Origin of the sequence: Paenibacillus sp. SC116, from assembly GCF_024733555.1 — a bacterium.
Taxonomy (GTDB): Bacteria; Bacillota; Bacilli; order Paenibacillales; family Paenibacillaceae; genus Paenibacillus_B.
Map to the genome: position 1 here is coordinate 1,548,885 of NZ_JANIOF010000001.1, position 57,671 is coordinate 1,606,555.

Here is a 57,671-nt window from a genome sequence, read left to right on the forward strand (position 1 = left end):
ATCCAAATAATTCTCCAACACCGCTAACGTTTCTACATCCAAGTCATTCGTAGGCTCATCTAGCAAGAGCACATTGGGCGCTGTCATTAACAATTTCAGCAATTGCAAGCGACGTTTCTCACCACCAGAAAGCTTGCCAACGATCGTCCACTGCATCGATGGATTAAATAAGAACCGTTCCAGCATCTGTGCAGCACTAATCGTGTGGCCTTCGGCCGTCTTTACAGTCTCAGCAGCTTCTCGAATATATTCGATAACGCGCATCGATTCATCCATTTCATCATGCTCTTGCGTGAAGTATCCGATGCGTACCGTTGGTCCAAGTACAATGTTCCCTTTTTCCGGCTGCCTCGTTCCCGCAATAATTTGCAACAATGTCGATTTACCGCTGCCGTTCACACCAACGATACCAATGCGATCATGCGGAACCGCGATATAATCCAAGCCACGGAACAATTTACGTGTTCCAGCATCGGCCCCGATAGACTCCAGCTCCATAATCTTTTTCCCAAGACGAGCACTTGCCGCAGATACTTCAACAGAGCCCTGCTTCTGTGTCGGTCCTTGAGATTGCAAATCCTCAAAACGGTCAATCCGAGCCTTCTGTTTCGTTGTACGCGCCTTTGCCCCACGGCGGATCCATGCTAACTCTTGGCGTAAAATATTTTGACGCGTTGATTCTGCAGAAGCTTCACGCGCTTCACGGTCAGCCTTCAATTCAAGGAAATGCGTATAGTTCGCCTCGTAAAAATGAGCACGCCCAGAATCAAGCTCGATCATTCGATTCGCAACACGGTCAAGGAAATAGCGATCATGGGTAATCATAATTAGCGCACCCGTGCGCTTCTGTAAATAGGACTCAAGCCACGCCACCGTATCATTATCAATATGGTTGGTAGGCTCGTCGAGCAGCAATAAATCTGATGGATGGATCAATCCTGCAGCGAGTGCAACCCGCTTGCGCTGACCACCAGACAACTCACTGACACGAGCATCATAACGAGTAATGCCCAGCTTAGACAAAATGGTCTTCGCTTCACTTTCAATCTGCCAGGCCTGTAGTCGATCCATATCATCACTAGCTTGAACGAGCTGCATTTGGAGCTTCTCATCTTCTGGTTGAACACGAAGACGCTCTAAAATATCTGTATATCGACGGACCGCCTTCATTTCAGGCGCATCCCCACTCATTATCGTTTCTAATACCGTGGCATGCGGTTCAAATTCAGGTTCCTGTGCCACATACTGCACACGAATCGCATTCCCTTTCATGATACGTCCAGTTTCAATCGGGTCAATCCCTGCCAACGTACGCATAAATGTTGATTTACCGGTTCCGTTCACACCGATTATTCCAAATCTATCTCCTGTCGCTATACCGAAAGATACATCTTTAAATAGTGTCTTCTCTCCGTAGCTTTTACCAAGCTGTTCTACGGTAATTACATGCATACTTCTTCCTCCGAACTTTGTGAATATCAATAAACAAGGAGAACCTATGGTTCTCCCTAGCATCTATATCTATACTGCTATGATCCTTATGCAGGCCACATAGAGCTATGCAAGCTGTTTCTCGCTCATTCTGCCTCTAGGTCAACTACTTCTGATGCATACAACCATTCATAAACAAATCGGTAGCAAAAACTACTCGTTGACAAACATCTTCCTCTTGAAAGGACGGATCGAACAAAATATCCATCTTCATCATATCCAATATGCCTATAAATGACTTGGCAAGCAGCTTAGGCTCTTTAAAGCCATCTATTTCAAGCATATCCGCCAGAATTCGTATATATTGAACCATAAAAGACTGAATTTCCTGGAGCATTTCAGGATCATTGTTAGGCATCATGAAAAATAGCTTCGTATAGTCCCGGCGATTATAGAAATAACGCAAATGATGACTAGCTACTTCGGATAATCGCTCTTTCAAAGACTCACTCTGCTGCAAACCGTTCGTAAGCTGCTCTAGAAATTGCTCAAAGTCGCGCTTCGTCATAGCCGTAAACAATTGCTCCTTGCTGCTAAAATACAAGTACAATGTTCCTTTCGCAATTCCTGCCCGCTCAGCAATCTCAGACATTTTCGTTTCGTAGAAGCCGTTGGCACCGAAGAGTTCGTAAGCTGCATCCAAAATCAAATTCCACTTGTCTCCCTGTACTTGACTCATCGGCCCACCTCCTTCTGCTAAACGTAACTATGCATCTTGTTGATATGTCTCATCATCATATATCGAATATAACATGGGACATGAAAGATGTCGATTCAGAGCAAGAGTAAACTACCGATTAACCATGCCAAAAGACCACCAACGATGGAACTCAGGCTATTGACCAAATCATTTGTCATCCAACGGAAACCCCTCACGAGTGTAGTTGCTTGATCGCAATGCTGCAATCTTTCTGTAGCAGCACCACACTTCTCGCATCGGTAGGAAGCCTGCCAGGTGGCACCGAGCAAAGAGTCCGTAAACGCCCCTGCTACACCGCCAATGGCTCCACTGATACCGACTGCAAGCAGCAGATACCAACTATATGGGTATGGAAACGCGAGATCTTGGGCGATGTACAAGCAGACAACAGCCGCACCACCAATGATGATCGCTCCACCTACTGCGGCCCAAGTACCGAGCACCGATACAGCTCCTGATGTACCTGCTGGCACAGGACGCCACGTGATGACCGAGCGCGGCTGCGAGCGACTTAAGCTGCCAATTTCCGTTGCCCATGTATCCGCATTAACAGTAGCCATAACCCCAACAAATAAAAATACCCAAGCGGGGTGAGGGAACAATGCGTTCGCCACGCATAACAGCATGCCGATTCCGCCGTTAGCCCACACTTGGTGCGCATCTCGCTGACCCGTTTTTTCATAAATCGTATCAAAGCGGCTTTTCGCACGCTTTTTCCATTTTGACCAACCCGTTGACGTTATAAAAAAGGTAAGCAGCAGCCCGAACCATAGCAAACTACCACTTCCAAAGTACACCGTTCCCATCACGAAGGCTGCTAATGCGCCTGAACGAGTAAGTGATCGCTTTTTATAAGCTGCGCCCGCCATAAAAAGACTTCCAACAAATCCGATTATCCAGTCCATTTTGTTTCCTTTCTGGTATCCTTACTATCTTACTTACTATCTTACTTGCTAGCTTAATTGCTAGCTTAATTGCTATTTTAGTTACTACCGATACTATTACTATTATTACTATTGCTTAGCCTCTATAACGCAGGAACCAATCGCCTCGCCATTCCATTGCAGTTCAAGCACATCTCCAGCTTGCACCGCTCCAACGCCTGCCGGCGTTCCCGTGAAAATAACATCACCTTTACTTAAGCCATAGTTAGACGCCACATATTGAATGAGCTGTTGCAAATCGAAAATCATATCAGCTGCTGTTCCCTGCTGCACGACCTCACCATTACAAAGCAGTGCGAATGGCGTACAGATAACTTGCTGAACTCCTTCGAAAGGAATCGTATTCGTAATCGGTCCAGAATTATGAACACCTTTAGCAGGCAGCCATGGATGGCCTTTCGCCTTCAGCGTCTCCTGTACATCACGCAGTGTGAAGTCCAGCCCTAATGCAACGGCTTCAATCGCCTCGTCAACCGTCGTATCTGGTGTAACCTCTCTGCCAATGTAGAGCACAATCTCAATCTCATGATGAACCGCCCCTTGATGCAGCGGTAATTCGAGCGGCGTACGATCAGCAATTGGAACGACCGAATGGGACGGCTTCATAAACACCATTGGCTTCGTAGGAACATCATTGCCGAGTTCAAGCGCGTGCAGCTTGTAATTGCGGCCGATGCAGTAAACGTTGCGAATATTTGCGGCAAAAGGATGCTCATGATTGCTAGTTAGTTGATGTGTCATTAGAAACCTCTCCTTATTTGTTGATGAATGCTGAGTACGCTGAGTACTAAAATTATAGGGGCTATCAAGATTCAAAGAGATATGTACAAGAACATGAACTATATTTATTGTATTCGAATTCGGCCATTCTTTCATCTATATCATATGAACAAATGCTAGTGCGTGCTGTAATATGGTAACTCACATGAATTCAAATGAAACGAAAGAACCAGTCGCCGATTGTAGTATCGACGACTGGCCGTTTAGAACATGGCATATATAGTATCAATTCTGTTAAGGCATAACTGCAACGGGACTTACAACACGGAATGTTCCTGTACCAATCGTACCTAAGACACCACTACTGCTTTCCACCTTGCCTGTACAAGTCAGTGAACGACCTGACTGATGAATGACTTCTGCCGTCACAACGAGCTCTTCTGCCTTCATGGGAGCAACAAAATTAACATTTAAATTGGATGTAACTGTATTTTCATGCGGACGAAGCAGCATAGTAGCCAGCCCCATCGCGTTATCGAGTAGCGAAGCAAGTACACCCCCATGGACGATGCCGATCACATTCAAATGGTGTGGCTGCACTTTAAGTTTGAGCACAACCTTAGCCGTAGAAGCTTCGATCACTTCACAGCCAATAAAATCCCAGAATGTACCGCGCGCACGCTCCGTTAACGTATTCAGCCATTTCTCTTGTCCTTCCGTAACCGGCTTTAAGCTCATCGGACAATTCCTCCTGATTTTTACTACACACAGACTGTATTGCGGTTGTCATGCTTTTTTTACTTTTATTACTCTTGCCTATTTCATCAACGCACTCGTCTCTTCTTCCAAGAGAGCACGTTTCAGTACTTTACCAGCAATCGTCTTCGGCAGTTCAGCCCTAAATTCATAGTAGCGCGGCACCTTATAGCTGGCCAGACGAGCTCGGCACCATACATTCAACTCTTCTTCCGTTACATGCTTGCCAGCACGAAGGACAATGAATGCCTTGACGGTCTCACCTCGATACTCATCTGGAATACCGACAACACTGGCGTCTTGGATGTGAGGGTGCTCGAACAGCACCTCTTCAATTTCACGCGGATAAATGTTGAATCCGCCTGCAATTACAAGGTCTTTTTTTCGATCTACAATCGAAAAAAATCCTTCCTCATCCATACGTGCCATATCGCCTGTATACAACCAGCCATCGCGCAATACTCTGCTCGTTTCTTCAGGACGCTTCCAATATCCTTTCATCACCTGAGGTCCCTTGACGATTAACTCACCAATTTCGCCAACGGGCATAGCCTCTCCTGTATCAGGGTCTACAACCTTGGCATACGTATCCGGAAATGGAATACCTATCGTTCCATTTTTCCGCTTCCCCCACAGCAGATTAGCGTGCGTTACTGGGGAGCTTTCCGATAACCCGTACCCTTCAATAAGCTTGCAGCCACTTATTTGCTCAAACTTCGTCTGTACTTCAAGCGGCAGCGATGAGGCTCCACTAATGCACATTTCAATAGAGGAGAGATCATAATCAGCAATATTAGGGTGATTGATGAGTGCGATATACATCGTCGGTGCCCCTGGAAACATCGTAGGTTTGAGACGCTGGATCGATTCCAATATGTCTTTGGCATCGAATTTGGGGATAAGAATGTTCATCCCTGCTGTTACGATCGACAAGTTCATAAGAACGGTCATACCAAACACATGGAAGAATGGAAGCGCTCCCAAATAGATAGGCTCGCCCCGCTTTGCCTTATAGAACCAGCGGGAAACTTGTAACGTGTTGGCAATAAGATTGTTATGCGTCAGCATGACACCCTTGGCGACACCCGTCGTGCCGCCTGTATATTGCAGTAATGCAAGCTCATTCTCTGCATCAACATCAACACACACTGCCTCCTGCGAAGCAAGCTGCATCAAAGAATGGAAGGAGTGGACGCCCTTGCCGTAAGGGACGTCCAGATTCGCTCCACTGCGCCTTGCCTTAAATGGATACAGAAAATTTTTAGGAAACGGCAAAAATTCTTTAATGGAAGTTACAATTATATGCTCCAGCCCCGTTTGCTGCTTTACAGCATGTACACGAGGGAACAGCAGGTCTAACGTAACCATAATATTGGCTTCAGCATCATTGAGCTGATGTTCAATTTCCCGCTCCTTGTAAAGCGGATTGGTAAGCACAGCAACGGCGCCAATCATCAATGTTCCGTAGTAGGCAATGACCGTCTGTGGACAGTTCGGCAGCATAATGGCTACGCGGTCGCCGCGCTTCACGCCAAGGCCGGTCAACACATTTGCAAAGCGGTACGCAGCGTCTAGCAGTTGTTCATAGTTTATCTTTTTCCCCATAAAATACAGGGCCGTGCGATCCGGAAAATCTCGTGCCGCATGAATGAGAAACCGTGCCAAATTGTGTTTAGGATATTCGTAGGTCGAGGCGATCTCACTAGGATAATGACAGAGCCATGGCTTATCCACTGGCATACAAGCTCATCCCTTTCCCCAGGTCCACGCCGTCTATTTACGGCGTTGTTGGTTAGCGTGTGTCAGCCATACTTTCGACAATAACAACCGTTAGACGATGTACTTTTCTGCACCAATAACACGAGCCGCAATGCCGCGTTTCACAGCTACAGCATCAATAGGCGTGTTGCGTGTCAGCTTTTTCAAGATCGACAACTGAGTCCGCAGTACATCACCACTTTCCATCGTCGCTAGGGCCTCTTTAGCAAAACGACCAACGTCATCAAATGCTTCATGCACATAAACTTTCGTCATTTCGATTGCATTTGCAGCCTTGCCTTCTCCTGCTTTGGAAATTATTTTACGTGTACGCAGTAGGGCACTTTCCATTGCATAAATGAGAATCATGACATCCGCCAAGTTGCTCAGCACCTCCTGCTGCTTTTCAAGTTCCATAGCGTACTTTTGTACTGCCAATCCGCCGATCATGAGGAATACTTTTTTCGCCATGGATAATAAATGAGTTTCATGCTCCAACGTGCCCTCGAACGTTTGCCCAGGTACAAGCTGCATAAGTTCAGCTTGCAAGCCTTGTGCTTTTTGCATGAGAGGCAGTTCGCCTTTCATCGCTTTTTTGACCAGTGTGCCTGGGATAAGCAGGCGGTTAATTTCGTTTGTGCCTTCAAAAATACGGTTAATCCGCGAATCACGATAAATACGCTCGATTTTATATTCCTGCGTAAAGCCATAGCCGCCATGAATTTGTACGCCTTCGTCTGCCACGAAGTCCAGCACTTCGGATGCAAATACTTTGTTAATCGAGCATTCTAAGGCATACTCTGCAATGCTCTTCGCTAGTAACTGACCGGAATCAGGTCGATTTTGGTCAATATCTTTCATACTTGCATCGATTAAGCCGGAAGTGCGATATACCATACTTTCCGTCACGTACGTACGGATGTTCATCTCTGCAAGCTTCTTGCCGATTAGCGGGAATGCGGATATTGGCTTGCCAAACTGTGTACGTATATTCGCATATTTAGAGCTGAGCTCAATCGCTTCTTTCGCTGCGCCAAGGCAGCCAGCACCTAATTTAAATCGACCAATGTTCAAAATATTGAACGCAATAACGTGGCCACGGCCAATTTCACCGAGCACATTTTCAACAGGGACCTTTACATCTTCAAAGAAGATTGGGCATGTAGATGATCCTTTAATCCCCATCTTTTTCTCTTCAGGCCCTACCGTAAAGCCTTCCATCTCGCGCTCGACAATGAAGGTCGTAAAATCTTTGCCATCTACCTTCGCATACACAATGAAAATATCTGCAAATCCAGCATTCGTAATAAATATTTTGGAACCGTTCAAAATGTAGTGCTGACCGTCTTCAGAAAGTTTCGCTGTCGTCTTCGCGCCCAATGCATCCGAACCAGATGTCGGCTCTGTTAAGCAATAAGCTGCAATCAGTTCACCTGCAGCCAATGCTGGCAAATACTTGCGCTTCTGCTCAGGTGTTCCGAAAAAAACAATCGGCAGCGTACCAATTCCAACATGTGCACCGACAGATAGTGCGAACGAAGAAGCTTGGGCGAGCGTTTCGTTAATAAGTGTGGAGCTAACCTTGTCCAGACCAAGCCCGCCATATTCCTCTGGAACGTCGGAGCCAAGCAAGCCAAGCTCTCCCGCTTTACGAATCAACTTAACCGTAAGCTCATAATTGAGCTTCTCGATTTCCTCGTCATGAGGTACAACTTCTCCCTCTACGAAGTCACGCGTTGTCTCCATCATCATGCGCTGTTCTTCTACAAAGTCCTCGGGTATAACGACTGAGCTCGCCTCAACATCATCAATAATGAAGCTTCCGCCTTTCACTTTCGTACCTTTCGTGTCCAACATATCCAATCTCTCCTTTATCATATAATGAATACGTTTACATCAAGATAAATTTCTATTAAAAATTAATGGATATCATTAGTTGATTTCTTAGGTGCGATGAACCAGGGAGCAGCATCGTATTCACGTAATCTACCACTACAGTGCATAAATAATGATGATATGGACAAATGTGCAGCTATTTTTAGTAGAAAACGCCATTTTGGAATAAATACGGACAAATGTGCAGTTCATTTTCTCGATTAGGCACTTAAAATGGGTAAGGAGACCAAAATAAATGTATTTTTGGCGTTAATCTGCGAAATAGCCAGACTTACAAATGAAATAACTGCACAATTGTCACTTATATCGATTAGGAACGTTATGAACTTTCCACTTACTCAGTGCTTAAGCTCCATACACCTCAATAACTCCGGCTGCTCCCATACCGCCGCCGATACACATCGATACGACCCCATATCCTCCGCCGCGGCGACGCAGCTCATGGACGAGCGATGCGGTTAGCTTCGTTCCTGTGCAGCCAAGTGGATGGCCAAGCGCAATAGCTCCACCGTTCACGTTGACTTTGCTTTCATCCAATTCCAGCTGACGAATAATCGCTACGCATTGGGAAGCAAATGCTTCGTTCAGCTCATACAGATTCACTTGCTCTTTCGTAATACCAGCCAGCTTAAGCGCTTTTGGAATCGCTTCGATTGGGCCAATTCCCATCACTTCAGGGTCAACACCCGCCAATGCAAAGGAGCGAAATGCTGCCAGCGGCTTCAGACCTAGTGCTTCTGCACGCTCTCTGGACATCAGTACAGCAGCAGCAGCGCCATCACTCATCTGCGAGGCATTGCCAGCTGTGACCGAGCCTTTCGCTGCAAAAGATGGCTTCAGCTTAGCCAAACCTTCTATCGACGTGTCAGTGCGAACACCTTCGTCCATATCGAATACGATATCCTTCTCCCACGGACGCCCATTCTCACCGATGCCCTTTACCTTCGTCGAGATTGAGACGATCTCATCTTTGAATTTGCCTTCTGAAATTGCCGCTGCCGCTTTCCTATGGCTGTTATACGCGAATTCGTCTTGCGCTTCGCGGCTAATGTCATAGCGGTTCGCCACATTTTCCGCAGTATGGCCCATGCCCATATATACTTGCGGCATTTCTGCTACAAGCTGAGGATGCGGTGCAAGCTTGAATCCTGTCATCGGGACGTGGCTCATACTTTCGACGCCCCCCGCCACGATGACATCAGCGTGCCCAAGCATAATCCGTTCAGCCGCATAAGCAATCGACTGTAGTCCCGATGCGCAAAAGCGGTTGACTGTAACAGCTGGCACAGTCGTCGGAAAGTCTGCATACAGCGACATTACACGAGCAAAGTTAAGGCCTTGCTCACCCTCAGGCATTGCACAGCCGATAATGACGTCATCAACGTCCTCTTTGCGCAGACCAGGCGCCCTACGGATTGCTTCATCCAGCACGATGCGGCCTAAATCCTCGGAACGTGTATGCGCTAAACTGCCGCGCTTCGCTCTGCCAATCGGTGTACGCACGATGGATACTATGACTGCTTCTTTCATCGTTATCTCCCCTCACTGGTTCTGATCTCATGAATTTGGATAGCTAAATAGTTAGATAGTTAGATAGTTAGATAGTTTGATATTTTATTAATTCGAAAACACATCCAACTCTACTAGTTGCGCAATGGCTTGCCCGTCGTCAAAATATGCTGCATTCGCTGCTGCGTCTTCGGCTCACCCGTTAAGCTTAAAAATGCTTCACGCTCCAGATCGAGCATATACTGCTCCGAAACATAGCTGTTCGCCGGCACATTTCCACCAGCCAATACATGCGCAAGCTTGTTGGCGATTAGTTGGTCGTGTTCGCTGATAAAGCCACTTTGGCGCATCGTATACGCACCTAGCTGCATAACCGCTTTGCCTTGTTCGCCGACAACGCGGATACGCTCTTCGACTGGCGCATTATAGCCAGCACGATCCATATCCAGCACCGCCATTTTTGCTTCATAAATACGGTGATCCGAGTTAATAACGACCGAATCTTGCGGTGCCATGTAACCAAGTCGCTTCGTATCATGACCGCTCGTTGACACTTTCGCCATCCCAATCGTTTCAAAGTAGCCATTCATAAATGGCTGCAAATCAACCTCAGGATTGCTCACTAAGCGGCTTGTGCGCAGTGCAACTTCTTTACAACCGCCGCCTGCTGGAATAAGACCAACACCGACCTCAACAAGTCCATAGTAAGTTTCAGCCGAGAAAATCACCTTATCAGCTGGCATACAAGCCTCCACTCCACCACCAAGCGTCATCTGATGTGGAGCAGCCACGACCGGCTTCGGCAACCGTTTCAATGCCATCATGCTGTTTTGGAACAATCGAATTATGCTATCCACTTCATCCCACTCGCCATCTTGCGCTTCCATTAATAGCAGCATCAAGTTGGCACCGACGCAAAAATGTTTACCTTCATTCGCAATGACGAGACCTCGATAGTTGTTACGCACTTCTTCTGCACTCTTCTGAATCATCGTTAAAATGTCCCCGCCAATGGCGTTATTAGGCGAACTGAACTCCAGACAGGCAACATCGTCACCAATATCAATCAAATTCGCGCCTGAGTTAGACAAAATAATGCGATTTTGTTCTTTCAGCGCACGCAAGGAAATGTGCTCAGGTCGAGTTTCAACAGCAGTTAGGGCGCATTCATAATAGAAGGCGCTGCTTCCAGCTTCTCTCACGTAAAAGCTCGTATGACCAGCAGCTATCCATGATGTAACCCAATCTGGCAGGACGTCCCCTTCCGCCTCCATAAGCTGTGCGCTTTTTACAAGACCGATGGCATCCCATAGCTCAAACGGCCCGAGATCCCAGTTGAAGCCCCACTTCATTGCATTGTCAATCTCAACAATGGAGTCTGCGATCTCACCCAATTTATTTGCAGCGTACAGCAGTACAGGCTTGAGCACGTTCCACGCAAGCTCCGAATAACGGTCACCCGTTCCGAGAAGCGCCTTTATTTTGGCTGCTGCACCTTTGGCAGATTTAGCGGCTTCTAACGAAGCTCCCTTCACCTTTTGCGAAACCGCATACTCCATCGTTTCCAGTTTCAGCGCCTGAATCTCTTTTCCAGTCGCCGTCTTTACTTTTTTATAGAAGCCCTGCCCCTGCTTCTCACCGATCCAGCCTAGTTCCACCATCCGGCGCAGCACGGTCGGCGCATCGAAAATAGCTTTCTCCGACTCATCCGTCGTATTGTCATACACGTTCCCAGCCACATGAACAAAAGTATCCAGACCTACGAGATCAAGCGTACGGAAAGTCGCGCTTTTCGGTCGGCCCATAGCTGGCCCTGTAACTGCGTCGATTTCTTCGACGGTATAACCTTTTTCCAACATTTCACGCAGCGTCACGAGCAGCCCATACGTACCGATCCGATTGGCAATAAAATTCGGCGTATCTTTGGCCGATACCACGCCTTTGCCGAGGCTCTTTTCACCAAACAGAGTCATATATTTCACAATTTCAGGGTCCGTTGTCTGGCCTGGAATAACTTCAAGCAGCTTCATATAACGCGGTGGATTAAAGAAATGAGTGCCTAAAAAATGACGTTTGAATGCATCTCCACAAGGCTCTACCATTTCGTTAATCGAAATGCCTGAAGTGTTAGAAGAAACGATGGTACCTGGTGTCCACACCTGCTCAATGCGCTGCAGTAATTGACGCTTCACGTCAAGACGCTCCACGACAACTTCGATAATCCAGTCCACTTTGGACAATTTGTGCAGGTCGTCTTCCAGGTTGCCTGGTGTGATGCGAGTAGCAAATGCTTCGCTATACAGCGGAGCTGGCTTTGTTTTTTTAAGCTTTTCAATTGCTGTTACGGCAAGCTTACTGCGTACTTTAGGGTTCTCTAAAGTAAGACCTGCTTTTTTCTCATCTTCGGTAAGCTGTGTTGGAACGATATCAAGCAGCAAACAAGAGATACCTGCACCTGCTAAATGTGCGGCTATCGCTGCTCCCATCACACCTGAGCCAATCACGGCGGCTTGCTGAATCGGTTTGACCATGTTCGGAAACCCTCCTGTTTGAAAATGGTGAGCTTATATTGGTAATGAAATTGTTGCTAATTAAGAGTTGATGTGTCGTTTGCGCTGTAAATGTTAAATGTGGAATCTCAATTCAAGTAGAATAATTGGAGTCGTATAAGTAGCGAATAGTAGTCATATCGTTAAAGTGGTTTTACTTAGTAGAAGCAAAGCAATCTCTGTGAAGTTGTTGTTGTTTTTCTTGATTAGGACCTGATGCTCACATTTAAATCTGCATCCTATACCCTATGCCGTTACAGCTTCCTTATCACCAGACGAGACAGGGCCAAACACGGCAAGCTCCAGCAGCTCGGCAATATCCTTCGTTTGCACGCTTTCCTCGGCATTCAACAGCTTGGTGCCATCCTCCATCATCGTCAAGCAAAATGGACACGCGGATGAGATAACCGTTGGCTTCACTTCGAGTGCCTGCTCGGTTCGAGCCAAGTTCACTCTTTTGCCCGCCGTTTCTTCCATCCACATCATGCCGCCGCCAGCGCCGCAGCACATGCCGTTTTCGCGTGTACGCTCCATCTCCAACAGCTCTACGCCCTCAATCGCGCGCAGCACGTTGCGCGGTTGGTCATAGACGTTGTTATAGCGCCCTAAGTAGCAGGAATCATGGTACGTTACACGCTCTTTCACCTCATGCTTAGGAACTATGCGCTTGTCACGAACGAGTTCGTCAAGCAGCTCGGTATGGTGCAGCACTTCTGCTTCTAAGCCGAATTCAGGATACTCATTTTTGAGCGTATTGTACGTGTGCGGACATGCCGTCACAATTTTGCGAACATTGTATTTTTGGAACGTGCCTATATTTTCTTCACACAGCTGCTGGAACAAAAATTCATTGCCCATGCGCCTTGGCGTGTCGCCGGAGTTCTTTTCCTCGTTGCCAAGGATCGCGAAGTTTACACCTGCTTCATTAAGCAAACGGACAAAGGCCCGTGTTACTTTGCGACTGCGGTTATCGTAAGAGCCCATCGAGCCAACGAAGAATAGCACGTCGAAAGCTGGATTTTCTTTAACTGTAGGCACTTTTAGAACGCCCTCTGGATCAACATCCTGCACCCATTTCACACGATCGTTGCGGCTAATGCCCCACGGGTTACTTTGACGCTCGATATTTTGCAAAGCACGCTGCCCATCATGCGGCATGCTGCCTTGGGTAAGTACAAGGTAACGGCGCAAGTCAATAATTTTATCAACATGCTCATTGCCGACCGGGCATTGATCTTCACAGTTGCGGCACGTTGTGCATGCCCATATTTCCGACTCACTCATAATATCACCGACAAGTTCTAGCTGCCCTGGTGTACGTCCATCTGCTACAGGCAGCCAAGATCGTGCCTGCGCTTGCATGGTCGCACCGATGTCCGTAATGCCCTGCCCATTCCATGCTCCTAGCTGCTGCCCCTCCATTCGCATCATATGTGTCGTCTCGCCTGAAAAAGCAAATGCAGGAACCCAAGGGGATTTCGATGTAATTGCAGCACCCTTTTCGGTTAAATGGTCGCGCATTTTTGTAATCATGTGCATCGGTGACAGCCATTTACCAGTGCTCGCTGCTGGGCACACATTCGTACAGCGACCGCATTCCACACATGCATACAAATCAAGTAACTGCTTTTGCGTCAAATCTTCAATTTTGCCGACGCCAAATGATTCCGCTTCTTCATCTTCCAAATCGAGCTTGCGCAATCGACCAACAGGCTCCGTACGCCGCAGAATGATATTGAGTGGTGCCGTAATTAGGTGAAAATGTTTGGATTGTGGCACATACACGAGGAACGCCAGCAAAATAAGTAAATGAGCCCACCAGCTAATTACGTACAAAACAGTTGCAGCTTCTGTACTCATACCAAGTGAGTCGAACGGTATAGCGATCAGTGATGAGAAAGGCGCGTGCCAGGATGGCTCCAATCCTTCTCGTATTCGGGCGACAGTTTGTGTGAACAGTACAGAGAGCATCAAGCTGTAGATGAAGAAAAGGACTAGACTTGGCTTCCAGCCTCGCTTAAGTCTTTGCAGCTTCTCTCCATATCGACGATATGCAGCGTAGCCCATCGCAATGAGAATCGATGCTACGGTCAGCTCTTGCAGCAGCTCGAAGTAAGCAAATCCGGGAATAGGCAGCGAACGTCCTGCCAAGCCTTTGTAAATAATATCAATGGCTCCGAGCTGTAAAATAAGGAATCCATAGAAGACAACAAGATGCATCAATCCGCTTTTGCGGTCCTTCATCAGCTTCGTCTGTCCAAACACTTGCCCCATAAACTCGCGCAAATTGTGCTTAACCCGCCCCTTCCAATTAACGGGCTGCCCCAATTGGACGTACAAATAACGATGGTACACCGCTTTGAAAAACCAATAGACGCCAAGCCCAGTAACGCCCAAAAATAGCAGCAGATGCACGAACGCTCCTGGCATTAAAACCAACTCCTTTCTGAGATGTCCATACCTAATGAATAGTAAATTAGTAAAAAAACGAATGAACGCTCATTCATTTTATGGTTAAGCGCTTCCAATTGCTACTTGATCACGGAGCTACAAAGCTAACTTGCCTCTTTATGAAACACTTTGGGATGAGCAAATGTCATTGACAAGGAAAAGTTTGTATTTTATGATAGCAGCAACTGAATGAGTATTCATTCATGATTTATCCATATTCTAACATCGAGGTGATTCCATTGACAAGTAGCAAAAAAGAAAAATATACCCAAATTCTCGAAGCGGCCTTAAAAGTGTTTGCCGAGCACGGGTATCACCGCTCTCAAGTTGCTCGGATAGCTAAGGAAGCTGGAGTTGCTGACGGTACTATTTATTTGTATTTCAAACGGAAGGAGGATATTCTCATCTCTCTGTTTCGAGAGAAACTGGGCGAGCTGGTGAGTAAATTTCATGCGACTATCGAGCAAACAACCAGTGCGAAAGATGCGCTGCGTAAAGTGTGCGAGATTCATTATACAGAGCTGGAGAACAATGTGGATCTAGCCTTTGTGACTCAAATTGAACTGCGCCAAAGCTCTCTTGAGCTGCGCAAAGAAATTGGCAGTGCGATTAAGCCATACATCACTTTAATTGAACAGCTTCTTCAGCAAGGTATTGAAGAGGGCCTCTTCCGTCCTGATCTCGATGTTAAGCTGACACGTCTGCTTCTATTTGGTGCGATGGATGAGGTTGTAACCTCGTGGTTGATTTCCGGTAGAAAATATTCGCTATCCGGCCAAGTAGATGGGACAGTAAACTTCTTTTTTAAAGGTATCGAACAAGCGTAGCCAATTTTTATTCCAGCCTTTGTAACTGGATGTTGCTCCCCTTAGATGCATTTGCTGCGAGGTTACTCGGCTTTCTCTTACTTCATTTATTTTGAACGAAAGGGGCAGTGCAAGATGAACATTATCGTCTTAGTAAAGCAAACGTTTGATACGGAGGAAAAAATCGTCGTCGAACAAGGCTCCGTTATAGAAGATGGGGTTAAATTCGTCATTAATCCATATGATGAATATGCCGTTGAGCAGGCGATCCAAATTCGAGACGAGGCAGGCGGTAAAGTAACCGTTGTCTCGGTAGGACCTGAACGAGCAGCAGAAGCGCTGCGCACCGCACTCGCCATGGGGGCTGATGAAGCTGTACTTATAAATGACAGCCGCATTGGTCATGATGAGCACTCTGTCGCTATGGCCTTGCACGCGTTTGTCTCGCAAGAGCCGTACGATTTAATTCTCGGAGGCAATTTCTCCGTAGACAACGGAGCAGGTCAAGTCGCCGTTCGACTGGCCAAATTACTTTCCATCCCGCACACTTCATCCATTACAAAGCTGGACATTACCACAGGCAGCGCAGTCGCTCACCGCGATGCAGAGGGCGACCTCGAAACAGTTGAGCTGCCCTTACCTGCTTTATTTACAGCACAACAAGGCTTGAACGAGCCGCGTTATCCTTCCTTGCAAGGCATTATGAAAGCAAAGAAAAAGCCGTTCCGCGAACTGTCACTCGACGACTTGAATCTCAATGTTGGAGCTGTTGCCCCTCGTACAGAGCGCAAAGATTTACAGCTCCCTCCTGCTCGCCAAGCTGGCAAGATCATTCCTGGTGAGCCAGCAGAGCAGGTTCAGGAGTTGTTCCGCCTGCTGCGTACAGAAGCAAAGGTTATTTAATCGATTGGGAGGCGAATTTACGATGTCGAAAACATTTCTTGTTGTAGCTGAAACGAGAGGCGGATCCCTGCGCCAAGTATCCTTTGAAACGATTAGTGCGGCACATACAGCTGGAGGGGCCGACACGACAGTAGCAGCGGTACTTATTGGTGGGACTACTGACGCACTTGTGAAAGAGCTAGCCCAGTACGGTGCAGGTCATGTTTATGCTGTTGAGCATTCAGACTTAGAACATTACAACCCGCAAGCTTATTTTTCTGCTGTGCAAACTGTTGTTCAAAAGGTACAGCCTGATGCTATTTTCTTCGGCCATACAGCTATTGGTAAAGATTTGGCACCGCAGTTAGCGGCTGTACTTGGTGCAGGTCAAATTTCAGACATTACAGCGATTGAAATAGATGACAACGGACATGCCTTGTTTACACGCCCTATCTATGCAGGCAAAGTGCTGGAGAAAAAATCGTTCACCGCTTTCCCGTGGATTGTAACGGTACGCCCGAACAATATCACGCCTCAGGCTCTCGATACGACGCGCACGGCAGCAGTGGAAGCGATTGCTTATCCAAAGCCTGAGCTGCAAACGATTATTCGTGATGTGGTACGCAACACATCAGGGAAAATCGACTTGAGCGAAGCTAAAGTCATTATCTCAGGCGGGCGTGGCGTTCGCAGTGCAGACGGTTTCAAACCGCTGGAGGAATTGGCAGCCGTATTGGGTGGTGCGGTCGGCGCTTCGCGTGGGGCATGTGACGCAGGATATTGCGATTACGCCCTGCAAATTGGGCAGACAGGCAAAGTGGTAACGCCCGAGTTGTATATCGCCTGCGGTATTAGCGGCGCGATTCAGCACGTAGCCGGTATGAGCTCATCACGGGTTATTATTGCGATTAACAAGGACCCAGAGGCACCTATTTTTAAAATTGCCGACTATGGGATCGTGGGCGATTTGTTTGAAGTGGTTCCACTTTTGACTGAGCAATTTAAGTTGGCCTTGCAGCCGTGATGGATATTTAAAAATACACTGAGGCCGGTATATGGCTTCAGTGTATTTTTTGTTGACTCCCGACCTTGGGATGTTCTATTCACTAACTCGAATTTTAATTGACTGCTAATGAGCAGGATAGCACTCAGGTGTAGTTCAATACACGCATCCGTGTAGAATGTGACGTGACAGCATCGAGACGACTGTTGAGTCAGTTCAGTACTTTAAGCACTGCTATTTCATCACAGCAATGTTGTTTGCTGCAATGGATACAATCCGTGGTTTCACAGAGTTTTAGCCACTAAATGTTTAGGATGTTACCTTTAATTATATTGTGGCTTACTTTGATTGTATAGTTGTCTCGAAATATTTAGAGTTTAGTGGTCAATGATTCTTTCTACTGTCTTATTTGCACTTACTAAATCTCTACTTATTCATCCTCCTCATAAAAAATCTTATATACTTCACAGGAACAAGTATTTGTTTTGGAGCGTACTCAATCAATTCACTCTCCATTCATCTATTTTATATAAGGAAGATCAACTGCTTCCTACTCTACTCTGTTCTTATCTGATTTAGCCGACATCATCTAATTCAAAACCCAAAGTGCTGACCGCGACATGGTTAGTTTCGCAGGGTTATGAGCTGATTCTGCATCGTTGCCACATCATTTTGCAAACCAAGGGCAAAGCTCGCAGCGTAGAGACGGTGATAGCTGAAGTTCGGCACTTCTTTGATCTTACCTCCAAACTCCTCTTATACCTTTGAATCAATATAATGCAGAATACTTCTAAATAGATTAATTACGAGTTTAGCTTCAGATTCACCAATTAATTCTTCATTAGGGTGAGAAAATGATTTGTTATTCCTAATCTCATTTAAGTTCTCCAGGAGTTTTCCAATTGCATTTACAATTTGATTAATTGGAAGATGACTTTGTGAATGATCTATAAGTATACTTGGATGTTCTTGTTTCAATTTGCCCCAGTAATCTTGTATTTTAGGGTTGTTTTCTTTAATTATGAGTCCTGCATTTTTGCATGTCTCTTTTAAGTAACCATGTAGTGCAGTATGCGCTCTATCAACCGCACTCTGACAATTATGTTGAGAAATTAGTGTTTGGCACTGATCAAGAGTTTCTTGTACAAAGCTGTAGTTATAGACCAGATCTTTTACTTCAAGTAGTCCTTTTCCCTTTAATACAGGAATCCAAGTCATTATATTATTGTGAATACGTTTTTTATGTTCAAATTCTTGTTTGGTCAAAAATCCATCATTGAATCGATCTTCAAAAAACTCTAAAGTGTATTTATCTGTTACACCTTGTAATATCTTTGACTGAATTAATGGTTCTGACTCAGACAATATTGTTGTGAATCTTTGTCTTATCGTTCCTTGGAATTCATTAGGGTCAATGTCAACTCCACAGTACATAGGATAAAATTGTGCATGAGAAGCATATGTAAAGTTACCTAGATATCCACCTTCACCACCGATATAGCCCAAAACGCTATTTACTTCCTTTCCCCCTAGTCTTTCCATCATTAATTCACCTCATGAAAGTTTTATATAGATCTGACCTTGCCCAATTTCAGCTATCTTTCTTGTATTCACAACGTCCGACTGTCTCTGCTCCCCCGAAATTCCTCTACTGTACCGAGGATATATACCCAATACGTGAATGCACTGTTATCGGCTGCACCTGCCTGTATTGACCTACATAAGATACTTAGTCTCTTCGCAATTTCCTCAGCCAGGTATCCCATGACTCAACTTTAATTGATGGTTTGAATGAATTTTCGTAATCATACCGTTTTCTACTTTCTTTAATATCATCTACTGTTCGTCCGCCAATTAGAACAGTAAAGATGTTAACATGCTTATTGGGGTCTACCTGCAAAGCCCCTTCTGGCCCAACAAGTGAATTAAAAATGCTTTCCCCTGATTCTGCAATTCCACGGATTCTATGCGCTTCCTCTCTGAAACTCTTGTAGTCCCAGTTAATATCACCCAAACGCCTTCTAAGTTGTCCGGCGGCCTCCTCAACCTTACTGGAAAAAGATTCGTAGCTACTTTGATTGACTAAATTGAAATTAGCCCCTTTAATCTCAATTAAGTAAATATCCATTCTAGACCTTCCAGTAAATACGGCAAAATCTACAAATCCATCTGAAATTGGAAACTCTGAAAAACAAATGTATTCATCTTTAGGATTAGCATAAACCTCTCCAAATACTGATAAATCTCTTTTTAAGAGTTTTAATAATTCTTGTTCCTTTACACCTTTTTGAATGAGTTTTTGAATATTGACTTTACTAATACTATTCAATTCAATTTCCATTCTGCGCTTGACTACCTCTGGGTCCTCTCTATAAGGAAAATCTGCATTAGGATTTATTTCGTATCGAACTCTATCAATCTCTGCTAACAACCGTGGATTGCGTACTGTAAGTTGTGACAATTCTGATTGCTCACATTCAAGTAGCGACAAAAGATCATGTTGATTCATTCTTGTCCATTGAGGTGTCCCATTTGAGTTAAATGAAACTACATCAAAAGATTCACCGAAACAACCTCTATTCTCATAGTGTTCGATTATTATTGCCTCTTCTGAGATAATTCCTCTAGTAATTAAAGATGTGTGTATTATCTCGATTGAATTTGTCACAGAAGCGGCGGTGTTTTTATTTCCTATGTCAGTTAATAGAGCAACGACTTGTCTATTTTCATTAATAAAAACTCGAACTCTGCAAATACCATCATTACGAATAACAGATAATGTAGGGTAACGAAAAATAATGTCTGATATCTTCAAGTGATACTCCTCCAACTTTGAGTCTTTTTTGTTTGGAAGGTATTTCGGATAACGTTCTCATATTCACGACGTTAAAGTCGAATATGTCCACAAAAAAAACACTTCATTGAATCCAATTCTGGGCACGGGGACGAAGCCCGATACGTGAATATCATGTTTATATAACGGTGCAGTGAGTTACCTACATTATTCATTCTCTGTCATCCACTTCAATAAATGGATTTCAGATTTAAACATCCCTTCCAATTTATCTTCTTCGTAGTTGTTTATATAATCTAGTATTCCTTCTAATATACCAACACCTACAATCATAGATAAATTTGAAGATGCGTCTTTATTTGATTAATAACCCCTTTTGCTTTTGTACTTCTAATAATCTTTCTATCATTTCTTTAAAGCCTCTAAGTGAAGTTTCGTTTTTGTATACAATTTTTCTATTTAAATTTACTTCTTCAAGTTCATCTTGATATCTTTTTATAGTCTTATTTCGATGTTGTTCTGCCAAATTTGCAGCCCTTTGCATAGGACCAAGTCGGTGTTGTGTTCTCCATTTAACAAATAACTCCTTGGAAATTCCAAGTTCTTTCGAACCATCCCATTGATCAAGATTTCTTTCCACTACCATCTTATACATTACTTCTTTTATTGTATTTCCATACACTTTTTCAATTCGTTCCTTATGTTCTTTGTTTGTAAGGATTTTATCATCTGACATTATTTTCACTCCTTTATATATCTTATTCGCACTGTCATATAACGTTGTTGTGTTCATGACGTCCCACCACCTTAAAGGAGCAAAGCGACTGGCCGCGATGCGGTTAGGTGGTGTGGATGTGTCCGATGAATTGAAATGCCTCTCCGAACACACTTCTAACTTCTCTCGGACCAAGATCCGTAAGGTTCCCCGCATGAATATGCTGTTATCCGAAGTTGACTTCTTCATTGATTAGCTTGCAAATTCTCTTGAAATAAAGCCTCTTCAATTGCTCTATCCATCTGTTCTTTCGTAATAATAAGTAAATTTGTAGTGTCGAAAGTATTCTTCTCAGCGTACCGAAGATAGCGTAGATATCTAACTAATTTCACAATTGCTCTGAGTTTTTCATTGGTCCATGGAAGAACAACTCCAAACCTTCCTAGAGCTGATGCATTTATTGCCCCTCCCATAAGATGTTTTCTGCTTACATGGTTTTCAATTTCTATTGCCATTAAACACCTTGCATTATGATTTAGATATCTAATTTCCTCAAAACTAGAACCTTCAACAAACCCATCGTACATCTCCAAATTGATTCTGTTATAGTCTACTAACTTCCTAAAAAATAATTCAGATCTCGGATAATGAATCATTTGATCATAACAATTTCCTAGCCTTTCATGAGTTGCAAACGGTCCAACTGCGACATCAATTCGAGGTGAATAAATTGATAAATTATATTCATTTCCCATTGAGGGCCATTCATCACAGACATCATTTGTTAAAAAGATTTTACTTAGTTTCCCAACTAGATTGAGTTGATATTGTTGAATAATACTTCTCTTAACATATTTTCTATTAAACTGATTGAAATCTCTCATGTTTTCATTCCTTTAAGTTAATTTCGGATAACACCTTATTAACGAACTTCGTAAATATTTTCATAATATAGAGTATTCGTGAAATTGTTAAGCTATCCTGCACTTAGTTAAATAGGTAAAAGATATACCTTACTCAGATGTTGAATTTACATCGTTACCGTTTCGCAAAATTTTACTCACAAGTCACTGGCTGGATGTGCTATGGTGCTTTCACCCATACTGAAACTTTGTTTAGGTAAAAACCATCCCCAGATACAACAAAAGTCACCCATAAGAGTGACTAATCCCTATATAATGCTTCTATTTCATGCTGCTTGGTCTTCTGAGATTGACATACTATACATAGTATTGCTCTTATAAACCCCGTAATGTATGTCCCGATTGTTTTACCTGATCAATAATCATAACTTTTCTATTTCACTCAAGATATTCTCTATATCATTTAGGCAAAAAACTCTAGCTTCGTATTTCTTATCTAAACCTAGTTGAACAATTCGATTTTTCATCTTTCTATCAGTTACAATAATATCTGAGTAAGGCAACACAGTGCTTATATGCTCAACATCCATTGAATCTCCAGACACTACTGGAGTGATACTAGTAACTATCTTAGCAAACAGCTTTGAGGCTATGTCTACAAAAGGTATCTGTTTGTAACAATCAGACTGAAGAAATTCTATTAGCCCTTCACGGCTATCTGTAACTTGTCCCCATGTTCTCTCCAATTCAGTTATTATTGATATTTGATCATAGTCCTCTGTAGAAATCGACAATCCTCTCATTAACTTATCTCGCATTTTCTCTATAACTACTCTTATCGCCTGAATGACACCAGCATATTCTGTCTGAAGCTGCTGTTCATATGTAACCCCTGTATCTAACAGAGTCTGTCTTAGTTCATTTAACTGTCCTAGTACCACTTCTTTACGCTTGGTTCTCTCTTGTATTTCTGTTTTTGTAACTTCACTATATGCAGATATAATTAATCCATCAATATAGCCATTATTTCTATCTTTTAATTTTTCAACTGGATCACTATAGAATGCATCCCTATAGTCTAATATGACAGCATCTCGTTTATTTACATAAGCATCCATAAAGGCGAATAACTGATCATCATGAATCGCCTTTCTATACTGCAACTTAATTCCCATCGAGAGAAATGATTGTGTTTTATGCGCTTCTTTATTTAAACTATTTATTTCTTCATCTTGATCACCTTCGACGTACAATAACTTTCCTGACCTTGTTTTCTGGTAGATGACATTAATCAACTTGGACACTCTATCCCTTTGTAAATCCTTTAACTCGGCATTCTCTCTGTATTTGGTCATATCAATAACTACATTTGTATCAAGCCAGAGAATTGGAATAGAACTTCTTTTCATCTGTATATTCATTTGGACTCCTCCTTATATAACGATGCATTTAGTAATTTGAAGTTATTACAACAATCAGTTCGTTAAATTGGATGGAGATTTGTTACATCATAAAAAAAGCGAAATTGCACACTTTTATGTAGATATGAACATATTAACATATTATAAGTTAATATGTGCCAAAATAACTTTTTTTAGGGGGACATCTAGGAAAAAGCTACTTAAATATTCATCATAAGAATGTACGTCATAGATTTTAAAATGGGGGAGCATAATGTTTAAGTTTAAGAAAAAAAGTATGTTAGTATTGATTTTATTGATTACGAGTCTCTTTGTAGTAGGTTGCTTAGACAGCAAGGGGAAGAAGATTGATAAGCTAAAAGAGGAAGCATCTTCCCTAATTTCAAATAACAAGCTTGATGAAGCAATTTCAAAGTATGACGAGATACTAGCTATTGATAATGATCCAAATATATTGATGAACAAAATGAGATTAAATTCGACAAATATACTAACGATGGAAATATTAACGATTCGATAGATTTTTATCAGAAAGCTTTAGATGTAAAACAAGATGCGACAGTGAAAAGTAAGTTAGAAGATATTACTGACGAAATTGAGTCGGTAAAGCAAGTGAAAGCCTTTTATGACGAATTGTACAATATCCAAAAAGAACGAATAAGATCAGGAATAGAAGTAATGCCAACTGATATGGAATATATCATTAAGGATCTGAGGAAGGCAACCATAAATTTTGAAGCAATAGATGACTCGAAAGATACCGATATCGCCCTCAAGGACGTAAAAAATACTGGGGCGTATACATTGTATAAAATTCAGGTTGACAGCGAACTTTACGATGATGCTGGCTTGGATGAAGCCCTTGGTGAATTGGATTCTGGATTTAAAGCTAAACTTACAATGACTGTCGCACTGACTCGAAATACTCTGAACGATAGTATAGATGATATGATAACAATGCCTATTCCATCGAAATATAAATAACATTAAGACATTGAACGAATTAAGCACAGATCCAAGCCAATAATCAGAGAAGACCACTTCGCGCTATGCAAGTGGTCTTTTTCAAAACTAATCCACTTATGTCCATAGAATTTTGATATATCCTTACTCTCCTGGTCTTTTTGTTACTAGCTGCGCTTTTAGAATGAAGTTTCAAACAAGGATAAAAGTAAGCCACTGGCTCTTTAAGGCTATCAAAAAAATATAAAAAGCCTGTCCAATCAAGAACAGGCTTTGTTTCTAACGCATTAAATCTTACGATCCTCTACACGCCATGTCCAATATTTATTACCTTGTGCCATACAAAATCGATCCAGCCAAGTCTGGAAGTCACAGTACAATGAACGAGCGAATTCAAACGGACAACCACCACCCTCAATCACGTACATGTATTCACTCATTCCTTGGGCAACATCTTTCGTGTCTAGAATTAAATAATCATCATTAGTACAGGCTATCATAATCATGGATGGGTGATCATAATGTTTATTGATTTCAAGTACCTCATCAATTGAAAAGATCTCAGTTTCACCAGTAATAGGTACTTCTGAAAATGGTCTGAAACCATTGGTAATTGACAGGAATTTCAGATAATCATCTGGCAATGGAGAGTACGACTCAAGTAGTCGAGAAATATCACTAAAGGAAGAAGGCTCATAAAACAGTAGTTCACTATTGTAATACATAGCCCTCACTACATTGAATCTTACGTGTACCCTGTACATATAGCTCACGTAATGAATTTATCGTTTTTTCTACAATCATCGTCGTATTCTCCCCCTTATATTCTTTAATACTGGATCGGCTACACTTAGTTGGACAGAAAAAATAAGGGCTAGTAGAATAAAAGCAATATGACAAGGAGCGGATCTACTCTGCCAAAACAAAGACGTACATTTCATTTTGCAGGCAGTAGCAAGATGAAAATTGGTGCTATGAGGTAAATTCAATATAAATTGATTTGCATTTTTGAGATTAAGAATAACCTGCATGTCATGCACGCTAATCCCATTCACACTCACGCCATGTACAATTATTTTTGTTTGTGAGAATGTTGTATTCACATTTTCTAGACGTGAAGCTGAATATACTAGTTCAACAATACATTTTTAACAATAATTTTGATTCACCATTATCAAAATTGTACTTGTCTGAAATATCCAACTTTATATCTCCCTTAACTATAAAGAAATCTCTTTTGACTTTAGATTGCGAGAGCGTAAAATATCTTCGTATTATGAGGTTAACCAGCTTAATGAGATTAGAAGCCTGATAAAGTAACTTCGCAGACTCCTTTAAAATTATAAAATAAAGCCTGTCCAATTAAGAACAGGCTAATAATGAAGATAGCTACCAGCATTATAAATTGTCTTTTAAAATGTAACGCTGATTATCGATTTTCCACTTCCAGAACGGGTATCCGTAAGTGCTGATAAACATATCTAAAAACTCCAATACGTCATTACCGATGTAGGTCATTGTATCTTCACCTATTGCAGACTAATGCATATCTAACAATTTTAATATAAATGGTGGCATAAAAAATGCCTACCCCACGTGTAAGGATAGACATCTTTTTATTATTTAAAATGAAGCAAACCAATGACTATTTCTTCTGTATTGCTCAGACTTTTACTGTTTATTGTCTTTCTCTATACGTTTTCTTGCCTGTTCCGCCACATTACGATCTAGATCGTGTTGCTCCTTAACGCTCAAACTTTGATTTTTACCTATACGAGATGGGGGCGATTTTGGATTTTTTGCAGTCTCTTTAATTTTCTTCTCAAAGGAAGCTACGTCTATACCTTTTAGCTCTTTTTGAAAATACGCCTCTCCACCATAATCAGGATTTTGATACATAATTAATAATTGTGTAAATTCAACTTGCACCTTCATCTAGTTTCACAAGTCGTATAAGTTCATTTATCGCTTCTTGTTTAACTGGATTATTTGCTAACAGCCGTAATTGCTCTTTTATTTCTGTAGCGTGTCGAATCGGTTTCTTGAAGTAGTTCATGTCTCGTAATATACCCGGAAGTATTCTCGTATACTGATTGATCACCTGTTTGTCATAGGACGTATATTCAGAAAGGGCGTACATTTTATATGCATGTTCAATTGAAACCACATCAGGAGGTTGTGCTTCATTTATACCTAAACTAATCATGCTAATAGCCTGCACGAAATCTGCATGGAGTAGATCATTCTTACCGGCTACAATTTTTAATTTTTCCGCCTGAACCACGTTGAAATATACTGAAACTAAAAGTGCTAATAGAGTCAAGCCAATCAGGAAGTAATTTTTTTTGTTCATACGTCGACTCCAATATTAGGAAAAAGGACAAGATAGTTTTCTCGTCCTCTTTCCTTTATTTTAATACCAAGGCTTTAATTGTGCGTGAGCCTTAACTATATCGAATTTACTCTGTTGTTCAATAGCCAATGATCCACCCCATGGAATTGAAAAGCTAGGTGAGAAACTAAATGTGGATTCTTGGTGCGCATAATGTGCAAAGGCATCCGCCAAAAGAACATCTTTTTGTCTTCGAGAAAATTGATAGGACATGTATCCTCGGTGATTGATATCATGCATGTCACCTAAGTTTATAGCAAATCCGTAACCACCAACATCTCTTGTAGCAGTACTATATGTTACAGTCATAGTATTAAATACTCTATCAATTGGGTTCCATCTGTCAAATTTATAGTTCGCTGTTTCTGAACCAGGCGTAGGTGAAAAATTTGAATTCAAGCCTATCGCAAGTACATCTTCGTCTGTGTAGTAAGGTTTATTCAACCATTCGAATCGAGCTTGAACTGAACCAGTATCATTTGAATACTTATATACCCAAGTCTCAAGCTTTAGCCAACTTGTTTTTATACATCCTGCTCCATTGCTTGTTCCACAGTCAATATTCAAAGTTGATATCCCTTTTCTGATATTTCGACGGAATTTAGTGCTTCCTCGAATGTTACTTTTTTAGACCCTAATGACTTTACGTTATTTGAATCAGAAATATCAACATCATAACGGTAGTATTCATCCCGTTTTGATACCCCTACCAAAGAGTCCATTTTATCTAAATACGGTTGTAACTCCGCATCAGAAAGGTCATTTACAAACTCTATAGACATTTGATATTTTTGAATGATTTCTTGTTTTTGAGCATCTGTTATGTTTTGGGGCGTACCATTTTCTGTAGAATAAACTTGTGTTTGAGAAGTTTCTTGTGCGGTTGCTAACGAGGATGTGATAACTAATGTAATTAGTAAGGCAATTGTTAAGAAAGATAATAACAGTTTTTTGAGTTTCATGCAAATTCTCCTTATCATAATTAGTTTAATCTGATGTAGGATTTTGCAGGCTTTCAACGTTATTATTTATTTCGTGAATTATCACCCCTTTCATACGCACACATGAATATAGATATTTTTTTCATAAATATTAAATACTATCTACCAACATTTCATTTGATTTACTGTCCAAGCCCCACACGAGCAAGCAAAAACATCAATAGATTTCTCATCAAAGTCAAAACGTTTGTAATAAGTTGTCTTATAAACACAACCACACCTAGTGTAATAGTAGGCTTTATTAGTCAAGTCTACGTCATTAATCTCTTCTCCTACTAATTTACTACGTATTAGGCGTATATTTTCTTCTGCGAATGAGTCATTACGTAAATGCATCAATCTTAACTTCACTGTGAAGACACTCCTTTTGATACTTTAACAATAACTTATCTAAGTCCTGACTCATTTCAACCATCCTACCATCGGTCAATTCCAAGCCTTTTTTATATGCTTCATTTATTCGGAACCGTAAGAATTCGATCTCTTCAAGCATTATATATCACCTTCAATTAACACAATCGTACATCGGTGAGCGAACTTCCCCTTATCCGCTCACCATCAATCAGGTTCTTCCCCCAATTGAATTATAACTACTATTTCCTAAAGTGATTATTCATATATTTTTTAGGAATAAAAAACAGACACTTTTAAAAGTGTCTGTAGGGAGAAGAACCTGTAAATTGTTCACTTGCCTACTATCCATAGATACGGCCATCCTGCTGGTGTAATTTCGCCAACAAAACCTGAAACTATTGGCAAAATCAAAGAGAGAGCAATAATAAATTTGATTCCTTTATGCTTCATTTTTACTTCCTCCCTTTTACCTTTCTTACCTTCTCTGTTGTCTTAGCGTCTACCATAATCTTGTTATTTCTATATAGATCATACATCAACTTTAAGCAATTACGCTCGTTATTGATGTCATCTATCTGAGAATATTTAAATGCACTGTCTATGTAGTTATTTAATGCTTTGTTGACGTCATTTGTGCGGGAGTAATAATCTCCTTTAAGCTTGTAAAACCAAGCTAACTCTCTTTTTTCAAGTGGATTTGAAAACGTTAAATCATTAATTTTATCCTCTAGCTCAGGAAGAATCTCTCCAACTTTAGAGATCTCTTCAATTTGGAGTAAAAAGGAAATGTATTCATTTGTTACATAAGGCACAAAGTCCTTCGCACACTCATTCAGACATTCTTTAAATTGCTTTTTTGCAAGGTCTATATTCCCTTTTTTGTAGTTAATAACTGCTATAAACAACTTATCACTGTCTGAGTCATCTGTAGATGAGTGTTTTTTTAACTGATGAAAATATTCTTCTGCTAACTTAATATTACCGCTACAGTAGCATGAATCTCGCAACATTCCTAGAGCAAATATTCTCTAATCTGAATTGTCTGTAGCATATTCATTATTAATAATAAGTTTACATAAGTGTATAACATCTTCATATTTTTGTAACGCATAAGCGTGTACTGCAAGAGCATAAATAAGAGAAATGCATTCTTCTGAAGAAAGTTTTTCCATGTAATTCAAAATATATCTTCCTGCTTGATAGGTTTCTTTAAGTTTTGAACTGTCATTTCTCTCGATAAGGTATTCTTGATAAAGCGCTCTTGCCAAAAAGAGCATAATACCATGACTTCGGGAATAATCGATAATTGTTTTATAAATTGAAAGTTTAGTAGCTGACGAAATTTGAATATTCATACTAGTGGCAGCATTATAAATTTGTTCCACTGCATCATAAGTATCTGAAGATAGCTCAAGGTATTTGGTGACTATTTTAGGAATGAGATTGGAGGTGTCATCATGGAGGGTTATACATTCATTAAAAATATCACATATAGTGTCTAAATTTTTCTCAAGATCAATATATATTTTTATATACTTATTGTAAGGTATGTTTAATACGGAAGCAATAGCTCTCATATTTTGAAACTCAGGCTTAGTCTTTCCATTTTCTATCTTGGAAATTGCCCCTGTGGTCATGTTTGTTTTAATTGCCACATCGTGTTGTGTTAAATTATTATTTAATCTGTAATGTCTGATCATGTCTGCAAGTGAAAAAAGTGAAGCTTTCATCTTACATTCACATCCTTTATTATTTTAAAACAAAAGGAATTATAAATATCTAAGAAGGGATAGTAGAATATTATACTCAAAAAAATCGTTTCGAGGTAGTTTTCTTTCAGGGGTTCGGGGAAACCTTTGACTGAGAGTTCATTATAGCATAATTTTACCAACAGCCAATATATCACAATATATAGTCAATCAGCATAAATAAAGTGATAATGCTACTATTTAACTATCCATTACACTTGCCAAGAACTACTATAATTAAATGAAAAAGAGACACCCTCCATTCTCTGTGTAAAGTAGAAATATAACCACCGCTTTACGCAGAAGAGAACAAGGAATGTCTCAAACATATACGTAACACCTCTATCAAGGAATAGGTCATTATTTTGGAGCGAAGCGAAAAATAATGAGATGGTCTCAGCACCCCACTAATTACAGTCGCATCTCATACTAAACTAGTTAGCCATGTTTTTATCAAAGCCACACCTTAACTTTTCCTAAAAAAAGTCCTCTAAATCCTTATTATTGTTAGGATATTCGTCCATCTCATCATACTCTATCTAATAAATAAAGATGATTACTTGAAGTTGTGTTGTTTGGCTACTCTAAAATACAATATTCTTATCTGCCTATTATTCAGAGTCTTCAATTTTTCTATATGCTGGTAGTATATACGAATCAACCCAAGTTCGGGTCACTGTTAACGATATAGAAGTTACCTTGTAGTTTTACATTACGTTGTATTCGCTTGAAGCTTTGATATATTTCAGATGCAATTTAGCCTACTTGTACAGACCTAAAATCACCGTTTTTGAATCTACCTTGCACGATATCAGTTGGCCTTTTCCCTAAGTCTGCTCCCTTGTACATCATGTAATGGACTAGATATTGCTCATACGAAATGTTTGGAGTTCCAACCAGCACTATGTAAACTGAGAATACTCGTTCTTATCTATCAAATTTCCAAACCAGTTAATAGCTATGCGCTCACCATCATAGTCATCACCAACACCAATTTTAGTAAAATTCGCTTTCAATAGCTACTTCTCAATGATTTTATAATTATCTTTATGACAAATGGTAAGCGTTTTGTCAGTTGGTTACTGCAAAATTGAGCAACAAAAAAACCACCTCACATTAGTCGATTAACATCCTAATGATATAGTGGTTTAGCCAATAGAAAAGTGATTTTAGTGTGGTCACTAAACTTTTCACACTCATAAAACCTTGAGAACCATTATGGTTGTGCAGTTCTTTCGCAAAAATACCAAACAAACAAGACGATTGTCAAGTCAGTACAGGAACAGCGACAATCCTTAAAGCAATCGTTTCAATCCACACATCCGTGTAGGATGTGACCCACTCTGTTTCTGCATCCATCGGCGGCCGAGAAGAAGTTTCAATCCACACATCCGTATAGGATGTGACCCATAAAGCGAAGCGTAGGCAAATCATAGCCGTTATTGTTTCAATCCACACATCCGTATAGGATGTGACCAAACCGCTGAGAGTGTTTACGGCGCGATTGGTGTTTCAATCCACACATCCGTATAGGATGTGACCTTTCATGGCTATGTATTTAAGTTCTCGCATTCTGTTTCAATCCACACATCCGTATAGGATGTGACGTTTGACAACGATCCCCGTGGCGTCGGGGTATAAGGAGGTTTCAATCCACACATCCGTATAGGATGTGACGACTTATTGACGGAGAGATACACAAAGGTATACCACGTTTCAATCCACACATCCGTATAGGATGTGACAGCGATTTTGGGATGAAATAGAACAAACATTCCCAATTCATCTCGATGTAATCACTTAAATTGTATGTAAAAACCAATAATTTCACAATACGAGAAACTAACATTCAATCATTTGGAACTTATATGGAAAAAATGTGGTGCGAATGTCCCGGGAATTTCATGTGCACTTCACATTAGCACCACCATTTAAAACGGTGCTATACCCCATTCAGTACTCCATTGAACATCAATATTTCCATAACTCTATCACATATATATAGATGAACAAAAAAACACTCAAAGAATCCATCTAGTTTACTCTCCACCTTCTCTATCATGTCACTATCCTATAAAATATAGAAAGGAAAAGGAACGCCACAACACGCTCAGAAAAGAGGAACTAACATGAACTATCGCATCCAATGCTTTGCTAGCATCACTGAACGTACTGGACAAGCTGAACTGCTGCTGCCCGCGGATAACGACGCTATACGTGTCCTTGAACTTAAACAAATACTAGCAGCGCAATATCCAGAAGCAGCCGAGCTAATTATGCGCTCATTCGTGGCGGCCAATCAACAGTACGCACCAGATAATAGTATCGTTACACCTAAAGATGAACTTGCGATCATCCCTCCTGTCTCTGGAGGACAAGGAAAAGCGCAGCCAGAGGGAGATTCGCAAGCAAACCATAACGAGGCTTCTAGCCCAGACGGCCGTTATTGCCTAACACGCCAACCCATTCATACTCAGGCTGTGGAGCAGAAAGTATCCCATCCGAACCACGGCGCAACGCTCACCTTCTCAGGGACGACCCGTGAAGTAACAGGCGATCAACGGACACAAACGTTAGAATACGATGCCTATGTACCAATGGCACTGCAAGTCATGGAACAAATCGGAGACGAAGTAGACACACGCTGGTCTGGAACACTTACCGCTATCACCCATCGTCTAGGCATTGTCGGTATCGGCGAGGCCAGTGTCGTTATTTCTGTATCAGCTCCACATCGGGCTAGTTGTTATGAAGCGAGCCGCTATGCCATCGACCGCCTCAAGCAGATTGTACCGATTTGGAAAAAGGAAGTGATGGCCGATGGCAGCTACTGGGTCGAACAAGACAATTGGGATCCAATTGCCCGCAATGATGCTGACCATACCAACCTTCACGACCAGAACTAAATAGGCAAAGTAGAATTAACCTATATAACGATCAACGAGCGTACGTGCAATTACGGGCTCTTTCGTCCCGTGTACAAGTACGCGACCTTCCTTAAACACAACCAAGCGATGTTGTTCATCCACTTGGATGGATACTAGATATGCGTTGCTGTGTACGGTCATCCCGTGCACAGCTTGCATGCGCTCTGCTAACACAGCCAAGTCAATAGGAACAGGCTGTGCAGGTCGAATTTGAACCGTATCTCGGCCACATAGCACCTCAGTACGACGCTGGTTCATCCCTTCTAACTGCGGATAAGTTGCATTTGTCCCACAAGATGGACAATCCTCTCGTTTCGCTGAGCGCACATCAATCGCAGTATATTGATTTGTCCACAGGTCAAAGGACACTAGCTTTCTCCGCAATGCATCATGATTGTCTGTCAGCCACTTCAATGCTTCAGCCGTCTGATAAGCAACTACCATCTGCACTGCAGGTGGTATGATGCCAGCCGTATCACAAGTAGCCCCCCCGACAGGTACACTTTCCATTAGACACCGCAAGCACGGTGTAACCCCGGGCTCTATCATCATCGTCATGCCATAGCTGCCAACACAAGCGCCATAGATCCACGGTACTTCATGCTTCAACGCATAATCATTTAACAGCATACGCGTTTCAAAATTATCCGTTGCATCCATGATCAAATCATGATTCGCGCCGTATTCATTCAACTCGTATAACGCAACATCGCCTACGATGCCGATAACTTCTACTTCCGAATTAATAGCCTTCAAACGCTGCTCAGCTGCAATCGCCTTCGGCAGTCTATCGCGTGCATCCGATTCCGTATATAGCTGCTGCCGCTGCAAATTGCTCCACTCGACATAATCGCGGTCCACGATCGTTACACGTCCAACACCAGCTCGCACGAGCATTTCAGCCGCAGCTGAGCCTAACGCACCCGCTCCAATAATAAGCACCCGTGATTGCTTTAATCGCTGCTGCCCGTCTATTCCAATAGGAGCAAAACGTTCTTGTCGAGAATATCTATCAGGATGAGTACTTTGTTCTTCATTTAGTTGAGTCTCCACCAAATTGTGCAACATTGTGCCTCCTCTTTTTCTAGCTAGTCATCTATTTCTAATGCCTATCATTTTACATGAACGAAATGGAAAAGCATACTAAAGTTCATGGGATACACGGTCACAAATTGAACATGACTACGCTCTAAACATCACCTCCCTAATATCCGATAGTTCTAATAAGTTACATTACAGAAATATCCTACAAGGAGGAAATTATAAAATGCGAATAGATTCCCGTTATAATCAGCTGCCAACGAGTCAACAAACAAGTAAAAAGCATGGCAGCGACATGTTCGAATCCGCTCTTCAATCTGCTGAAGAAAAAGAGAAAAAACAAGATGATAAAAAAGGAAAGCTAGTTACAGCCAGAGAAGGCGCATATCTCAGACAATACCTCGTACAGGCAGATGGCAGCAAAGTATTGCTTAGTGAAGTAAAACAAATGGCGGAACAACCATTAGAAACAGGTCCGGATAGCCCTACATCTTTACATGCACCTACGATTAATGGAGAAAATCATCCGTTCAGCGGTAATACTAAAGCCATGATGAATCTACTAAACTTTCAAGCTGGTGTTGGTGCAGGAGCAATGATGTTCGTCCCCATGAAAAATTTAGATTCTATTGGCAAGTAACAATAGTAGCAAAAAATGCTGAAATTTGAGTTTCATCAAAACATAAATGGGCTGTTCCTAGGTCACTGTTGACATTCGGATAACAGCCCCTATTTTATATCGTCCTGAACGCGATGTGTTCAAAAAAACTTTTCAATAAATTGAAGGGATATGTATTTTAGTAACGTCTAAGCTGAATGTATCCTACATAAATGAGCCATACTGAATCGTACAAGGATATCAAATGAGGGAAGTGAACAGCCTATCCCACTACCTCGATTTGGAAATTAAAATCCTACAAATTTTGAGATATTTCGCACATTCTAATTGGATGAAAAAGAAGATATTGACATACTTAACTTCAACCGCTTATGCTTGAAACACATCTTCGCTTTTCCCAAAACCCTTACATATCAATGCTTCTAGCCTACATCATTTGGTCTTAGCACCTAATCATTTGCATTTGCTATTCCCTTAATTTCACCCTATGAATATACACTCGCAACGTACATGTTTTTTCCAATTCCATCACTAGTCTATTTACTCCATCTCAGTTTATACACGCTCAGTGGCAATCATTTAAAGTAATAGGTCCACTTTCAGTTCATGTACTACGTCACAGCAAGCCAACAAACTTGGGAGGTAAACAAATGCAATTAGAGATTCACGAAGTAAGTAAACAATACAAAGCAGGCTCCTGGGCACTGCAAAATATTAACCTGCAATTACAGCCCGGGATCGTAGGATTGCTTGGTCCTAACGGCGCTGGTAAATCTACGTTGATGCGAATTCTCGCTACATTATCACAGCCAACAACAGGAAAAGTTACTTGGAACGGAATCGATATTCGAAAAAATCCAGATGAATTACGCCGTACGCTAGGTTATTTGCCTCAAGATTTCGGAGTATATCCCAACCTGAATGCGATTGAGTTTCTAGAATACGCAGGCGCATTGAAAGGCCTGCATGGCAGAAACCTTAAAACAAGAATTTTAGAGATTCTGGAGCTTCTAAATTTACATGAATCGGCAACACGTCCAATCGGCAGCTTCTCAGGTGGAATGCGCCAACGAATTGGAATTGCCCAAGCGCTATTGAACGATCCACAGCTGCTAATTATCGATGAACCAACTGTAGGATTGGACCCGGAAGAGCGAGTGCGATTTCGCAACTTATTAACGGATTTATCCGGTGAACGCATTATTATTTTCTCTACCCACATCGTATCTGATATTGAAGCTACTGCTGATCAGATTGCCATTCTATCAAGAGGTCATTTACTAATGCGGTCAGACCCAGCATTACTATTGAAAGATGTGCAAGGAAAAGTATGGTCCGTCATCATTCAGGATCAAGAACTGCAAGAAGCGCGCAGCAAATGGACAATCAGCGGAACCATCCGACGTCAAGAAGGGCTGCAGCTTCGAATCGTCTCTGACAAGCCACCACTTCCTCATGCATCAGAAGTAAGCCCTAGCCTAGAAGATGCCTACTTGTACGTCAAGACTGCTCAGGAGGGAGCTTAACGTGAATGCTATCCGTACTATCTATCATATAGCACGAGCTGATCTGCTCGAAAGAGTGAGACAATATTCTTTTCTCGTTGTTCTAGGCATCACCATGATGGCTGCTTACTTCTTCGTTCCTCCGGCAGATGCAGGTTATATTACACTGTATTTAGATCATTATCGCGGTATCTATAACTCAGCATGGATAGGCGCATCGGTTGCGCTCTCCACCACCTTACTTCTCGCTTTATTCGGCTTCTACTTAGTAAAAAACAGCATCCAACGTGACGTAAGAACAGGAGTAGGACAAATCATCGCCTCAACCTCAGTCAAAAAGCTGCACTATTTAACCGGCAAATCTATCAGCAACTTTCTCGTCCTGTCCATCATCGTACTTGCCGTAATCGTAATTGCATTTATGATGCAACTTGTTCGTGGAGAGGTAGTACAGATTGAGTTATGGCCTTTAATATCTCCCTTTCTCTTCCTTACACTTCCTACTTTGTCTGTGGTTGCTGTACTTGCCGTACTATTCGAGACACGACCAGCCTTACAAGGTGGGATCGGCAATATCATTTACTTTATTATGTTCATTTTTTATAGTATGAGCTCGAATACATCCGTCATCACAACCGAAATGGTTCAATCGCTTGCAGCCATACAGCCAGGATTCAGCGGTTCATATGGCATTGGCTTTCTAGTTCCTGAGCAACCGATAAAGCTATTTGAATGGCAGGGTGTAACTTGGACGGGAACAATTATCATCCAGCAGCTATCTTTCTTTTTGGTTGCATTCCTGCTCATCTTAGTGGCTGTACTGTTATTCCGAGGCTTCCAAGAAGCTCCTTACAAGAGAAACAACAAGATTAATTCCACTGACAATCTAAATACTGCAGGGGAACACCCAGAGACGCATCCCAATAAGAGTTTCGATTTAGAGAGCGCTAACGTCTCCTTCTCTCAATTAAGTGCCGCTAACTTGCCGCCAGCAGTCATTCGGGAATCATTCCTGTCTCTGGTAGTCGCTGAATGGCGCTTAATGATGAAGAATACTTCGCTAGGTTGGTATGTTATTGCAGGTGTTTTAGCGATCCTCTGCATTTCGATGCCTGTTGCAACATCATCGCAATGGATGATATGGCCTATCACTTGGATCTGGCCGATGCTGCTTTGGTCCGGACTGGGCAATCGAGAGTCACGCTATAACACACATTATCTAATTGCATCGACACCACGTTATGTTACCCGACAATTATCAGCTGTTTGGGTTGCCGGATTTATACTAACTTGTCTCACAGGAATCGGCATGCTCATACGACTTATTATGGAAGGAAATATGGAACTAGTGGCACTTTGGCTATCCGCTTCCATTTTTATTCCAAGCTTCGCACTCGCTTGCGGCGTACTTACAGGGACCAATCGTACGTTCGAGGTGCTTTATATGATTATTTGGTATTTGGGCCCATTTAACAAAATGCCGTTTCTCGATTTCTTAGGAACGCAGTCATCTAGCGGTACTTCTTGGATCAGTGAGATTGGATTGAACTCCTGGCTCATCATGTCTATTTATATTTTAATCAGCATTGGATTACTCATACTCGCATATACAACTAGAGGTCGTCTCACTCAAACTTCTTAGTGCATGCCCAATTTAAGAGCCTCATCATACGTACCTATTCAAGCAGTACTTTGCTGTTGGCTTTACACATTCACAAATAGATAGGAGATAGTAAAATGAGCTCAAATTCATACGGTGCTTTTTTGGCAAGAACGATTAAATGGTTTGCTATATTGGGACTTGTTGTTGGAATTCTCCTCTTTATCGTGACTCAGCTAGGTTTCAGTTTTCCAATTGTTGTCGGCACAACCTCTTATGAAGGAATTACAGCTTCATTGTTTCTGTTAATCGGATCTCCCATCGTATTGATCGTACTTGGATTCATTGTGTCACTCTTCACCTACTCATCCAGCAAAAGGAGCATGTAGCCTCACCCTGAACGCTACCAAAACCCAAATTGTAGATAACCTCTAAAGTTGTACTCCTTAACATTTACATTAGAGAAACCTCTGGTTCATTCTATGTCGATGGTAAGGAGTACTTTTTTGTGTGAAATAATAGTACGAAAGTAAAACCATCCTATCATTCATAAATCCTACCCCCTTACTACATAATAAAAAGCACTCCCTATAGCCGTAATCGGTCCAAACACTTCGTGTTTTTCCCAATCCACTATAAGGAGTGCACATCAATTTCTCACATCTACTTCATCGCATGCTGCCACCATTAGCATATGCCTTTATAACAAAGTAGAAACATTGCCTGCTAGCCTTTAGCCTTCCATCGACTTGTCGCTAGATTCCGCCACAACCGTCTGCTGCTGCGTCTCATTCGGTTCTTCTTGAATGATAAGCGTACGTATCGTTTTAATACACGCGAGAATCAATCCGCTAGCTATAATGAGTACCCCACTATAGGTTAGCACGGTTTCTAAAGGATAACGAAGTGTCAACATTCCACCAATTAGAGCACCTAAGGGCATCGAAGCAAAGGAAATCGATTGAAGGAACGACATGACCCTTCCAAGCAAATTAGTCGGCGTTGAAATTTGGATTAACGATGTTTGCAGCACATTGATGAGCCCCGTACTAATACCCATCAGCAGTATGCCCCCCATCTTGAGCCAAATCCCCTGCACAATAGCAAATACACAAAGCGATATCCCCATGAAAATCCAAGCCAACGCGATAACGAAGCCTTTTTTAGGTACATGATTCGTTAATATCGAACCACTAATTACCCCAATGAAAAATGCAATATAAATGAGACTATAATAGATAGGCGAACCAGCGGCTACTCCCAAAGAAGGAAGTGTAATAATAACGATAGCCAGCAAAAAGTTAATCAGCGCATAAAAAGGAAGCATGGATCTCATTATTACGTTGCCTTTTACAAAAGAGAATCCTTCCTTCAGTTCAGTAAAATAGGAACTAGACTCCTTAGCTGAATCCTCCTTTACAAGCGTAGGAATGGTCAGTCTTTGGCTCATTCGTAAGTAGATTAACCCTGCTAGCAGAAGCAGCCCACTCGCTAAGAAGAAAGTATTATTCATCCCTATCCAAACAATAATCGATGCACCTACCAAATAGCCAATAATGTTAATGACTTGATCCGTCGAATTAATTAGCGAGTTCGCCTTAACTATCTCGTCCTGCGAACCCATTAGTATGGGAATAAGCTTGTTGTTGGCTGGGTAAAACAGCAGTGAGAAGCAAGATGCTACGAACACCAACGCCAGCACCAACATCATCCCAAATGAGGGCACCCCGATTAAGAAGGGGACGGAAAAAATAATAATTGCCTGTACAAGCAGCGATATACTCGCAATCTTCAGCGGTGAGTGGCGATCGACTAACGGACCTACAAGAAAGCTAAGCATAGCTGTTGCAGACATGGCGGAGTACGTAAAGCTTGTGTAAGAAACAGACTCCGTCACACTCTGAATGAAATAGAGCAATACGACCGTGTAGATACTGTCAGCAATATTAGCTGATGTACGTGATAAGTAAAAAAAGATGAAGGGACGGTTGCTTAATAGTTTATTTTTCATCCGTTTTGTACCTCATGCTTCAGAATTGGGCCTAAAGGTCGAGCATGGAACTTTATCAACTGTTCCATCCATTCAAATTGTTCAACAAACGGCAGTACAAGCGACAAGTTCAATTGCTCTCCTGAGGTGCGTGCAGTAAACATGATCACTCGATCATTGAATTCTGTATCATGGTGCTGTGCATGTTCAATGACTTGCCCGAGTTCTCCTAAGACACTTTCCCCTACATAATTGAAGATAACAGGCATTCCTTCTAGGCTCTTCCGAAGCAGTTCACTCGCCTCAGCGTATTGCTGGGCAAGTTGATCATCATACATCAAGCTCATCACGTTGATATTGTGCTGGACAGCCATATCCATTCGTTCCTTAACAGCAGCTACCAATGATTCAGGATCATCCGATGAACATGCCAGTATAGGAATCTGGTCTATAAATTCGCCAATCATATTGTAGAATGTTGCTTGCTCATAGTGTCTTCCGAAATGTGTCACCCACACTGGCACCTGATCGACGCCAAAATAGGTAGAGCATATCTGGATGAGCTCACAATATGCGACCTGCCACATCAACTCCGCCGTTGGCTTTTGATCATTCTCCCACTCAAGCGTCCAAGAGAATTTGGTAGGCTTGCCAATTTCCTTTCGAGCCAGCATTTGTGCAACGGTGTCCGCGTTGTCCGCATACTGATGCAGGTTCATCTTTTCAAGAAGCTGCTGCTCGTTCATGCCTTGTGGACCACGACTTAATTGTGCCGAATATTCATGGTAACTGCGATATTCGACCGTAGGTAGTGAAGTTCCACGTTCTAGATGTTCATAAAGTTGGAGCAGCTCGCGGCCGATCAGATCACTACTCATGTAATCGAAGATCATGTGCGAGAATGGCAATACGAGAACATTCTCCCGTAAGTTCAGCTTGACTAGAAATACTCGATATAGAGGTAGCCCTGCTTCCGTATCGTATGGTTCATACAACCACATGGATGACAGCTTCATCAGAACTTCCTCGGACAATGCAGACGGATATGGCGACAGATCTACCACGGGAATGACTATTTTTTGCGGCGTTTCTCTTACCACCCATTGAGGCACATCTGCTGCAGTGGACAGCGTACAGCGTAATAAATCGTGCTTATCCATAAGTAGACGAATCGCTTCGCTCAACATATCTGTCCGGATATACCTGTCCAAATCAAGAACGGTTCCCGAAAAGTCTGGATGCAGCAGATGATAACGCTGTATGCCCGCCAACGGTTGTGTACCGGCAATCGGCTCCCTCACAATCGACTGGTACATCGAAGCTAATTGTTCGGACGCGAGCTTGCCAAGCCGTTCAGCAATCATAATCGAATCATCTGTGCCAGAACCTTCGCACATCACTTCCTGATGCTCAATGGCAGCGGCTGACTCGTCTAACGCCTGAATCCTATGCGGGTGAAGAGATTGGTGCACACGCGCAGTAATAAACTCAATTAACTGATCACGTTCCTGATCTGATATAGCAGCAGCCTGAATGTCTAGCCTTACCAATTCACGTCCTGACGACGGGGCAGACGTTCGGTGCTCCTCAACCACGAACCTACATACACGGCCAGTATGTTCTAACAATAATTGTTCCGCCTCCGCACTCGTGACTGCCACTACTTGCTTGGAAGCTTCCACTTGCTTGATCTCTGGCAGTATACGGGACAACTTACTGATCGATTGTTCTTGGAACAATTGGTTCAAATTGAGGGATACTCCTAACATCCTCATCCCTGAAACAATCTGTATCGCCTTCAGTGAGTGTCCTCCTAGCTCGAAGAAGTTGTCATGAATACCAATTCGCTCTACTTCCAGTACCTCTTGCCACAGAGCAACCAGTTCTCTTTCGATCTCATTGCGTGGTGCTTCGTATTGCTGCTGCACGATCTGCGCTGCTTCAGGTGTCGGAAGAGCTCGTCGATCGATCTTGCCATTGGCTGTAAGTGGCATCCGCTCCAGCATGACATAACGGACAGGAACCATATAATCTGGCAATTGCGAACCTAAATAAGTTTTCAACTCTACGGCCGATAGATTCGTATCTGAGGCGACATACGCACATAAATAGCTTTGGCGATCCTCGTTTCCAACAGCAATGACTAACGCTTCATTAACTTCTTCATGATCAAGCAATTGCTTCTCGATTTCGCCCAATTCAATACGATAACCTCGGATTTTGACCTGATGGTCTATCCGCCCTAAGTATTCAATCGTACCGTCTGGCAGCCAACGCCCCAAATCTCCTGTGAGGTATAGTCGTTCATCTAGAACGAATGGATTTGGAATGAACTTGTCCTCAGTCAATTGCTCCTGATTCAAATATCCACGAGCTACACCGTCACCACCGACGCCTATTTCTCCTGGAACACCGACAGGCTGCAGCTGATGCTGACTATTCATAATGTACACCGTAGAATTGGCAATTGGGCTTCCAATTGGAATATTAGAATACTCCTCTTCAATGAGGAAACAGCAAGAAAATGTCGTATTTTCAGTCGGCCCGTAGCCGTTAATGATATTCAGCTCTGGACATTGCTGCTTCACATTCCGAATATGGCCTGGTGATAATACATCTCCCCCAACCAACAACTGCCTTAGCGGCGCAAACATATGCGGTCTGTGCTGCGCATGCTGGTTGAACAATGGGGACGTTAACCACATCGTTGTAATTTCGTGTGTACGAATAACAGCCTCCAACTGCTCCGAGTCAAGGATAACCTGCTCAGGGACGATATGAAGCTGCAAGCCATTCAGCAAAGCTCCCCAGATTTCAAATGTGCACGCATCAAACACAATATTTCCGGTCAGCAGAATGCGATCATGCTCCTCGAACGACACATAATTCGTATTCTGTACAAGTCGCACGACATTTCGATGCTCAACCATAACACCCTTTGGCTTCCCTGTTGAACCTGATGTATACATGACATAGGCCAACTGCTTCGCAGTAGCGGTTGGAAGCGTAGATACTGCGGATGCTGAAGGAACATCGGTTAGTTTCAGTATAGTGCCGCTGTAAGCAATGCTCTGCATCCGTTCTTGCGCTTCGGCCAGCAGCAGCTTAACTCCTCCGTCTTCCAGCATGAACTGAATTCGCTCATCAGGATAAGTAGGGTCGATAGGAAGATAAGAGCAGCCTGCCTTCAAAATACCTAGCATTCCAATGACTGCAGCAGCCGAACGACCAGTCATAAGCCCAATTGGTTCCTCCCTGTCCACACCAAGCGCGATTAGCTGATGCGCCCAACAAGCCGCTTGTTCATTCAGTTGCTGATAGGTCAACACTGTATCAGCTTCGCAGATAGCTATATGATCTGGAGTACGTATAGCTTGCTCTTCGAACAATCCATGAATTGTCGCTTGTTGCGGATAATCCGTCCTCGTTTGATTGAATTCAGCAATAATCTGCGCGAATTCCTTATCGGCAAGCAGTGTGAGACTATCAATCGGTTGATTGATGTTCGCGAGAGCCGATTTCAGGATGCATACATAGTGTTCCAGCATTCGCTCCACCGTCTCGTTACGGAACAGCTTCGTTGCATATTCCATTTCAAGCCGCAAGCTCTGATCATGCTCTTCTGCGAAAAGAGACAAATCGAATTTGGATATATTCGTGTCTAGATCATAAGCTTTAAATGGCATCCGATCGTCTGATTCAGACTGGCTCACCACCGAGCTTCTAAGCGTAAATAGCGTATCAAACAAGGGATGTCGACTCACATCTCGCTGCAGCTTGAGTTTATCCAACAATTCCTCGAATGGATACATCTGATGATCGAATGCCTGCAGCATATGATCTTTCAACTCCATAAGAACTTGATTGAAACTTTTACTACTTTCTGGTTTGCCGCGAAGTGCCAAGGTGTTAACGAACATACCAAGCGTCCGCTGGACATCCGCATGAGATCGCCCTGCTACAGGTGTTCCTATAATGATATCGTCTTGTCCGGTATAGCGATGCAGAAGCACCTGGTAAACCGACAGCAGCACCATAAATACGGTTGTACCTGTCTCAGTGGCAACTTGGTGAATCCGCTCTAACACATCTGCCTCTTCAATGGTAACCGACACCCCTGCGCCTTCATGACTTTGAACAGATGGACGGCGGTAATCAGTAGGTAATGCGAGTACAGGAATGTCGTTCGCATACGTTTGCAGCCAGAATCGTTCATCCCGCTCCATAGCTCCGCTTGTTGTGAGTTCATCCAACCATACTGCGTAGTCTTTGTATTGAATACGCGGCTCAGCAGGGTTGACTCCTTTACAAATTGCTTGGAACTCCGCCGTCATAATCTCACTCGACACACCATCGGCTATCGTATGGTGCATATCGAGCAGCAAATATTTCTTATCGCCAATGGATACCAACTCTGCTCGCAGCAGCGGTGCCACCGTCAAGTCAAATGGACGGACAAACGCCTTCATCTTATCTTCCAGTACTACCCTTTCCTCGCCGATTGTCTTGCCCGCTCCAAGATCGGATCGCGTCAGTTCAAAAGGTACATGATCATGAACCCTCTGGTAATACTGTTCAGCGCTCAGTTCGAAGGACGTACGGAATACCTCATGCCGTTCAATAAGCTTATTTAACGTATACTCGATTGTATCAGGCGTAATCGTATCATTTATCTCCAGCACAGACGGAACATTATAAGTCGTATTGCCCGGTTGCAAATCATTGATTATCAACAATCTCTTCTGTGAAGACGTAATTGGATAAAGTGCTCGCTTCTCTACAGGTTCCAAAGGCTTGAATCTAGCAGGAGCAGCCTTCTGAATGCGTTCTGCCTGATCTCTAAGTGTCGGCGCTTCGAACAGCACACGGAGTGGCAATGCAACGTTGAATTCTTTGTTTATTCGGGACAGTAGTACAGATGCATGAAGCGAGTGACCACCAATCTCAAAGAAGTTATGTTCTGCTCCTACCCGTTCTACACCGAGTAACTCCTTCCAAAGATACGCCAACCGCTCCTCCACTACGCCATCTAGGGCTGCATAATCTTCCTCATTCTCTCCCAATTCAGGTAGCGGCAGCGCCTTGCGGTCGATTTTCCCGTTGGTTGTGAGTGGCAACTGCGGCAGCTCCATAAAGGCTAATGGCATCATATAAGCTGGCAATACAGCAGCTAATTGTTCCTTCAATGCAGTGACTCGAATCTCTTCACCTTCGCTGACCGAATAATAAGCGCAAAGTATTTTCTCTCCACGAAGCTCATGTACAATGACTACTGAATCCTTCACACCATGATGCTGCAGTAATTGAGCTTCAATTTCTCCCAATTCGATACGGAATCCACGGATCTTCACCTGATGGTCACTTCGCCCAGCATACACAATGGATCCATCCGGCAGCCATCTAGCTAGGTCACCTGTTCGGTACATTCGTTCATCCGCTACAAATGGGTTAGCGAGAAATCTTTCCTCGGTTAATTCAGGTTGATTCCAATAACCTCGAGCCAGTCCTATTCCTGCAATATAAAGCTCACCTGTAACACCAATCGGCTGTAACTGATGCTGTGAATTCAGAATATAGACCTGACAATTGTCGATAGGTTTACCAATAGGAATCGTGCCACCCGCCCCATCAACCTTGCAAAACGTCGCCACGACCGTATTTTCAGTAGGCCCGTAATTGTTGTACAGTTCGTATTGTTTCGGCTTATAGCGTTGGAGTCTATCGCCTCCCGTTAGCAGAACCCGCAGCGAACGGTTATCTAGCTCCATAAAGTGTTCGCACAACTGCGTTGGTAAAAAGCTAATGCTGATTTGATTTCGGTTCATAAATTCGTTCAACTGGAAAGGATCCAACCTAATCTCGGAATCAACTACGTAGATAGATGCACCGACTAACAGATAGGGGAATATTTCCCATGCGCTTGCATCAAATCCCACTCCAGCATACAAGGTGCTGCGGTCGCTATGACTAACGCTATACTCCTTTTGATGCCAATTGCATAAATTCACAAGTGAACGATGTTCAACCATAACCCCTTTTGGTCTTCCCGTTGTACCTGACGTATAGATCACATACGCTAAATCATCTGACAGGTTGACAGGGATCAGGTTTGAATCGTCTTCATGGTAATGGTTAACATTTTCCAACTCTAACTTCTTACCGTCGAACACGACCCGCTCACTCCAATGTTCGTGGAGTAATAATACGTTCGCCCCAGAGTCCTGAAGCATGTAATGAACGCGCTCTAGCGGATATTCCGGATCAATAGGAACATATGCCCCTCCTGCCTTTAGAGTGGCAAGAATACCGATAATCAACTCTGGCGAACGCTCTGCCATAATACAAACTAACTGATTATCTTCCACGCCCTCAGCTCTAAGCGTGCGAGCCAGTCGATTCGCCTGTTCATTAAGTTGACGGTACGTGATCTCGTTGCCATGGTGAACAATGGCTACCCGATTAGGTATGCGATCCACCTGTTCTTCAAATAACTGCTGGATCGTTTTCTCGCCTATAGACGCTGCATAGCTAACGGTCGAATTATTGAAAACTTCCAATAACTGATACTCTTCTTCCTTCGTTATCAGCTCTAGCTCCTTCACACTGGCATGAGGATTGGTTGCAATTTGATCCATAATATGAATCAAATGATTCTTAATCTGTTCTATACTCGCTTGGTCATATATGGATGCGTTATACTCCATCCGCAAGACAATTTCTTCGTCCGGTACGACGATGAGATTCAGATCATAATTCGTCTGTTCAACGACCTCTATATTTGAAATATCAAGTTTATCCCTACTGTCACTTTCCACATCTACAGCATTTTGGTCGACTGGATAGTTTTCAAATACGATAATATGGTCAATTAAGCCCTGCTTCTGATTACTCATCGCCTGGATCTCATACAGCGGGTATGATTCATAGGCCTGAGAGGCAATCGCTTGATCCTGCACCTTTCGCATTACTTCTGCAACCGTCGAACTTTCCTCACAACGAATACGTACAGGAATGGTGTTGATAAATAAGCCGAGCATCGTTTCAATACCTGGAATTTCAGCTGGCCTTCCTGATACCACATTTCCGAAGACAACATCATCCGTATCATTATAGGCTTGCAGCAAAATTCCCCAAGCAGTTTGAATCAACGTATTCACTGTTACCTGCTGATTTTTAGCAGCCCGTTGGATACGTTGGGTCAGTTCCTTACCTAGAGAACCAACTACCTTCTGCGCAGCATACTCTTCAGCTTTCACCCCAGTTTTCGCTTGCGGAATTAACGTCTGATGCTCGTAGCCCGCGAGATAATTAGCCCAATATTGGCCAGCAGCTTCTGAATCTTGCTGTGCTAGCCATTCGAAATACTGGCGATACGGCCATGCTTTGCCCAGTGCAGGTTCTTTATTTTGCAGAATTGCTTCATATATGGAGAATACTTCATTCGCAACAATGAATAAGCACCAACCATCCATTAATATATGATGGAAGCTCCATATGAACTGATACGTTGTTTCTCCCGTTCGAACGACTGACATCCGCATCAGTTCATCCTGACTAAGGTCAAAACCTTTGACCCTATCAGCAACAACTAATTTGTCAAAGTGATGCTGACGACCATGTTCATCTACTGTTCGAAGGTCTTCGTAACAGAATCGTATTCTACTATTCTGAAACACTACTTGTATGGCTTGACCGTTCCAACCGGCATAGAAATTTGTCCGCAGCACATCATGGCGTTGAGTCAATTGTTCCAGACTCTTCTCAAACAGGTCTACATTCAGATTTCCTTCTATTGTAAATGTCATTTGCTCGAAATAGGCTCCAGAATTCGGTTCCATCATCGTGTGGAACTGCATTCCCTTTTGCATCGGTGTCAACGGGTACACATTCTCGATTGGACCTAAATGTGCAGTATCCTTGGTCAACTGTTCTAGTTCTTGTAAAGACATATCGGTAATGAGGAAATCGCTCGGTGTCCGTTCAGTCCGCTCTTGAGCTGCACAATGTGCAATAATTGCTTGAAGCTTCGAACGGAACAATCCTGCCAACTTCTCTATCGTTTCCATATGATATTGCTTATGAGAATAGCTAAAAGTAAATTCTAATGCGCCATCTACGACCATACCATTGATCTCTAGTACATAAGGGCTGGTCATATTCTGACTCATTGCTGCTCCAGACGAATAGGAAGAAAACGTCAATTCATTCTGATTCAAATCTTGATCGAACTGTCCCAAATAGTTGAAGCTGATTTCCGGTTCGACGGTACATCCAATATCTTCAGCTTGGTCGGACAAATATTTCACAATCCCGTACCCAATGCCTTTACTCGGAATCTGATGCAAGTTCTCCTTCACGCTCTTGATCAAGAAGCTCAAATCCCCTACAGCATCCATATCCAACACTACTGGATACTGGCTTGTAAACCATCCGACCGTTCGATTAATGTCAATATCCGCAAGGATTTCTTCCCTGCCATGCCCTTCTAGATTCAAAAGGACACTTTTCACTCCGGACCAATCATGAATAGCTATTCCGAGTGCTGTCAATAGCAGGTCATTCATGTCCGTATTGTATGCACGGTGCGCGTGCTTCAACAACTTCTCTGTCTCTTCCTGTGTCCACTTCACCGACACGTTGTGAATGTCTCGCAGCAGAGCAGGTTCAGAGTTGAAATCCCTCGGTAAGGACGGAACATCAATATTGCAGATAGAGCTCCAATATTTACGCTCGTTCTTCATCGCAGAACTGTTTGCATATGCTGACAACTGTTCTGCCCATAACTGGAAGGAATTTGTCTTATTTGGTAATTGAATATCCTGTCCTTTAACAGCCTGCTCATAACCTGTCGCCAAGTCTTCAAACAATATACGCCACGATACCCCGTCAACGGCCAAATGATGAATAGCAATAAGTAAATGATCCCCGTCTACACAGCGGAATAGAATGATTTTCATGAGCGGGCCGTTCGTCAGTTCGATACTGCCTTGGATTTCGCTTGCCTTATCAGCGATTGCCTGAGAACAATCTTCCGCTCCTTTAAAATCAACCATTTCAAAATGATACAGCTCACCTTCATCAATTCCACGATTCCAAGCCATATACCCCTGTTCCGTGCGACGGAACACCATACGTAGACCATCATGATGTTCTGCTATTTTGCGCAGCGCCTTACGAAGCGCCGCTTCCTCGAAACGTTGTTCACGATACAACATTACTGCTTGATTAAAGTGATGTTGGTCTGTGAAATGCTGCTCGAAGAACCAATGCTGAATCGGTGTTAACTCGGCTTGTCCCTTTACCTCGCCTTGATCCGCAATGATGCCTAACGGCTGCACATACTGGCTTAGCTCTGCGATAGTAGCATTTTTGAACATATGCTTCATTTCCAGCTTATAACCAGCTTGATGGAGCCTTGAGGATACCTGGATCGACTTAATGGAGTCGCCCCCGAGCTCAAAGAAATTATCTTGGATCCCAATCGCCTCAACTCCCAGTACAGCCTGCCACACGGAAGTGAGCAGTTGTTCCAGTAATGTACGTGGCGCCACATACTCTGTACCTGAAGCAAAGTTCCCCTCTACCAAAGACAATGCTTTGCGGTCAACTTTCCCATTAGACGTAAGAGGAATATGATCCAGTTGCACAAAGAAGGATGGAATCATATAGGTCGGCAGTTGCTGCACTAGTGAGCTTCTAAGATCCGCTGCCGTAAGCTGTGTATCTGCTGCGAAATAAGCGCAAAGCAACAACTGCCCTGCTTCGTCTGCTCTTGGAATGACGACAGCTTCTCTGACCGCTTCCACGTTTAGCAATTGCGTCTCTACTTCGCCGAGCTCAATTCGGTATCCACGAATTTTGACTTGATGGTCGATTCGTCCGAGGTATTCAATATTTCCATTCGGCAGCCAGCGTGCCAAGTCGCCTGTACGATACATACGCTCGTGCGATCGGAACGGAATAGGTACGAATTTCTCCACAGACAGCTCAGGTCGGTTCAAATATCCACGGGCAAGCTGCACCCCGGCTATGCACAATTCTCCAGGAACACCAATTGGCTGCAGCGTTCCACTATTGCTCACTACAAATAATTCGGTATTGTCAATCGGTCGCCCAATTGGTAGAATTTGAAGCTGCTCACCCGTCGAACAATCAAAATACGAGACATCGATAGTCGCTTCTGTTGGCCCGTACAAGTTAATCAACTTCGTCATGCCACCGCGGTATAGCAATGAGTTGAATCGTTCCGCTACTTCCACATTCAGTGCTTCACCGCTAGCAAATACGTGACGCAGGCTTTCGAGCTTGCCTAGCCCAGCCTCTTGCTGCGTCTTTATATACTCAAGAAATACAGACAGCATCGAAGGCACAAAATGCATCGTTGTCACATGATGCCGCGCAATCGCTTCTACGATCTGCCCAGGATCCTTCTCACCGCCCGGTTGAAGAAATACAACTGTTGCGCCTTGAATTGCCCACCAGAACTGCTCCCATACAGATACATCGAAGTTGTACGGTGTTTTTTGCAAAATAACATCTGCCGCTCCAATTGGATATTGCTTCTGCATCCAATGAAGGCGATTGACGAGCGAGCAGTGTTCTATCATAACGCCTTTTGGGTTCCCTGTAGTGCCTGATGTATAAATCACATACGCCAGATGCTCAGATTCTGCAGCCAATGGTAGATTGGAACTATCCCCTTGGTACAACTCTCCCTGATCCGCAATTACGAGTGAAATATCCGAGTTAAGACTCGTAAGTTCCTCATTTGCAAGCGCACCTTCTTGATCACCTCTTGCCAGCAGTTGATGAAGACTATGTTCGAAGCGCTGCTGTGTGACAATTACGTTTGCACCGCTGTCCTGCAACATGTATCGGATACGTTCCTCAGGAAGCGCGGGATCGATCGGTAAGTAAGCTCCGCCTGCCTTTAGAATGGATAGTAAGGCTATGGACATTTCTGCCGAACGTTCCATCATTACCGCGACGATTTGATCAGGCTGAACACCTAGTTGCTGCAATCGACGTGCTGCTTGGTTCGTTCGTAGGTTCAACTCTTGATACGTAAGCTGGGCATCGTCAAACACAACAGCAACTTGCTCAGGCATCGTTGCCACTACATGCTCAAATTGGCCAACGATCGTCGTTTGGTCAGGGTACTCAGCCGCTGTATCATTGAAAACCTCAATGATTTGTATTCTCTCTTCCGGCGTAATCATGTCAACGGAGGAAAGCTTCGCTTGCGGGTTATCCAATATTACGTCGATCAATTGCAACAAATGTTGAGACATACGCTGCATGCTTTCCGGAGTGTACAGAGAAGTAGCGAAGTCGAAGCTGCACACCAGATCTTCTCCTTGCTCATTTGCCTGGAAGATGAGATCGAATTTAGCAACTGTGTGTCCTGTCGGGTATGGCTTCCAATGTACGCCCTCCATACTTAGACTTGTCTCTTCGGTATTTTGCAGCACAAACATCGTATCGAACAATGGCTGGCGACCTAGATCCCTACGGACATTTAGTTTCTCTACTAGCTCCTCGAATGGATAATCCTGATTCTCATAAGCTTCTAGAGCATGTTCCTTAATTTCCATCACATAGTCATAGAACGTTTTATCGCCCGACGGCCGCGTTCGAAGCGCAAGCGTATTCACGAACATACCAATTAAGCGCTCCAAATCTGCATGAGGCCTTCCAGCAATAGGTGTTCCTACAATAACGTCCTCTTGTCCGGTATATTTGTGCAGCAGTGCTGTGTATGCCGCAAGCAGTACCATATAAAGCGTGGATCCCGTATGTGCTGCAAGCTGTCTCAGCCTCTCACTTCTCTGTTTACCTATTACAAATTCGATCGAATCTCCCTCAAAACGCTGTATTGCCGGCCTTACAAAATCGGTAGGCATATTAAGTACAGGAATCTCTCCTTGGAACACATCAAGCCAGAATGATTCCTGCTGTTTTCTCTGCTCTGTCTGCAGATCATCTAGCTGCCAAGCTGCATAATCCTTATATTGAATTCGCAGCGGCGGCAGTACATCATCACGATACAAGCTGAATAGCTCATGAGTGAGTACATCTAACGACACTCCATCCGAAATGATATGATGCATATCGAATAAAAGGATGTGCTGATCTTGCTCCATTTCAATGACTGCTGCTCGCATAAGCGGTGGCTGGTGAAATTCAAATGGACGCACGAACTCACGTATATTGTCCTCGATTGCTCCTTCTGCCTTCGTGAACTCCATGGCAAAGTCCACTTTCGCATGCACCCGCTGTACTGGTTCACCGTTAACAATTTCGAAGCTAGTACGGAGGGTATCATGTCGATCTATCAATGTCCTGAATGCCTCTTTCAGCCGTTCCACATCTAACGTACCCGCAACGCTCATCGCTCCAGGCATATTGTAGTTAAGCTCCGCCCCTTCGATCTGATTCAGAATGAACAGTCGTTTTTGAGCCGATGATACAGCATAATAGTCGCTCTCCTCGATTACGGGAATAGACACATGCGCTTGCTTTTCTCTACCTGTGATCAAATCCGCCAATTGTGCAATCGTCGGGAATTGAAAGATATCGCGCAAAGACAAGCTCCAGTTCATATCTTTATGAATTTTGACTATTAGCGTTGTTGCACGCAGCGAATGTCCACCGATATCAAAAAAGTTGTCCGTCACGCCTACTCTATGAATACCGAGCACCTCCTGCCATATTCGCACGAGTTGTACTTCAAATACATTCCGCGGTGCAACATATTCGGCCGCAGCTTGTACGCCACCTTCCGGCGTAGGCAGTGCTCTACGGTCCATTTTTCCATTGGCTGTAAGCGGGATTGTATCTAAGAACACATAATGCATCGGTACCATATACGACGGCAGCTTACGTATCAAATGTTCACGTAGTTCAGATACATCAGGCAGATTAGCAGGATGGGCCACCACGTATGCACATAAATACTTCTCTCCATGTGCGTCCTGTCTGTCTAGTACGACAGCTTCCTTCACAGAAGAATGAGCCCTTAATACTGCCTCTATCTCCCCTAGCTCAATCCGGTATCCACGAATTTTGACTTGATGATCGATTCGTCCGAGATATTCAATATTTCCATCCGGCAGCCAGCGTGCCAGATCGCCTGTGCGATACATACGCTCGTCCGCTCGGAACGGAATAGGTACGAATTTCTCCGCAGTCAGCTCAGATCGGTTCAAATATCCACGGGCAAGCTGCACCCCGGCTATGCACAATTCTCCAGGAACACCTATTGGCTGCAGCGTTCCACTATTGCTCACTACAAATAATTCGGTATTGTCAATCGGTCGCCCGATTGGTACAAGTTGTAGCGAATCACCCGTCGAACAATCAAAATACGAGACATCGATAGTCGCTTCTGTTGGCCCGTACAAGTTAATTAACTTCGTCATGCCACCGCGGTATAGCAATGAGTTGAATCGCTCCGCTACCTCCACATTCAGTGCTTCACCGCTAGCAAATACGTGACGCAGGCTTTCGAGCTTGCCTAGCCCAGCCTCCTGCTGCGTCTTCATATACTCAAGAAATACAGACAGCATCGAAGGCACAAAATGCATCGTTGTCACATGATGCCGCGCAATCGCTTCTACAATCTGCCCAGGATCCTTCTCACCGTCTGGTTGAAGAAATACAACTGTTGCGCCTTGAATAGCCCACCAGAACTGCTCCCATACAGATACATCGAAGTTGTACGGTGTTTTTTGCAAAATAACATCTGCCGCTCCAATTGGATATTGCTTCTGCATCCAATGAAGGCGATTGACGAGCGAGCGGTGTTCTATCATAACGCCTTTTGGGTTCCCTGTAGTGCCTGATGTATAAATCACATACGCCAGATGCTCAGATTCTGCAGCCAATGGTAGATTGGAACTATCCCCTTGGTACAACTCTCCCTGATCCGCAATTACGAGTGAAATATCCGAGTTAAGACTCGTAAGTTCCTCATTTGCAAGCGCACCTTCTTGATCGCCTCTTGCCAGCAGTTGACGGAGACTATATTCGAATCGCTGCTGCGTAACAATTACGTTAGCGCCGCTGTCCTGCAACATGTATCGGATACGTTCCTCAGGAAGCGTAGGGTCAATTGGTAAGTAAGCTCCGCCTGCCTTTAGAATGGCTAGTAATGCTATGGGCATTTCTACCGAGCGTTCCATCATTACAGCAACAATCTGATCTGGCTCAACGCCTAGCTGCTGCAATCGACGCGCTGCTTGGTTCGTTCGTAGGTTCAACTCTTGATACGTAAGCTGGGCATCGTCAAACACAACAGCGACTTGCTCCGGCATCGCTGCTACCACCTGCTCAAATTGGCCAACGATCGTCGTCTGGTCAGGATACTCAGCTGCTGTATTGTTGAACATATTCGTAATTAACTTGCGTTCTTCCTCTGCTACAATTTCATACCGATCCACAGCTAACTCTGGATGAAGCACAACTTGCTGGATCAGTTCAATCAGGTGGGTGCTCATTCGCCGAACCATATCGGCTTCATAACGTGCAGCATTATACCGGAAGCTAATTTCAAGTGTTCGTCCCGGTGCAATCAAGACGTCGAAATCATAATTTGTTTGTTCAAATCCTTCAAAGCCAGTAATGTTGACGAGCCTGGATTCTTCCTCGCCTTCTTTGCCCATAATCTCGTCGGAAATCGGATAGTTCTCGAATACAATGATGTGCTGAATAAGCTTCTGCTTTAGCATAGACCCAGCTTGAATATCAGCTAATGACATATACGAATACCTATTCGAATCAATGAACGCAGATTGAACTCGGCTCAGTATTGCTGCGAATGTATCACCTTCCACTGCGTCTACCTTAACAGGAATGGTATTTATAAATAAGCCGACCATATCTTCGACACCAACAACCTCATCTGGACGGCCTGATACGACAGTGCCAAATACAATATCCCGCGATCCGTTATACTTTTGGAGCAATAGCCCCCATACCGCTTGGAACACCGTACTTAGCGTCACCTTATGCATCCGCGCCAACTGGACCATGCTGTCGGTCAATATCTCGTCAACTGTGAAAGATACCTCTTTTAAGTCGAACTTTTCTTCAGTTAAGTTCCCGATCTTGCGACCTGGAAGGGTCGTTTCTTCTTCGATGCAGCCAACATAGTTTCTCCAGTAGTCCAGCGCCTCTTCTTGGCTTTGCTCGCCAAGCCACTGTATATATTTACTGTAGGGATATACAGGACCAAGCTGGATAGGAAGTGATTGCTTAAGCGCTTGATAGACTTCAAAGAACTCCGTGGCTATAATGCCAAGACACCAACCATCCATAATAATATGGGGAAAGCTCCACACCAACTTAAACCGTTCATCTTCCCATTCAATTACGGTTAAACGGATAAGTCCATCTGCTTCCAAATCAAAATGATTTCTCCGATCATTTCTTTTAAAAGCTTCAAAACGCTCTAGCTTCTCTTCTTCAGATAGACCTCGAAAATCTTCGTAATAAAACTGTGTCTCCTGATCGGAGAGAACGACCTGTAAAGGTCGTTCTTCATCCTTATAAACAAACACTGTACGAAACACATCATATCGTTTAACCAGCATCTCCAAACTACGCCGCAGCAAATCCACTTCTAATCTCTCATCTACCACTACTACATTTTGTTGAAAATAAGCATCAGAGTCTGGTTCCAACATGTGATGATAGAGCATTCCCTCTTGCATTGGCGCCAACGGATATAAATTCTGTATCTGTACTTGACTCAATTGAGATCATCAACCTTTCAATTTTGGCCTTTTGATCTTGACTTCTTTATCTTGTTTTGCAATTGATCAGACAGCGATTGGAAATGCTCAAGTGACAGTTGATTGTAAGTAAAGTCGGTTGGGCTCTGCTCTGTCTCTTGCTTTGCGCAGCAATGTTCAATAATGGAAAGCAGATGCTTATGGAACAAAGCTACAAAGCGCTCAGCTGTCTCCGACTCATATTGTAGAACGCTATAGCTGAAAGTCATGTGTAGTGTACCGTCTACAACCCATCCGTTAATGTCCCATAGGTGCGAACGATCCAAGTTAGGACTAATCTCTTGACCTGTTGGCATGACTGAGTTACTGAATTGGCTGTTCTCAGCTGTTTCACCGTCCATTTGGCCCAAATAATTAAAGATGATTTCCGGTTGAAGGCGCCAATTTCTTGTCAGCTCCGACGGCCTTTCATGCTCTGGCAAATGGTCTGTAATATATTTCAGAATGCTGTAACCGACCCCTTTATTAGGAACCCGGCGCAATTCATCCTTCGTTGATTTGAGCACGTAAGGAAGATCTTTTGCATTGGTTATATCCAGTTTCACAGGATAAATGGATGTGAACCAGCCAACCGTTCTAGATACGTCGATTTCTTTAAGAATATCCTCACGACCATGTCCCTCAAGGCTGACCCATACCTCCTGATGACCCGTCCATTCATGAACAGCCAGACCTAGCGAAGCAAGGAGTAGATCATTCACATCTGTCGAATAGGCGCGATACGATTGCTTTAGAAGCATCTCCGTCTGTTCAGCAGTGAGTGTGATCGTTGCCTCACGGCTATCCTTCTCATACGTTAACGTTACGTCACTATCTTGCGGCAGAGGGTTCACAACTGTTTCTGCAGGGCTGTTCCAATAATTGATCTCACCTCGCAACTTAGTGCTCTTCGCGTATTCTTTTAGCCGCAGTGCCCACTCTCGATATGAATCCGTCTTCGCAGGCAGCTCCATCGTTTCCAACGGAATACCTTGAACCGCTTGTACATACAGATCTGCGAGATCCTCGAGCAAGATACGCCAAGATACGCCGTCCACAACGAGATGATGAATAGCGATGAGCAAATGATCGCCAGCCATCGTTTTAAATAATGCCACTCTCATGAGCGGACCAGACGCAAGATTCATCGCTCCCTGTATATGGTTCGCTTCAAGCTTTATATCTTCCTCAAGCTTCTCCTGCGGTCGATCAACCCAATTGTACGTAGCAAAGTGGAAATGTACGATATCTGCACGATTCATTGCTGTAGTAGATTCCACCCCATGATTGCGAGCTAGCATCTGGCCATCCGACTGCTCTATATAGGTCATACGCAGCGCATCATGATGCATAATCAGCTTGTCCAACGACTTCCTGAGTGCTGCTTCGTCCAATCGAGCATTGCTGAACATCATGACCGATTGATTGTAATGATGCCTATCCATGCTTGTCCGTTCGAAAAACCTGCGTTGGATCGGGGTCAGTTCCATATCACCACGTACAGGGCCCTGATCGATCACACGACCAACGGTCTTAATATATTTACTTAACAGCTTGATCTGTGGGAATTGGAATAAATCTTTCAATTCCATCTTATATCCACGTCCATTTAAACGTGCTCCAATTTGGAGTGCTTTGATGGAATCTCCGCCCAGCTCGAAGAAATTCTGCTCTGTACCTACCTGTCTGATGCCAAGTACATCTTGCCATAAATCTGCAAGCAGCTCCTCCATTTCCGTCTCAGGCGCAGTAATAGTCTCATTCGTACCTACGTCTCCAACTGGTACCGGAAGCTCGCGGCGGTTGACTTTTCCATTTGAACTGAGTGGCATTCGCTCTATTATCATGAAGCGAGCAGGAACCATATAGTCTGGAAGTTTCACAATTAGATGAGTCCGCATGTCAGCTATGGACGGAGCCGAATCAGCATTCACTGTTACGTATGCGCATAAATACCTCTGTCCATGTGAATCCTTCTGATCAATAACGACAGTTTCCTTTATATCAGGATGGCTTCTTAGTGCCGCCTCAACTTCCCCAAGTTCTATGCGATAACCTCGAATTTTCACTTGGTGATCCATTCGTCCAAGATATTCTATTTTCCCATCTGACATCCATCGTACGAGGTCACCAGTACGGTACATCCGCTCATCGGGACGGAACGGAATAGGCACAAACTTCTCTTGCGTCAATTCAGGACGGTTCAAATAACCGCGGGATAACTGCACACCAACAACACATAATTCACCGGGAACACCAATTGGCTGCTGCATACCACCCGCACCGATCACATACAGTTCTGTATTGCCAACAGGGTTACCGATTGGCATTCTCTCGAGCTGCTCGCAAGCTGGGATATTATAATAAGTGACATCAATCGTTGCTTCAGTCGGTCCATACAGATTGGTCATCCTCGTAAGACCACCGCGAGATAACAATGTATTAAACCGCTCCGCTAGCTTGATGTTCATCGCCTCTCCGCTGACAAATAATTGCTTCA

Annotated in this window: 37 protein-coding genes, 1 pseudogene and 1 CRISPR repeat array (2 of these 39 cut by a window edge); of the genes and pseudogenes, 10 read left to right on the forward strand and 28 right to left on the reverse strand. The window is 43.3% G+C overall.

Annotated features, from left to right (window positions below):
- The 10 genes from NQ117_RS06870 to NQ117_RS06915 form a co-directional block, all read right to left on the reverse strand.
- Window positions 1-1,452 carry the 5' portion of an ABC-F family ATP-binding cassette domain-containing protein gene (locus tag NQ117_RS06870; protein WP_258277227.1) on the reverse strand. 492 nt of this gene lie to the left of the window's left edge, so the window shows 1,452 of its 1,944 coding nt (coding positions 1-1,452); the start codon lies at window positions 1,450-1,452; its stop codon lies beyond the left edge, outside the window.
- Between the two features lie 145 nt (window positions 1,453-1,597).
- Window positions 1,598-2,170 carry a TetR/AcrR family transcriptional regulator gene (locus NQ117_RS06875; protein ID WP_258277228.1) on the reverse strand — a complete coding sequence of 191 codons (573 nt, stop codon included), beginning with the start codon at window positions 2,168-2,170 and terminating at the stop codon, window positions 1,598-1,600.
- Window positions 2,171-2,265: 95 nt separating this feature from the next.
- Window positions 2,266-3,096: a DUF92 domain-containing protein gene (locus NQ117_RS06880; RefSeq protein WP_258277229.1), complete on the reverse strand. Its 831-nt coding sequence runs from the start codon at window positions 3,094-3,096 to the stop codon at window positions 2,266-2,268.
- Window positions 3,097-3,204: 108 nt separating this feature from the next.
- Window positions 3,205-3,876 (reverse strand): fumarylacetoacetate hydrolase family protein, encoded by a 672-nt coding sequence (locus NQ117_RS06885; RefSeq protein WP_258277230.1) that lies wholly within the window; start codon window positions 3,874-3,876, stop codon window positions 3,205-3,207.
- A gap of 273 nt (window positions 3,877-4,149) precedes the next feature.
- Window positions 4,150-4,593: a PaaI family thioesterase gene (locus tag NQ117_RS06890; RefSeq protein ID WP_258277231.1), complete on the reverse strand. Its 444-nt coding sequence runs from the start codon at window positions 4,591-4,593 to the stop codon at window positions 4,150-4,152.
- Between the two features lie 78 nt (window positions 4,594-4,671).
- Window positions 4,672-6,351 (reverse strand): AMP-binding protein, encoded by a 1,680-nt coding sequence (locus NQ117_RS06895; RefSeq protein WP_258277232.1) that lies wholly within the window; start codon window positions 6,349-6,351, stop codon window positions 4,672-4,674.
- A gap of 90 nt (window positions 6,352-6,441) precedes the next feature.
- The gene (locus NQ117_RS06900; protein ID WP_258277233.1) at window positions 6,442-8,226 is read right to left on the reverse strand and encodes an acyl-CoA dehydrogenase family protein; all 1,785 of its coding nucleotides are present in this window, start codon (window positions 8,224-8,226) and stop codon (window positions 6,442-6,444) included.
- Between the two features lie 384 nt (window positions 8,227-8,610).
- The gene (locus NQ117_RS06905) at window positions 8,611-9,795 is read right to left on the reverse strand and encodes an acetyl-CoA C-acyltransferase (RefSeq protein ID WP_258277234.1); all 1,185 of its coding nucleotides are present in this window, start codon (window positions 9,793-9,795) and stop codon (window positions 8,611-8,613) included.
- 113 nt (window positions 9,796-9,908) lie between these two features.
- Window positions 9,909-12,305 (reverse strand): 3-hydroxyacyl-CoA dehydrogenase/enoyl-CoA hydratase family protein, encoded by a 2,397-nt coding sequence (locus NQ117_RS06910; RefSeq protein ID WP_258277235.1) that lies wholly within the window; start codon window positions 12,303-12,305, stop codon window positions 9,909-9,911.
- 264 nt (window positions 12,306-12,569) lie between these two features.
- Complete coding sequence (locus NQ117_RS06915; protein WP_258277236.1) at window positions 12,570-14,753, reverse strand: (Fe-S)-binding protein; 2,184 nt, start codon at window positions 14,751-14,753, stop codon at window positions 12,570-12,572.
- A 260-nt stretch (window positions 14,754-15,013) separates the two neighbouring features.
- Between NQ117_RS06915 and NQ117_RS06920 the strand changes: the two genes are divergently transcribed.
- From NQ117_RS06920 to NQ117_RS06930, 3 genes are all read left to right on the forward strand, one after another.
- Window positions 15,014-15,601 carry a fatty acid metabolism transcriptional regulator FadR gene (locus NQ117_RS06920; protein ID WP_258277237.1) on the forward strand — a complete coding sequence of 196 codons (588 nt, stop codon included), beginning with the start codon at window positions 15,014-15,016 and terminating at the stop codon, window positions 15,599-15,601.
- 114 nt (window positions 15,602-15,715) lie between these two features.
- Window positions 15,716-16,483: an electron transfer flavoprotein subunit beta/FixA family protein gene (locus NQ117_RS06925; RefSeq protein WP_258277238.1), complete on the forward strand. Its 768-nt coding sequence runs from the start codon at window positions 15,716-15,718 to the stop codon at window positions 16,481-16,483.
- A gap of 22 nt (window positions 16,484-16,505) precedes the next feature.
- Window positions 16,506-17,486, forward strand: a complete 981-nt coding sequence (locus tag NQ117_RS06930) for an electron transfer flavoprotein subunit alpha/FixB family protein (RefSeq protein WP_258277239.1) — start codon at window positions 16,506-16,508, stop codon at window positions 17,484-17,486.
- Between the two features lie 190 nt (window positions 17,487-17,676).
- On the opposite strand, the pseudogene NQ117_RS24025 reads toward NQ117_RS06930, so the two are convergent.
- The 6 genes and pseudogenes from NQ117_RS24025 to NQ117_RS06955 all read right to left on the reverse strand — a co-directional run.
- A pseudogene (locus NQ117_RS24025) lies at window positions 17,677-17,745 on the reverse strand (GNAT family N-acetyltransferase); the annotation flags it as partial.
- A gap of 476 nt (window positions 17,746-18,221) precedes the next feature.
- The gene (locus NQ117_RS06935; RefSeq protein ID WP_258277240.1) at window positions 18,222-19,010 is read right to left on the reverse strand and encodes an abortive infection family protein; all 789 of its coding nucleotides are present in this window, start codon (window positions 19,008-19,010) and stop codon (window positions 18,222-18,224) included.
- 184 nt (window positions 19,011-19,194) lie between these two features.
- Entirely contained in the window at window positions 19,195-20,280 is a 1,086-nt protein-coding gene (locus NQ117_RS06940; protein ID WP_258277241.1) for a Shedu immune nuclease family protein, read from the reverse strand.
- 334 nt (window positions 20,281-20,614) lie between these two features.
- Window positions 20,615-21,052, reverse strand: coding sequence for a hypothetical protein (locus NQ117_RS06945; protein WP_258277242.1), 438 nt, complete (start codon window positions 21,050-21,052; stop codon window positions 20,615-20,617).
- A gap of 167 nt (window positions 21,053-21,219) precedes the next feature.
- Complete coding sequence (locus NQ117_RS06950; protein WP_258277243.1) at window positions 21,220-21,858, reverse strand: hypothetical protein; 639 nt, start codon at window positions 21,856-21,858, stop codon at window positions 21,220-21,222.
- Window positions 21,859-22,259: 401 nt separating this feature from the next.
- Complete coding sequence (locus tag NQ117_RS06955) at window positions 22,260-23,258, reverse strand: hypothetical protein (RefSeq protein WP_258277244.1); 999 nt, start codon at window positions 23,256-23,258, stop codon at window positions 22,260-22,262.
- 253 nt (window positions 23,259-23,511) lie between these two features.
- Between NQ117_RS06955 and NQ117_RS06960 the strand changes: the two genes are divergently transcribed.
- The gene (locus NQ117_RS06960) at window positions 23,512-23,778 is read left to right on the forward strand and encodes an outer membrane protein assembly factor BamD (RefSeq protein WP_258277245.1); all 267 of its coding nucleotides are present in this window, start codon (window positions 23,512-23,514) and stop codon (window positions 23,776-23,778) included.
- Between the two features lie 41 nt (window positions 23,779-23,819).
- A complete protein-coding gene (locus tag NQ117_RS06965; protein WP_258277246.1) occupies window positions 23,820-24,242 on the forward strand; it encodes a hypothetical protein in 423 nt (140 codons plus the stop codon).
- Between the two features lie 266 nt (window positions 24,243-24,508).
- Here NQ117_RS06965 and NQ117_RS06970 read toward each other — a convergent pair whose 3' ends face one another.
- The 8 genes from NQ117_RS06970 to NQ117_RS07000 form a co-directional block, all read right to left on the reverse strand.
- Entirely contained in the window at window positions 24,509-24,946 is a 438-nt protein-coding gene (locus NQ117_RS06970) for an SMI1/KNR4 family protein (protein ID WP_375163052.1), read from the reverse strand.
- A gap of 946 nt (window positions 24,947-25,892) precedes the next feature.
- Window positions 25,893-26,156, reverse strand: a complete 264-nt coding sequence (locus NQ117_RS06975; RefSeq protein WP_258277248.1) for a hypothetical protein — start codon at window positions 26,154-26,156, stop codon at window positions 25,893-25,895.
- The gene (locus tag NQ117_RS06980) at window positions 26,140-26,574 is read right to left on the reverse strand and encodes a hypothetical protein (protein WP_258277249.1); all 435 of its coding nucleotides are present in this window, start codon (window positions 26,572-26,574) and stop codon (window positions 26,140-26,142) included. The genes NQ117_RS06975 and NQ117_RS06980 overlap by 17 nt, the downstream gene beginning before the upstream one ends.
- Before the next feature lie 60 nt (window positions 26,575-26,634).
- Window positions 26,635-27,180, reverse strand: a complete 546-nt coding sequence (locus NQ117_RS06985; protein ID WP_258277250.1) for a hypothetical protein — start codon at window positions 27,178-27,180, stop codon at window positions 26,635-26,637.
- On the reverse strand, window positions 27,177-27,575 hold the full coding sequence (locus NQ117_RS06990; RefSeq protein WP_258277251.1) for a hypothetical protein: 399 nt from the start codon (window positions 27,573-27,575) through the stop codon (window positions 27,177-27,179). Before NQ117_RS06990 ends, NQ117_RS06985 begins: the two co-directional genes overlap by 4 nt.
- A 361-nt stretch (window positions 27,576-27,936) precedes the next feature.
- The gene (locus tag NQ117_RS24145) at window positions 27,937-28,107 is read right to left on the reverse strand and encodes an aspartyl-phosphate phosphatase Spo0E family protein (protein WP_375163027.1); all 171 of its coding nucleotides are present in this window, start codon (window positions 28,105-28,107) and stop codon (window positions 27,937-27,939) included.
- Between the two features lie 313 nt (window positions 28,108-28,420).
- The gene (locus NQ117_RS06995; RefSeq protein ID WP_258277252.1) at window positions 28,421-28,978 is read right to left on the reverse strand and encodes a hypothetical protein; all 558 of its coding nucleotides are present in this window, start codon (window positions 28,976-28,978) and stop codon (window positions 28,421-28,423) included.
- A gap of 18 nt (window positions 28,979-28,996) precedes the next feature.
- On the reverse strand, window positions 28,997-29,698 hold the full coding sequence (locus NQ117_RS07000; protein WP_258277253.1) for a helix-turn-helix domain-containing protein: 702 nt from the start codon (window positions 29,696-29,698) through the stop codon (window positions 28,997-28,999).
- Between the two features lie 1,324 nt (window positions 29,699-31,022).
- Window positions 31,023-31,461: a CRISPR direct-repeat array (repeat unit 32 nt; unit sequence GTTTCAATCCACACATCCGTATAGGATGTGAC).
- Between the two features lie 384 nt (window positions 31,462-31,845).
- On the opposite strand from NQ117_RS07000, the gene NQ117_RS07005 reads away from it, so the two are divergent.
- The gene (locus tag NQ117_RS07005) at window positions 31,846-32,622 is read left to right on the forward strand and encodes a molybdenum cofactor biosynthesis protein (RefSeq protein WP_258277254.1); all 777 of its coding nucleotides are present in this window, start codon (window positions 31,846-31,848) and stop codon (window positions 32,620-32,622) included.
- Between the two features lie 15 nt (window positions 32,623-32,637).
- Here the strand turns inward: NQ117_RS07005 and NQ117_RS07010 are convergent, their stop codons facing one another.
- On the reverse strand, window positions 32,638-33,711 hold the full coding sequence (locus NQ117_RS07010) for a ThiF family adenylyltransferase (protein ID WP_258277255.1): 1,074 nt from the start codon (window positions 33,709-33,711) through the stop codon (window positions 32,638-32,640).
- 199 nt (window positions 33,712-33,910) lie between these two features.
- On the opposite strand from NQ117_RS07010, the gene NQ117_RS07015 reads away from it, so the two are divergent.
- From NQ117_RS07015 to NQ117_RS07030, 4 genes are all read left to right on the forward strand, one after another.
- Window positions 33,911-34,324 (forward strand): hypothetical protein, encoded by a 414-nt coding sequence (locus tag NQ117_RS07015; protein ID WP_258277256.1) that lies wholly within the window; start codon window positions 33,911-33,913, stop codon window positions 34,322-34,324.
- A 629-nt stretch (window positions 34,325-34,953) separates the two neighbouring features.
- The gene (locus NQ117_RS07020; RefSeq protein WP_258277257.1) at window positions 34,954-35,829 is read left to right on the forward strand and encodes an ABC transporter ATP-binding protein; all 876 of its coding nucleotides are present in this window, start codon (window positions 34,954-34,956) and stop codon (window positions 35,827-35,829) included.
- A 1-nt stretch (window position 35,830) separates the two neighbouring features.
- Window positions 35,831-37,450: an ABC transporter permease gene (locus NQ117_RS07025; RefSeq protein ID WP_258277258.1), complete on the forward strand. Its 1,620-nt coding sequence runs from the start codon at window positions 35,831-35,833 to the stop codon at window positions 37,448-37,450.
- A 95-nt stretch (window positions 37,451-37,545) separates the two neighbouring features.
- Entirely contained in the window at window positions 37,546-37,797 is a 252-nt protein-coding gene (locus NQ117_RS07030) for a hypothetical protein (protein ID WP_258277259.1), read from the forward strand.
- 344 nt (window positions 37,798-38,141) lie between these two features.
- Here the strand turns inward: NQ117_RS07030 and NQ117_RS07035 are convergent, their stop codons facing one another.
- The 3 genes in view from NQ117_RS07035 to NQ117_RS07045 are tightly spaced (at most 17 nt apart) and all read right to left on the reverse strand, a layout consistent with a single transcriptional unit that may run on beyond the window.
- Window positions 38,142-39,419, reverse strand: a complete 1,278-nt coding sequence (locus NQ117_RS07035; protein ID WP_258277260.1) for an MFS transporter — start codon at window positions 39,417-39,419, stop codon at window positions 38,142-38,144.
- A complete protein-coding gene (locus tag NQ117_RS07040) occupies window positions 39,416-55,153 on the reverse strand; it encodes a non-ribosomal peptide synthetase (RefSeq protein WP_258277261.1) in 15,738 nt (5,245 codons plus the stop codon). Before NQ117_RS07040 ends, NQ117_RS07035 begins: the two co-directional genes overlap by 4 nt.
- Before the next feature lie 17 nt (window positions 55,154-55,170).
- Window positions 55,171-57,671, reverse strand: the final stretch of a protein-coding gene (locus NQ117_RS07045) for a non-ribosomal peptide synthetase (RefSeq protein ID WP_258277262.1). 18,163 nt of this gene lie beyond the right edge of the window; 2,501 of the gene's 20,664 nt are visible here — the last part of the coding sequence; its start codon lies beyond the right edge, outside the window; the stop codon is at window positions 55,171-55,173.

Coding starts and splice junctions, on each gene's coding strand:
- NQ117_RS06885 (WP_258277230.1), bottom strand. CDS start 3,876: ATGACACATCAACTAACTAGCAATCATGAGCATCCTTTTGCCGCAAAT.
- NQ117_RS06955 (WP_258277244.1), bottom strand. CDS start 23,258: ATGAATATACAGATGAAAAGAAGTTCTATTCCAATTCTCTGGCTTGAT.
- NQ117_RS06970 (WP_375163052.1), bottom strand. CDS start 24,946: ATGTATTACAATAGTGAACTACTGTTTTATGAGCCTTCTTCCTTTAGT.
- NQ117_RS07020 (WP_258277257.1), top strand. CDS start 34,954: ATGCAATTAGAGATTCACGAAGTAAGTAAACAATACAAAGCAGGCTCC.
- NQ117_RS06875 (WP_258277228.1), bottom strand. CDS start 2,170: ATGAGTCAAGTACAGGGAGACAAGTGGAATTTGATTTTGGATGCAGCT.
- NQ117_RS06960 (WP_258277245.1), top strand. CDS start 23,512: ATGTTTAAGTTTAAGAAAAAAAGTATGTTAGTATTGATTTTATTGATT.
- NQ117_RS06880 (WP_258277229.1), bottom strand. CDS start 3,096: ATGGACTGGATAATCGGATTTGTTGGAAGTCTTTTTATGGCGGGCGCA.
- NQ117_RS07015 (WP_258277256.1), top strand. CDS start 33,911: ATGCGAATAGATTCCCGTTATAATCAGCTGCCAACGAGTCAACAAACA.
- NQ117_RS07010 (WP_258277255.1), bottom strand. CDS start 33,711: ATGTTGCACAATTTGGTGGAGACTCAACTAAATGAAGAACAAAGTACT.
- NQ117_RS07035 (WP_258277260.1), bottom strand. CDS start 39,419: ATGAAAAATAAACTATTAAGCAACCGTCCCTTCATCTTTTTTTACTTA.
- NQ117_RS06935 (WP_258277240.1), bottom strand. CDS start 19,010: ATGATGGAAAGACTAGGGGGAAAGGAAGTAAATAGCGTTTTGGGCTAT.
- NQ117_RS07000 (WP_258277253.1), bottom strand. CDS start 29,698: ATGAAAGCTTCACTTTTTTCACTTGCAGACATGATCAGACATTACAGA.
- NQ117_RS24145 (WP_375163027.1), bottom strand. CDS start 28,107: ATGCTTGAAGAGATCGAATTCTTACGGTTCCGAATAAATGAAGCATAT.
- NQ117_RS06900 (WP_258277233.1), bottom strand. CDS start 8,226: ATGTTGGACACGAAAGGTACGAAAGTGAAAGGCGGAAGCTTCATTATT.
- NQ117_RS06890 (WP_258277231.1), bottom strand. CDS start 4,593: ATGAGCTTAAAGCCGGTTACGGAAGGACAAGAGAAATGGCTGAATACG.
- NQ117_RS06980 (WP_258277249.1), bottom strand. CDS start 26,574: ATGAACAAAAAAAATTACTTCCTGATTGGCTTGACTCTATTAGCACTT.
- NQ117_RS06910 (WP_258277235.1), bottom strand. CDS start 12,305: ATGGTCAAACCGATTCAGCAAGCCGCCGTGATTGGCTCAGGTGTGATG.
- NQ117_RS06915 (WP_258277236.1), bottom strand. CDS start 14,753: ATGCCAGGAGCGTTCGTGCATCTGCTGCTATTTTTGGGCGTTACTGGG.
- NQ117_RS06990 (WP_258277251.1), bottom strand. CDS start 27,575: ATGAAACTCAAAAAACTGTTATTATCTTTCTTAACAATTGCCTTACTA.
- NQ117_RS07005 (WP_258277254.1), top strand. CDS start 31,846: ATGAACTATCGCATCCAATGCTTTGCTAGCATCACTGAACGTACTGGA.
- NQ117_RS06995 (WP_258277252.1), bottom strand. CDS start 28,978: ATGTTGCGAGATTCATGCTACTGTAGCGGTAATATTAAGTTAGCAGAA.
- NQ117_RS06905 (WP_258277234.1), bottom strand. CDS start 9,795: ATGAAAGAAGCAGTCATAGTATCCATCGTGCGTACACCGATTGGCAGA.
- NQ117_RS06930 (WP_258277239.1), top strand. CDS start 16,506: ATGTCGAAAACATTTCTTGTTGTAGCTGAAACGAGAGGCGGATCCCTG.
- NQ117_RS06895 (WP_258277232.1), bottom strand. CDS start 6,351: ATGCCAGTGGATAAGCCATGGCTCTGTCATTATCCTAGTGAGATCGCC.
- NQ117_RS06950 (WP_258277243.1), bottom strand. CDS start 21,858: ATGAGAGATTTCAATCAGTTTAATAGAAAATATGTTAAGAGAAGTATT.
- NQ117_RS06975 (WP_258277248.1), bottom strand. CDS start 26,156: ATGAAGGTGCAAGTTGAATTTACACAATTATTAATTATGTATCAAAAT.
- NQ117_RS06925 (WP_258277238.1), top strand. CDS start 15,716: ATGAACATTATCGTCTTAGTAAAGCAAACGTTTGATACGGAGGAAAAA.
- NQ117_RS06945 (WP_258277242.1), bottom strand. CDS start 21,052: ATGAACACAACAACGTTATATGACAGTGCGAATAAGATATATAAAGGA.
- NQ117_RS07030 (WP_258277259.1), top strand. CDS start 37,546: ATGAGCTCAAATTCATACGGTGCTTTTTTGGCAAGAACGATTAAATGG.